General features: G+C 63.5%; 46 protein-coding genes and 3 pseudogenes (1 of these 49 running past the window's edge). 42 read left to right on the forward strand and 7 right to left on the reverse strand.

Annotated features, from left to right (window positions below; translation table 11 throughout):
- Positions 1-158 precede the first annotated feature (158 nt).
- The 17 genes and pseudogenes from CHB97_RS18385 to CHB97_RS18470 all read left to right on the forward strand — a co-directional run.
- Positions 159-444: pseudogene (locus CHB97_RS18385) on the forward strand (transposase); the annotation flags it as partial.
- A gap of 498 nt (positions 445-942) precedes the next feature.
- Positions 943-1,215: a helix-turn-helix domain-containing protein gene (locus tag CHB97_RS18390; protein ID WP_089289468.1), complete on the forward strand. Its 273-nt coding sequence runs from the start codon at positions 943-945 to the stop codon at positions 1,213-1,215.
- Positions 1,216-1,522: 307 nt separating this feature from the next.
- Positions 1,523-1,804 carry a hypothetical protein gene (locus CHB97_RS18395; RefSeq protein ID WP_143271009.1) on the forward strand — a complete coding sequence of 94 codons (282 nt, stop codon included), beginning with the start codon at positions 1,523-1,525 and terminating at the stop codon, positions 1,802-1,804.
- A 236-nt stretch (positions 1,805-2,040) separates the two neighbouring features.
- Positions 2,041-4,224, forward strand: coding sequence for a PEP/pyruvate-binding domain-containing protein (locus CHB97_RS18400; RefSeq protein ID WP_160106000.1), 2,184 nt, complete (start codon positions 2,041-2,043; stop codon positions 4,222-4,224).
- 5 nt (positions 4,225-4,229) lie between these two features.
- The gene (locus CHB97_RS18405; protein ID WP_089289471.1) at positions 4,230-4,502 is read left to right on the forward strand and encodes a hypothetical protein; all 273 of its coding nucleotides are present in this window, start codon (positions 4,230-4,232) and stop codon (positions 4,500-4,502) included.
- The gene (locus CHB97_RS18410; protein WP_089289472.1) at positions 4,502-4,810 is read left to right on the forward strand and encodes a hypothetical protein; all 309 of its coding nucleotides are present in this window, start codon (positions 4,502-4,504) and stop codon (positions 4,808-4,810) included. Before CHB97_RS18405 ends, CHB97_RS18410 begins: the two co-directional genes overlap by 1 nt.
- Before the next feature lie 498 nt (positions 4,811-5,308).
- The gene (locus CHB97_RS18415; RefSeq protein ID WP_089289473.1) at positions 5,309-5,833 is read left to right on the forward strand and encodes a hypothetical protein; all 525 of its coding nucleotides are present in this window, start codon (positions 5,309-5,311) and stop codon (positions 5,831-5,833) included.
- A 59-nt stretch (positions 5,834-5,892) separates the two neighbouring features.
- The gene (locus CHB97_RS18420) at positions 5,893-6,990 is read left to right on the forward strand and encodes a hypothetical protein (RefSeq protein WP_089289474.1); all 1,098 of its coding nucleotides are present in this window, start codon (positions 5,893-5,895) and stop codon (positions 6,988-6,990) included.
- Between the two features lie 322 nt (positions 6,991-7,312).
- Positions 7,313-7,900, forward strand: a complete 588-nt coding sequence (locus CHB97_RS18425) for a hypothetical protein (protein WP_089289475.1) — start codon at positions 7,313-7,315, stop codon at positions 7,898-7,900.
- Positions 7,901-7,967: 67 nt separating this feature from the next.
- Positions 7,968-8,675: a hypothetical protein gene (locus CHB97_RS18430; protein WP_089289476.1), complete on the forward strand. Its 708-nt coding sequence runs from the start codon at positions 7,968-7,970 to the stop codon at positions 8,673-8,675.
- 7 nt (positions 8,676-8,682) lie between these two features.
- Complete coding sequence (locus CHB97_RS18435; protein ID WP_089289477.1) at positions 8,683-10,776, forward strand: DNA polymerase; 2,094 nt, start codon at positions 8,683-8,685, stop codon at positions 10,774-10,776.
- A gap of 50 nt (positions 10,777-10,826) precedes the next feature.
- Entirely contained in the window at positions 10,827-12,104 is a 1,278-nt protein-coding gene (locus CHB97_RS18440) for a hypothetical protein (protein ID WP_089289478.1), read from the forward strand.
- Between the two features lie 652 nt (positions 12,105-12,756).
- Positions 12,757-13,107 carry a hypothetical protein gene (locus CHB97_RS18450; protein ID WP_089289480.1) on the forward strand — a complete coding sequence of 117 codons (351 nt, stop codon included), beginning with the start codon at positions 12,757-12,759 and terminating at the stop codon, positions 13,105-13,107.
- Entirely contained in the window at positions 13,104-13,313 is a 210-nt protein-coding gene (locus CHB97_RS18455; RefSeq protein WP_089289481.1) for a hypothetical protein, read from the forward strand. The genes CHB97_RS18450 and CHB97_RS18455 overlap by 4 nt, the downstream gene beginning before the upstream one ends.
- On the forward strand, positions 13,313-14,668 hold the full coding sequence (locus tag CHB97_RS18460; protein WP_089289482.1) for a hypothetical protein: 1,356 nt from the start codon (positions 13,313-13,315) through the stop codon (positions 14,666-14,668). The genes CHB97_RS18455 and CHB97_RS18460 overlap by 1 nt, the downstream gene beginning before the upstream one ends.
- Before the next feature lie 131 nt (positions 14,669-14,799).
- Positions 14,800-18,147 carry a hypothetical protein gene (locus tag CHB97_RS18465; protein WP_089289483.1) on the forward strand — a complete coding sequence of 1,116 codons (3,348 nt, stop codon included), beginning with the start codon at positions 14,800-14,802 and terminating at the stop codon, positions 18,145-18,147.
- 284 nt (positions 18,148-18,431) lie between these two features.
- Positions 18,432-18,839 (forward strand): hypothetical protein, encoded by a 408-nt coding sequence (locus tag CHB97_RS18470; RefSeq protein ID WP_089289484.1) that lies wholly within the window; start codon positions 18,432-18,434, stop codon positions 18,837-18,839.
- Positions 18,840-19,299: 460 nt separating this feature from the next.
- Here CHB97_RS18470 and CHB97_RS18475 read toward each other — a convergent pair whose 3' ends face one another.
- Together CHB97_RS18475 and CHB97_RS18480 are read right to left on the reverse strand one after the other, a co-directional pair.
- A complete protein-coding gene (locus CHB97_RS18475; RefSeq protein ID WP_143271011.1) occupies positions 19,300-19,794 on the reverse strand; it encodes a hypothetical protein in 495 nt (164 codons plus the stop codon).
- Positions 19,795-19,871: 77 nt separating this feature from the next.
- Positions 19,872-20,675, reverse strand: a complete 804-nt coding sequence (locus tag CHB97_RS18480) for a hypothetical protein (RefSeq protein ID WP_089289486.1) — start codon at positions 20,673-20,675, stop codon at positions 19,872-19,874.
- Between the two features lie 279 nt (positions 20,676-20,954).
- Between CHB97_RS18480 and CHB97_RS18485 the strand changes: the two genes are divergently transcribed.
- The 20 genes from CHB97_RS18485 to CHB97_RS18575 all read left to right on the forward strand — a co-directional run bounded on the left by CHB97_RS18485 (position 20,955) and on the right by CHB97_RS18575 (position 44,276).
- Positions 20,955-21,566 carry a hypothetical protein gene (locus CHB97_RS18485; RefSeq protein ID WP_089289487.1) on the forward strand — a complete coding sequence of 204 codons (612 nt, stop codon included), beginning with the start codon at positions 20,955-20,957 and terminating at the stop codon, positions 21,564-21,566.
- Positions 21,567-21,781: 215 nt separating this feature from the next.
- Positions 21,782-22,246, forward strand: a complete 465-nt coding sequence (locus CHB97_RS18490) for a hypothetical protein (RefSeq protein WP_089289488.1) — start codon at positions 21,782-21,784, stop codon at positions 22,244-22,246.
- Positions 22,247-22,912: 666 nt separating this feature from the next.
- A complete protein-coding gene (locus CHB97_RS26490) occupies positions 22,913-23,071 on the forward strand; it encodes a hypothetical protein (RefSeq protein WP_160106002.1) in 159 nt (52 codons plus the stop codon).
- A 6-nt stretch (positions 23,072-23,077) separates the two neighbouring features.
- Positions 23,078-24,022, forward strand: coding sequence for a phage tail tube protein (locus CHB97_RS18495; protein ID WP_089289489.1), 945 nt, complete (start codon positions 23,078-23,080; stop codon positions 24,020-24,022).
- Between the two features lie 106 nt (positions 24,023-24,128).
- On the forward strand, positions 24,129-24,326 hold the full coding sequence (locus tag CHB97_RS18500) for a hypothetical protein (protein ID WP_089289490.1): 198 nt from the start codon (positions 24,129-24,131) through the stop codon (positions 24,324-24,326).
- Between the two features lie 72 nt (positions 24,327-24,398).
- Positions 24,399-24,845: a hypothetical protein gene (locus CHB97_RS18505; RefSeq protein WP_089289491.1), complete on the forward strand. Its 447-nt coding sequence runs from the start codon at positions 24,399-24,401 to the stop codon at positions 24,843-24,845.
- Positions 24,811-25,137, forward strand: coding sequence for a hypothetical protein (locus tag CHB97_RS18510; protein WP_089289492.1), 327 nt, complete (start codon positions 24,811-24,813; stop codon positions 25,135-25,137). Before CHB97_RS18505 ends, CHB97_RS18510 begins: the two co-directional genes overlap by 35 nt.
- Complete coding sequence (locus CHB97_RS18515; protein ID WP_089289493.1) at positions 25,137-27,890, forward strand: hypothetical protein; 2,754 nt, start codon at positions 25,137-25,139, stop codon at positions 27,888-27,890. The genes CHB97_RS18510 and CHB97_RS18515 overlap by 1 nt, the downstream gene beginning before the upstream one ends.
- A 9-nt stretch (positions 27,891-27,899) precedes the next feature.
- Entirely contained in the window at positions 27,900-28,244 is a 345-nt protein-coding gene (locus tag CHB97_RS18520) for a phage tail protein (protein WP_089289494.1), read from the forward strand.
- A complete protein-coding gene (locus CHB97_RS18525) occupies positions 28,241-29,017 on the forward strand; it encodes a phage minor tail protein L (protein ID WP_160106004.1) in 777 nt (258 codons plus the stop codon). The genes CHB97_RS18520 and CHB97_RS18525 overlap by 4 nt, the downstream gene beginning before the upstream one ends.
- A gap of 45 nt (positions 29,018-29,062) precedes the next feature.
- On the forward strand, positions 29,063-29,776 hold the full coding sequence (locus tag CHB97_RS18530) for a Mov34/MPN/PAD-1 family protein (RefSeq protein WP_089289496.1): 714 nt from the start codon (positions 29,063-29,065) through the stop codon (positions 29,774-29,776).
- The gene (locus tag CHB97_RS18535) at positions 29,773-30,483 is read left to right on the forward strand and encodes a tail assembly protein (protein WP_089289497.1); all 711 of its coding nucleotides are present in this window, start codon (positions 29,773-29,775) and stop codon (positions 30,481-30,483) included. Before CHB97_RS18530 ends, CHB97_RS18535 begins: the two co-directional genes overlap by 4 nt.
- Positions 30,484-30,494: 11 nt before the next feature.
- On the forward strand, positions 30,495-36,989 hold the full coding sequence (locus CHB97_RS18540) for a phage tail protein (RefSeq protein ID WP_160106006.1): 6,495 nt from the start codon (positions 30,495-30,497) through the stop codon (positions 36,987-36,989).
- Positions 36,986-37,288, forward strand: coding sequence for a hypothetical protein (locus CHB97_RS18545; protein ID WP_089289499.1), 303 nt, complete (start codon positions 36,986-36,988; stop codon positions 37,286-37,288). The genes CHB97_RS18540 and CHB97_RS18545 overlap by 4 nt, the downstream gene beginning before the upstream one ends.
- Positions 37,285-39,282 carry a hypothetical protein gene (locus CHB97_RS18550; protein WP_089289500.1) on the forward strand — a complete coding sequence of 666 codons (1,998 nt, stop codon included), beginning with the start codon at positions 37,285-37,287 and terminating at the stop codon, positions 39,280-39,282. The genes CHB97_RS18545 and CHB97_RS18550 overlap by 4 nt, the downstream gene beginning before the upstream one ends.
- 2 nt (positions 39,283-39,284) lie before the next feature.
- Positions 39,285-39,842, forward strand: coding sequence for a hypothetical protein (locus CHB97_RS18555; RefSeq protein ID WP_089289501.1), 558 nt, complete (start codon positions 39,285-39,287; stop codon positions 39,840-39,842).
- Between the two features lie 649 nt (positions 39,843-40,491).
- A complete protein-coding gene (locus CHB97_RS18560; protein ID WP_089289502.1) occupies positions 40,492-41,460 on the forward strand; it encodes a hypothetical protein in 969 nt (322 codons plus the stop codon).
- Positions 41,457-42,017, forward strand: a complete 561-nt coding sequence (locus CHB97_RS18565; RefSeq protein ID WP_089289503.1) for a hypothetical protein — start codon at positions 41,457-41,459, stop codon at positions 42,015-42,017. The genes CHB97_RS18560 and CHB97_RS18565 overlap by 4 nt, the downstream gene beginning before the upstream one ends.
- Positions 42,014-43,279, forward strand: coding sequence for a DnaB-like helicase C-terminal domain-containing protein (locus CHB97_RS18570; protein ID WP_089289504.1), 1,266 nt, complete (start codon positions 42,014-42,016; stop codon positions 43,277-43,279). Before CHB97_RS18565 ends, CHB97_RS18570 begins: the two co-directional genes overlap by 4 nt.
- 7 nt (positions 43,280-43,286) lie before the next feature.
- The gene (locus CHB97_RS18575; protein WP_089289505.1) at positions 43,287-44,276 is read left to right on the forward strand and encodes a hypothetical protein; all 990 of its coding nucleotides are present in this window, start codon (positions 43,287-43,289) and stop codon (positions 44,274-44,276) included.
- Between the two features lie 534 nt (positions 44,277-44,810).
- Here the strand turns inward: CHB97_RS18575 and CHB97_RS26630 are convergent.
- A complete protein-coding gene (locus CHB97_RS26630) occupies positions 44,811-45,983 on the reverse strand; it encodes a hypothetical protein (protein WP_089289506.1) in 1,173 nt (390 codons plus the stop codon).
- Between the two features lie 655 nt (positions 45,984-46,638).
- Between CHB97_RS26630 and CHB97_RS27100 the strand changes: the two are divergent.
- From CHB97_RS27100 to CHB97_RS18595, 3 genes and pseudogenes are all read left to right on the forward strand, one after another.
- A pseudogene (locus CHB97_RS27100) lies at positions 46,639-46,788 on the forward strand (helix-turn-helix domain-containing protein); the annotation flags it as partial.
- A 14-nt stretch (positions 46,789-46,802) separates the two neighbouring features.
- Positions 46,803-47,858: a site-specific integrase gene (locus tag CHB97_RS18590; protein ID WP_244559606.1), complete on the forward strand. Its 1,056-nt coding sequence runs from the start codon at positions 46,803-46,805 to the stop codon at positions 47,856-47,858.
- Between the two features lie 201 nt (positions 47,859-48,059).
- On the forward strand, positions 48,060-48,920 hold the full coding sequence (locus CHB97_RS18595) for an alpha/beta fold hydrolase (RefSeq protein WP_089289509.1): 861 nt from the start codon (positions 48,060-48,062) through the stop codon (positions 48,918-48,920).
- Between the two features lie 27 nt (positions 48,921-48,947).
- On the opposite strand, the gene CHB97_RS18600 is transcribed toward CHB97_RS18595, so the two are convergent.
- Positions 48,948-51,905 (reverse strand): TonB-dependent receptor, encoded by a 2,958-nt coding sequence (locus CHB97_RS18600; protein WP_089289510.1) that lies wholly within the window; start codon positions 51,903-51,905, stop codon positions 48,948-48,950.
- Positions 51,906-52,417: 512 nt separating this feature from the next.
- Between CHB97_RS18600 and CHB97_RS18605 the strand changes: the two genes are divergently transcribed.
- Together CHB97_RS18605 and glgX are read left to right on the forward strand one after the other, a co-directional pair.
- Positions 52,418-53,158 carry a DUF4198 domain-containing protein gene (locus CHB97_RS18605; RefSeq protein ID WP_089289511.1) on the forward strand — a complete coding sequence of 247 codons (741 nt, stop codon included), beginning with the start codon at positions 52,418-52,420 and terminating at the stop codon, positions 53,156-53,158.
- A 265-nt stretch (positions 53,159-53,423) separates the two neighbouring features.
- A complete protein-coding gene (glgX, locus tag CHB97_RS18610; RefSeq protein ID WP_089289512.1) occupies positions 53,424-55,679 on the forward strand; it encodes a glycogen debranching protein GlgX in 2,256 nt (751 codons plus the stop codon).
- A 225-nt stretch (positions 55,680-55,904) separates the two neighbouring features.
- Here the strand turns inward: glgX and CHB97_RS27105 are convergent.
- From CHB97_RS27105 to CHB97_RS18620, 3 genes and pseudogenes are all read right to left on the reverse strand, one after another.
- Positions 55,905-56,681 (reverse strand): annotated as a pseudogene (locus CHB97_RS27105) (MFS transporter); the annotation flags it as partial.
- A 30-nt stretch (positions 56,682-56,711) separates the two neighbouring features.
- A complete protein-coding gene (locus CHB97_RS18615) occupies positions 56,712-57,488 on the reverse strand; it encodes a DeoR/GlpR family DNA-binding transcription regulator (protein ID WP_089289513.1) in 777 nt (258 codons plus the stop codon).
- Between the two features lie 179 nt (positions 57,489-57,667).
- Positions 57,668-57,671, reverse strand: the final stretch of a protein-coding gene (locus tag CHB97_RS18620) for a TonB-dependent receptor (RefSeq protein WP_089289514.1). The gene runs 2,612 nt beyond the window's last position; the window shows 4 of its 2,616 coding nt (coding positions 2,613-2,616); the start codon falls outside the window, past its right edge; the stop codon is at positions 57,668-57,670.

A 57,671-nucleotide genomic window follows, 5' to 3' on the forward strand; every position in this document is an offset into this window, starting at 1 on the left:
GCGCCGCATCACGCCGGGAATGTCCCGACGCTATCCGCGCTTCAACGCGTTCCCGAAGATCTTCTGAATAAGCCTTGCCCATGATCCACCTCCGAATAAGATGAATCACATCCAGACCTTAAAGGGAATCCTTCGATTCCGCTTTCTCGCGCGATGCTCTAGCCGCCGACTGCACCAGTTGCACTCAGCATCACCGCCAACCAGGTGCGCCTGATGCTGCATACCGGTGCCTATTGGCTGATGTGGTGGCTGCGATCCCTCATGCCGCGGCGATCCCCCTGGCGCACCGCCCAGTTCGACACGCTGCGCCTGCGCCTGCTTAAAATTGCCGCCCGCATCGTCGAGATGAAGACCAGGCTGCGGGTGCATCTGCCAACGGCATGCACCGTCCAGCCCCTTTTGCTCGCCATGGTCCCGACAAGAACAACCCGCCTCGTCACCTGATCCGCAGGCGGCGTGCCCAGCCCAAACCCCTCCCGCCAACCCCAAACCAGTATCCGAAAACTCGCCACAAGCGGCGGGAAGGACGGGCGGTGACCGCACGACCATGCGCAAATCAACCCCTAGGCCATGGCAGCACCATCACGACCTCGGTGCATAATCCGAGGGTAGCAACGCCCACAACCTATAGAAACGCCCGGAAAGCACAACCCACATCGGCTTAAATCGGCATCTTCTTATAAATATAATTAATGGTTACAAAAAAACTCAACGGCGAAACACACAACATACTGAAATAAATGCACTTTCGCCGCAGTAGCGGCAGTTTATGTGCGTATTCTGTCGACAGCATCTGACACATCGAAAGGGGATTGGGCGGGGGAGGAGAACTGTTGTGACAATACGTGTTGCACTTTTATACACATATAAAATCGCAAAACGTATCCACAAGCGCTTTTTTTAGAGTCTTATAAATAATAAACAACTTTTGGAATATTCTGCATGACCATCGACGTCTCCGATCTGATGAAAATCCGCAGTATGGCGAAGGAACGGGAAATGAAAACTGACAGTGTCAACTTTTTCGGCGCAAAAATTCGTGAGAAAAGGGAGAAACTAAATATCACTCAGCGAGAATTAGCCGCACAGGCAGGCATATCAAAAGAAGGAATCACCAAAATTGAACGAGGCGATCGCGGCGGAAATGCCATTACCATTAAGAAAATTGCCGTCGCACTCGGTGGGGACCTGATTCTTACATTCAATGATCAATGATTGATTTCATTGATCATTATTTTCTCAATATTCAGAATCAAAATCATCGAAAAACGCCAACAAATGGACAAAATTCACCAAAAATTTCCAGCATAATAGAAATAAATTAAGTGCGAAATATAGACAAAATCTGGAGAACAACACTTAAACCATTGTAAGTTATGGAGTTTTTTTTCGGGTGGCGGGGCAGGGGGGCTATTCTCCGTCGGTCATATGCCAAATGGAGTACGCCTTTATGCCCCGATGGTTGTGGAGTTGTCTCAACATGATGTTTTTGCTTCTCAAATCGAACGCCAAGGAGGGCGTCATGCGACGGGATCGCGAAAAGCTGGAAGATCAGACACTGCCTGTTTTACTGGGCCTCGCCGCCAAATGGTGGGAGGCGGCGGAGCTTGCCGAACAGGCAAATGACAGTCTCCGCGCCGACCAATGCCGAATCCAGGCCGTGCGAATCGAGGAAACAGCCTGGGCCAAGTCACCCCGCAGCACCCCGCATCCCAGCCCCCCCTTCCGCTTCCTGCAACGACGTACCGCCCAGGAAAGCCTGCGCAGCCTGAAAGCGCGCCGGAGCCCCGGTGACGCAGGCTGATCCCCGTTCCCCGTGCCGTCAGACGGTGCGGGAACGGGGCAAACAATAATGGCAATCGGCACCCCAGACGCAGCGCCGCACCCCACGGCGCGGCTGTGCGGGTGCGCGCCCGTGCAATCAATTGCACGGGCAATTGCACGGGAGCCAGAGCATCACCCTTGCTGCAATACAGCAATCTCTTGTTCCCTGCGGGGGCTTCGGTTATGGTTAAACTGTCAGACACCAAGGAGGGTGCTATGTTTTTCCCGTTCGGGGGCGATGCGCCCCCCCCTGCGACGCTACGCCAATCCCCCCAGCCTGCCACCGGGCCGGCCCCAGACCGGGGGGCCGGCGATCTGGCGGACCCGGTCCACACACCCGCCTTCCTGGGGGGCAAGGGTTATCATCTGGCGGTCATGGCCACATTGGGTATGCCGGTGCCGCCGGGTTTCATCATTCCCACCCCGATCTGCCTGGAATTTCAACAGGATAGGGCCAGGGTGATGCAGGCGCTGGAACAGGGGATCGGCCGGCAGCTGGATTGGCTGGCCGCCCTTTGCGGCCATCAACCGCTGTTGGCGGTGCGGTCTGGCGCCGCCACGTCCATGCCCGGCATGATGGATACCATTTTGAATGTCGGGCTGACCAGCACCAGCCTGCCGGACTGGATCGCCCGGTTGGGCCCGCGTGCCGCGCTGGACAGCTATCGCCGGTTGATCCAGATGCTGGGCAGCACTGCCTATGGCGTGCCGGCGGCGCGCTTTGCCGCCGCCCTGGGCGATGCACGGCAAGAGGCCGGCGTGGCTGAGGACAGCGCGCTGACGGCCCCGGCGCTGGCCGGCCTGATCACCCGCTATCAAGCCATCTTCCAGGACCATACCGGGCATCCCTTCCCCGACAGCCTGAACGAACAGCTGATGGTGGCCATTGCCGCCATCTTCCAATCCTGGAACAATGAACGCGCCACCACCTATCGCACCCTGCACCGCATCAGCCACAGTATGGGAACCGCCGTCACCCTTCAGGCCATGGTGTTCGGCAACCTGAATGAGGAGAGCGGTTCCGGGGTGCTGTTCTCCCGCGATCCCTCCACCGGAGAAAATATTCTCTGCGGGGAATTTATTCCCAATGTCCAGGGGGAAGATGTGGTGGCCGGCAGCCGCACCCCCCTGCCCCTGGCCGAGATGATGGCCCGCTGGCCGGCGGTGGGGGAACGGCTGGTGGCCCTGGTTGACCGGCTGGAGCGGCATTACCGCGACATGCAGGACATTGAATTTACCGTGCAGGATGGCGCCCTGTACATCCTGCAAACCCGTGCCGGCAAGCGCACCCCCCAGGCCGCCTTCCGCATCGCCCATGATCTGGCCCAGGAAGGCCGGATATCGCGGGAAGAAGCCTTGAAACTTGTCACGCCGTATGATTACAAACGTATGTGTAAAGCCACTGTCTCGGCGTTATTCAAGACGTCGCCCCAGGCGACGGGCCTGCCGGCCTGTTCCGGTGTGGCAACCGGGCGCGCTGTCTTCACGCCGGAGGAAGCTGTGGCACAGAGCAAGAAACATCCTGTCATCCTGGTCCGGCATGAAACCGACCCCAATGATATTGCCGGCATGGCGGCGGCGGCGGGGGTTTTGACGGCCAATGGTGGCACCACCAGCCACGCCGCCGTGGTGGCCCGCGCCCTGGACAAGCCCTGCGTGGTGGGCTGCACCGACCTGCGGCTGGGGCCGGACGGCGCGCGGCTGGGCGGCCAGCCGCTGCTGCCGGGCACCCCGCTGACCCTGTGCGGCGCCACCGGCCGGGTTTGGCAGGGCGTGGATGTTCCGGTTGAAGGTGGCGGCACGAATCACCATGTCGAGTCTCTCAAATCATGGGCGGTCGAATCGACGGGCGCCACCTTGACGGGCACAGACCTGGATGGCACGACCGGTTACGTTTATGCCGCCGGCCTGGCCGGCGAGACCGCGTTGCAAAATTTCATCCAGGCCTATGCCGAAAATCCGCAGCCCGGCCTTTATCTGGACCTGCGCAGCCCGACATCCCTGACCTGTACCAGCGATGCCTGCCTGTGGGACGCCTTCGCCGACCTGTCCAGCCAGCCCGCCGCCGAGGCCGTATGGCTGGACTTCCTGTCACACTTCCTGCTAAATAATCCGTCTGCGGCTAACTCCTTGAAAGGCGTTACACTTATCAACGCTCCGGCAGATATTGTTAAGCCTTTGAAGAAGATGGGCTACAGGGTCTATGATACGGCAAGGACCGTTGCGGACATATTATCCGGGTCGGCCGTGGTGACGCCTGAGTTCATCAAAGGGGTTATTGGGGGCGAGAAAGCCTGGGAGAAGCTGAAACTTCTCTTTGCGGAGAATGGCTTTCAGCCGGGGGTTCCTGTGGCCCCGGTCCATCCCGAGAGTATCCCTTATGTCTATTTTGGAGCGTAATTACAATGGCTTTAACGCTGACTCTGAAAACGGGTGACGATTTTTATGCCGACGACAATCGACTGGTCGTCCAGGAGATTCTGTCCGATACCCATTTCAGGATCAGCGGCGGGGACAGGATTTGGGACATTGTGGATGACCGCGCCACCGAAGTGATTGAAGATGTTTTCCTGAGCGCCGGGGCCAACCCCCAGATCGGCACCGCCCGGGTGGTGATCGAGGCCCCGCGCGCCGTGCTGATCCTGCGTGGTGAAAACTACAGGCGAGGAAAGCGATAATGAGCGGTTTTCGGCAGTTCAAGGTCACCGAAGAAGCGCTGAAACTGGCCCGGATCGCCGGCATGTATGGCAATGTGGCTGAGCGCGTGGCCACCATGGCCCGGCAATCCGCCCCCTTCACCCATCCGCGCGCCAACCGGCGTTTTCAGGGATTTGTGCTGCGGATCGAGGGGGACAGCGTCATCGGCATCTGGCGGTACAATCCCGATATTCCGCTGGACCCGTCCATCACCCCCTATGAACCGCTCCGCCCGCCGCGCGCGCAGGAAGAGCTGGTCCATGCGCACGACAAGCTGTCGAAGAAATAATGATAACAGGGGTATTCACGGTTTCTTTGGACCCATGCCCCTGCGTGTCTGTCCGGAAAGTTTGACGCTATCTCAACGTCTTACACGTCTTTTCTTTAAACGCTCCCGTCACCCATGACGCGGCCGGGGTCCAGAATCACAAGCGCTTTGCTCTACGAACTGGACCCCGGCCGCAGCATGGGTGACGGGATTAAAACATTAACATGTTGAAAAAGAAGGAAAACTTTTCAGACGGGCTCTGACTGTTTCCTGTTCGTGCCGCCGCCGCCGCACCGCACGGGCGGCGTGCGCCAAGCCAGCGGGCGCTGGCGCCGGCGATGGAGGGGCATGAAACACCGGCCGCGCGGCGCGCGGTCGCCGCATGATCACCGGGCGGCCAGAATGCCCGGGGGGTTGTGTAACTTTTATACAACAATGATGCATATTTACCACATGCACGCCGTCCCGCGCCGCGGGGGGCACCGCCATACCATGCTTATCCGCCCAAGGAGGGGCATCATGAGCCATCGCATTTCACCATCCCCCTATCGCCCGCAACCCCGCGGCAGCCTGCCCATCACCCTGGGCGGTTATTCCTATGAGGTGACCGGCGGCCCCTATCGCGGCATTCCCGACGGCTTTGTCGGGGTGAAAATGGCCGCCGAGATCGACATGCCCTGCACCGTGGATATCCCCATCTGCGATTATGGCACGCCGACGGCGACCGATCTGCGGCGGGGTCTGGTCAGTGCAATTAATTGCATCATCGATGGAAAGCCGGTTTATGTCGGCTGCATGGCCGGCATTGGCCGCACCGGGCTGTTCCTGGCCGCCCTGGCCAAGGTAGCGGGAGAGGCCGACCCTGTGGCCTATGTCCGCCGTTATTATTATCCGGGCGCGGTGGAAACCCGCGCCCAGCATGAATTTGTTCAGACCTTGCCGGTGGGGGATATTCAACAGGCCCTGGCCCGCGCCCTATGGCTGCGCCGCTGGTTCGGCTGGTGCCCGCTGATCAGCAAAAGGCTGGTTGTGGCCGGCCTGTAGCGCTGTTTCGGCCAACCGGAACAGCGCCCACAGAAGACCATCACCAAGGAGGGTGAGGAATGTCGTTATTTGCGCCGCCGAATACGCTGGCCTATCAGCTGCGCGCCCGGCCCTTGTCGCTGCACCGCGACATGTCGCATGTGCCGGTGCAGGATGTGGCGGTGGCGATGATGCGTTTCATGGCCGGCGATCCCCACCCTTCCACCCCGCCCGAGGCGGAGGCGCTGGAATTCTATGCCCTGAACCATCTGGTGGCCCTGGTCCGGCGGGATTATGACTGGTTTGAAACCCTGCCCCCGCCCCTGCTGGCCCTGGTGGAACGGTATAATGATGCCTGCGCGCCCAAGGCGTGCCGCGCCTTTTATTATCTGCTGCTGATCTGTCTGCGGGAATCGCGGCATCTGGGGAACAAAGCCGTGATGCTGCCGGCCCTGGCGGCCGAATTTGGGGAAGGTGTGCCCAAGATCATCACCTGCCTGTCGGACCAGTCCACCGGGGCGGCGGCCACCATGAAGGGGCTGGCCGATCAGGCGGGCCTGACAATGGGGCCGTTCTGCCGCGCCCTGTCCCGGCAATTCCATGTCGGGCAGTACAGCACCGGCTATGGCGGGCCGGCCTGGGGGCGGGTCAGCGATTGCCTGCTGGCCTTTGTCAGCGGGGAATACAGCGCCGAAATGCTGCTGGATACGGTCTGGACGCTTTGCCACAATAACGGGCCGATCTTCAACAAGGGGATGCTGTATTCCAGCCACGGCCCGGCCCTGAAACGCATTCTGGATGTGCAGCGTTCCGGCCAGGTGCCAGAGGCCATTCTGCATGAACCCGGCATTCGGGCCTTTGCGCCCAAGGGCCTGCCCGCCATGCTGGAGGCGGCCGCCGGCCTGTTCCCCGGCAGCATCGGCGCTTATGTCGACTGGTTCAAGGTCGAGGCGCTGGGATCGCTGCACGCCTATCCGACGGAGAAAAAGGCCCAGGTGGCGCAGCATGGCTTTCCGGAAGGAAGCGGCCCGGCCGACCTGGCCACCCCCGCCCCCAAGAAGGCCAAGCCAAGCAAGCCACCCGCCGAAACCGGCCCCATGTTCCAGATCATGCCGGGGCTGGCCCTGCCCAAGGTGATGATCGACCGCACCGCCGCCGCCGCCGCCCGTGCGGCGTAAAGCCAAGCAGCCGGCGGATGAGGGAACATATAAACCCCAAGGGGCATGGAACATGACCCTTGGAGGCCGGCGACCGCCGGCCCGGCACCACGTGGTGCCGCAAGCCAAGGGCGCGGAAGCGCCCGCCCGGCGCATGAGGGAACATATAACCACCAAGGGGCATGGAACATGACCCTTGGAGGCCGGCGACCGCCGGCCCGGCACCACGTGGTGCCGCAAGCCAAGGGCGCGGAAGCGCCCGCCCGGCGCATGAGGGAACGCAAAATCTCCCTGGATCGGTCACGATCCAGGGAGGGTGATATTATCCCAAGGAGGGGACGCGATGACGTATAGAGAGGGGCAAAGCCCACCGGAAAGATATGCCGGCCCCGCCCCCGGCCGGGCGGGCGGCGCGATCCGGCCGCGATGTTACGAAACCCACCCGCCCCTGCCCATCCGGCTGGACCAAGGGCGGCAGGTGCATATCCATGGCGGATCATGCCTTCACCCGCAGATCGGCGATGCGGCCATCTATATCGGCTTTGACAATGGCATGAAATTGACGCCGCCGGCCTATCCCTGGCACGGCCAGCGGCGGGAAGTGCTGTTCCGCATCCCCGATCAGGGCGTGCCGCCCGACCTGGCGGAATTTGGCCGGCTGTTGGACTGGACAGCAGACCAGCTGCGGCAGGGCGGGCTGATCCATGCCGGCTGCATCGGCGGGCATGGGCGCACCGGGATGTTTCTGGCCGCCCTGGTGCGGCAGATGACCGGCAATGCCGATGCCGCCCAGTATGTGCGGGATCATTATTGCTGCAAGGCGATTGAATCCGAAAGGCAGGTCGCCTTCCTGGCCCAGCATTTCAATATCCGCCCGGTCATCCCCCGCCGCCCCCGCCGGAAGCTGCCGGAGGCAGCGCCCGGCGCCTGAGGGAACACAAAATCTCCCTGGATCGGTCACGATCCAGGAAGGTGGATATAAAACGGGAGTTTGTTTGATGGCGGTACAGATCGTGGCCAATATGGCGAAATTCTTTGCGGCCCTGGGTGCGGCCGACAGCAAGGCGGCGCTGGATGCCCAGGGCATTCAGGTGGTCAGCACGCCCGGCGCGCTGAAATTCATGCAGGCGAAAACACTGTTGGCCAGCGTGCCGGTCAAGGCCGGCCTGATGCAGGCCATCACCAACGGGGCCGCCACCGGCCCGGAAAAGGCGGGCCTGAAACAGGCCGTGGCAGCCGCCACCAGCAAAGCGCTGGCCGACAGTGCCCCCCCGCCGGCAGACACCGACAGCAAGACAGCCCCCCCGCCGGCGCCGCCAGCCCCCGCCCCGCCCATGGATGCGGCGGCGCTGGCGACGCTGTTATCGGCGGCGCGGGTGAAGCTGGCCGACGCCACCTGCCTGTATCAGCCGGTTTTCGCCACCAGCGCCGCCTCGCGTTACTATGTGGTGGCGCTGCACCCGCAGGCCAAAGTCGCCGCCCGCTATCATGGCAACAAGCTGTCGCTGCGGGTGGAAGGCGATATTGACGGGCTGAAGGAAACGCTGACGCAAAGCGGCCTGGATGTGCACAGCCATTACGCCTCGCTGCACCTGTCCGCCCCGGACAATCTGAAGGCCAGCAAGGCGGTGGGGGCGGTGCTGATGGCCCTGGGCCTGCCCTTTCAAACGCCCTATCCCGAACTGAAGCATATTTTCAACAAGTGAGGCGGCGATGCTGCATGTCCACGCCCCCGCCACGCCCAGCGGCGGCCCGCCGCCGCACCATCCCGGCACGGCCCCCCCGTTGGCGGGGGATTATCGCTATGTCACGGATCTGGCCGATATCTGCGCCGCCATCGAACAGCACCATGCCGGAACCGGCCGGGCCATGGATGTGGCCATTGATACCAGCACCCAGGGGCGCCATCCCTGGTATCCCCATGCCTATATTGTCAGCTTCCAGGTCTCTATCCGGCCCGGACAGGCCGATGTGCTGTATTTCAGCCGGGGCCAGCGCCCGGCCGGGGCGCTGTTGCACCAGATCAACTGGCTGCTGCACACCGACAAGGTGAAGCTGAAGGGCGCCAACCTGAAATATGATCTGGTCTGGCTGGCCACGGCCTGGGGCGTGGAATGCGGCAATTTCACCATGGATACCAGTGTTGTCGGCTCGCTGCTGGATGAAAACCGCTGCAACAGCCTGTCGCTGCATCGCCGGCTGTTCACCGGCATGGGCAGCGCCGCAGACGGGGCCGGCCGGCCGCCGCTGGACAGGCAGCGGCTGGACCTGGCCCCCCGCCAGGCGCTGTTGCCCCATGCCGGCGGCACGGCCGATGCCTGCCTGCGGGTGGCCCTGCCGCTGCGCCGCCAGCTGGTGCAGGAACCCCGTCTGTGCAATTTCTACACAAAATTGCTGCACCCGGCGCTGCGCAGTTTTGAAGCGGTGGAACGCCGGGGGCTGGTGGTGGACCGGCAGCAATATGCCCTGCTGGAACAGGATATCCGGCAGGAAATCGCCACGCTTCAGCGCCAGTTGCTGGACCGGCTGCCCGCCCGCCTGCGCCAGCGCCACGCGGCGGCGATCACCCGGCAGGCGGGCGCCGAACAATCCCCCATCACCCCCGCCCTGCTGCTGGATTTTCTGTTCAGCCCGCTGGGCTGCAACCTGCGCCCGCTGCGCTGGACCGGCCGATCCGGCCAGCCCTCGCTCAGCGCCGCCCATCTGGCGATGTTTGCCGACCATCCGCTGGCGGGGCCGTTCGTGGCCCTGTACCGCCAGCTGGCCAGCGCCCAGAAGATGCTGTCCACCTATGTGGTGGGGTTCTTGAAACATCTGCGCCCCGACGGGCTGTTCCACCCCACCTATATGCTGTTCAATGGCAGCATGGCCGACGAGGGCGACGAGGGCGATGATGCAGCGGCGGCCGGCACGGTAACCGGCCGCCTGTCTGCCAGAGACCCGGCCGTGCAGACCATTCCCAAACGCGGCCAATGGGCCGCCCGCCTGCGCGCCTGTTTCCCCGCCCCGCCCGGCCATGTGTTTTTCCAGCGTGATTATTCCCAGGGCGAATTGCGCGTGGTGGCCTGTGTCGCCCAGGAACAGAACATGATCCGGGCCTATCGCCAGGGCATCGACCTGCATTGCCAGACGGCGGCCCAGCTGAACGGCTATGATCTGCAAAGCTTCCAGGCCCTGGAACAGCGCGACCCCGGCCTTTACGAAACCCTGCGGCGCGGCGGCAAGGCGGGGAATTTCGGCCTGCTGTACGGCATGTCGGCCGGGGGTTTCGTGGATTATGCCTGGGCAACCTATGGGCTGGTGCTGTCGCTGGACCAGGCCGAACAGTTCCGCCACCGCTTTCTGACACAGCTCTATCCCGGCCTCAGCCGCTATCACGCCCAGGTGCGGGCCCAGGCGCGGCGGGATGGCTGTGTCTGGTCGCCGCTGGGGCGGCGGCGCCTGCTGCCCCAGATCAGGGCCGCCGACCCCGCCGCCCGCGCCCAGGCCGAACGCCAGGCCATCAACAGCCCCATCCAGTCCACCCTGTCGGACATGCTGTTATGGACCATGGCCATCCTGCACCGCGACCATCCCGACCTGTGGATCGCCGGCATGACGCATGACAGCCTGTATGGCTATCTGCCCGCCGACAGCGCCCCGGCCTGGATGGAACGCATACAGGCGGTGATGGACCATCTGCCCTTTGCCGAAACCTTCGGCTGGTCCCCCGCCCTGCCCTTCCCCTCTGACGGCGAACTGGGGCCGCATCTGGGGGCGCTGAAGAAGCGGGGCGGGGCGGCCCCGCCCCCAGAACAAACAATTTGAGCAAAGCGGCAAAAACAATATAATAATGCAGCACAGCAAGGAGCGCCGCAATGCCCGAAGATTTTATTCCCAGCAGCCAGACCCCCGCCCCGGCCGGTCTGGCGGATGGCGGCCTGCTGGCCGCCCTGGCCCTGGAGGTAGAGGACGAATTCCACCGTCTTTATCAGCCCCAGGCGGGCAGCGGCGGGGGGATATTGATCGAACCACCCTTCAACCCGCGCCTGCTGGAAGCGCTGGCCCGGCAGAACAATGCCCTGGAACCCTGCATTGCCACCCTGGTCAGCCAGATCGACAGCACCGGCCACAGCATTGAAAAGGCCGACGGAACCGCCCCCACCAGCGGCGAGGCGGCCGAGATCGCCGCCATCCAGGCGTTCTTTGCCCAGCCCTATCCCGGCCAATCCTGGCTGACCATGCGCAAGGCGCTGCGCCGCGATCTGGAAGTGATCGGCTGGGGCGCGCTGGAGGTGCTGCGCGACAGCGCCGGCCGGCTGGCCTGCATCCGCCACCTGCCGGCCCACAGCCTGCGCCTGTGCCGCCTGGATGCCGCCATCACCGTGGAAAAGCCGCTGGCGCGCGGCGGGCAGACGCAATCCTATCCGATCACGCTGCAAGAACGCCGCTTTGCCAGCCTGATCGACGGCACCCTGGTCTATCACCGCGAATTCGCCAGCAGCCGCCAGCTGAACCGCCAGACCGGCGCCTGGGAAACCGCCGAAAACCCCCTGGAACCGGCCGACCGGGCCAGCGAAATCCTGTATTTCACCGTCACCGACGATACCGCCGGCCCCTATGGCCTGCCCCGCTGGATCGGCCAGCTGCCCTCTGTGCTGGGCAGCCGCCGGGCCGAAGAGTTCAATCTGGGCTTTTTCGATGCCGGCGGCGTGCCGCCGCTGCTGATGGTGGTGCAGGGCGGCGTGCTGGCCAGCGACAGTAAGCGCGAACTGGAACAGGTGCTGGCCGGCAAGGCCAAGGACAAGCACAAGCCCGTGGTGGTGGATGCCTATGCCACCGGCAACCCGCAGGATGCCGCCGGCACCGTGCAGGTAAAGGCGGAACGGCTGGCCAGCGAACGCCAGCCCGACAGCCTGTTTGAAACCTATGATGCCCGCTGCGAAGCCCGCATCCGCGCCGCTTTCCGGCTGCCGCCGCTGTTTGTCGGCAAGCTGTCGAAATATTGCTTCACCTCCGTGCGCTATGCCCACGCCGCCGCCGAAGCCCAGATCTTCAAGCCGGAGCGCGCGGCGTTCGACGATGTGGTGAACCTGAAGATCATGCCGGAACTGGGGCCCGCCTATCGCTTCCGTTCCGCCCCCGGCAGCTTGTGAATTAATTTATGTTCCCTCAGGCGCCGGGCGGCGGCATCCGCCGCCTTGGCTTACGCGTTCCCTCAGGCGCCGGGCGGCGGCATCCGCCGCCTTGGCTTACGCGCCCACGCGGGCGCGGGCCGGCAGTCGCCGGCCTGGATCGTGACTGGTTTTGGGGGGGTTGCGTTCCCTCAGGCGCCGGGCGGCGGCATCCGCCGCCTTGGCTTACGCGCCCACGCGGGCGCGGGCCGGCAGTCGCCGGCCTGGATCGTGACTGGTTTTGGGGGGGTTGCGTTCCCTCAGGCGCCGGGCGGCGGCATCCGCCGCCTTGGCTTACGCGCCCACGCGGGCGCGGGCCGGCAGTCGCCGGCCTGGATCGTGACTGGTTTTGGGGGGGTTGCGTTCCCTCAGGCGCCGGGCGGCGGCATCCGCCGCCTTGGCTTACGCGCCCACGCGGGCGCGGGCCGGCGGTCGCCGGCCTGGATCGTGACTGGTTTTGGGGGTTTTGCGTTCCCTCAGGTGCCGGGCCGGCGGTCGCCGGCCTTCAAGGGGCATTGACCATGCCCCTTGCTGTGAGCCCCCCCCTTTTCGAAACGCGCATCCCGGCCACGGCCGGGCTTGTGTGTTTATTCCTATGCGTATAATATAATGAGCACAGACGAAAGGTGCTGCCATGGCTGCCGGACAGTACGACATTACGGTCGAGCAGGGGACGACCTTTGCCCTGCAGATCGCTGTAAAGAGCCGGAATCTTTCCGGCGCCACAACCGCCCGCAATCTGGTGGGCATGACCGGTCGCGGCCAGATGCGCCGTAAATACAGCGATCCGGAGATCGCGGCCGCGTTCTCGGTCACCATCCCCGACCCCGCCGGCGGGATTGTCGCGGTGGGGCTGACGGCCGAACAGACCGCCGGGCTGCTGGCCAAACCCCATGTCTATGACATCGAACTGGTCAGCCCGGACGGCGCGGTCATGCGGCTGGTACAGGGCGCGGCCACCGTCACACCGGAGGTGACGAAATGACCGATGTGCTGGTGATCAGCAAAGACGAAACCACGGTGCTGGAACTGGTCATCCCCAGCCCGGTGCCAACCAGCATGGCCGATATTGCCGGCCTGGATATCAGCGGCGCCAGCGATGGCGCCCTGCTGACCTACAACCAGGAACGCGCGGTGTTCGAGGCTGGCACCCGCCAGCGGAACCAGCTTATTGACGGAGGTAATTTCTGATGGTCAACACCGTTCGCATCAAGCGTCGGGCATCCGGCAATCCCGGCGCGCCGGGCGTGCTGGAAAATGCCGAACTGGCCTTCAACGAGGTTGAAGACGTTCTTTATTACGGCAAGGGCAATGGCGGCAGCGGTGGCAGCGCCACCAATGTGATCGCCATCGGCGGCAGCGGTGCCTATTCCACCCTGGCGGGCAACCAGACCATCAGCGGTGCCAAAACGCTGACCGGCCAGTTGCTGGCCGCCGGCGCCGGTGCCGTGACCGTGCCCAGCGTGTCCCAGGGCAGCAATGATACCAGTGCGGCCAACACGGCCTGGGTGCGTTCCTATGCCCAGCCGGTGGCCGCCACCCTGACGGCGCTGTCCGCCCTGGGCAGCAACGGCATTGTCGTGAAGACGGCCGCCGGCGCTGTCGCCGCCCGCCAGATCGAGGCCGCGGCCGGCCGGCTGACCATCGCCAATGCCGATGGCATTGCGGCGAACCCGCTGCTGGATCTGGCCACCGTGGGCACGGCCGGCACCTATAGCAAGCTGACCACCGACGCCTATGGCCGCGTGGTGGCCGGCGGCATCGCCCGGCTGGATGAACTGGCCGCCCCCACCGCCCCGGTGGCGCTGAACGGGTTCCGCCTGACCGGGCTGGCCGATCCGGTGAATGCCCAGGATGCGGCGACCAAGAATTATGTCGACCTGACGGTGCAGGGGCTGGACCCCAAGCAATCCGTCCGCGCGGCCACCACCGGCCCCGTCACCCTGTCCGGCACCCAGACCATTGATGGTGTGGCGCTGGTGGCCGGTGATCGCGTGCTGGTGAAAAACCAGGCCAATGCCAGCCAGAACGGCATCTATATCGTGGCGTCCGGGGCCTGGACCCGTGCCGCCGACATGGATGTCTGGTCGGAATTTGTCAGTGCCTATTTCTTTGTGGAAATGGGCACGGTCAATGCCGAAATGGGCTTTATCTGCACGGCCGATGCCGGCGGGACGCTGGGGTCCAGCGCGGTCAATTTCGTGCAGTTCAACGGGGCCGGCCAGGTGGTGGCCGGTGACGGCCTGGGCAAGAATGGCAACAGCCTGTTTGTCACCGGCACCGCCAACCGCATCGTGGCCAGCGGCACCGGGGTGGACATTGCCACCACCTATGCCGGCCAGACCAGCATCAACACGCTGGGCACCATCGGCACCGGCACCTGGAACGCCACCATCATCGGCCTGGCCTATGGCGGCACGGGGGCCAACCTGTCGGGCGCCAGCGATGGCACCATCTTCAAGAAGAATGGCAGCGCCCTGGTTCCGGCCACCCCCGGCACCGATTTCCTGAACAGCACCTCCACCATCGATGGCGGGGTGTTCTGATCCCCATCTCCCCGGATCGGTGACGATCCGGGGAGATTTCGTTTTTCCCCAGGCGCGGGGCGCGCGGCACCCTGCGCGTCCGGCCCTTGCTGCAACCCAGGCTAGATAGCCGGACCCGAGGGGGCTTTGATATGCCGCAGCCCGTTTTTCTGAAACGTTCCGCCATTGCCGGAAAGACGCCCACCACCGCCGATCTGGCCCTGGGCGAACTGGCCATCAATACCAGCGACGGCAAGCTGTTCTTCAAAAAGAACAGCGCCGGCACGGAATCCATCGTCACCCTGGGCGCGTCCAGCGATACGCCGGGCAGCCAGACCGCCGACCAGCTGCGGCTGCAAGCCCCCAGCCTGCGCGCCCTGACCGGCACGGTGAGCCTGCAATGGCGCGATGGCAGCCTGACCTTCAGCGACAATCAGAGCCTGGAACCGGGCGAGGTGGTGCTGGCCACCAACGCGGGCGGCGCCCGCACCAGCTTCAAGATCATTGCCGGGTCTGGCAAGGTCTATCTGTCCAACCGCATCGTCGGGAGCGGTGATGGCAGCGCCGTCTTCACCGATCTTGCCGCCTGCAAGCCCAACCTGACCGCCCAGGGTGTGGCCCTGGGGGGGACCGGCACGGCCTTGTCTTTCGATGCAGCGCTGGGGCTGTTGACGGTGGGGGGTGGGCTGGCCCGCACCCCCCTGGGGCTGCATCCGGGTGTGCTGGCGCAGAGCGACAGCACCATAAGTCCGGCGCTGGGGGCAATCGGTAAGGGGACGGGCGTCCCCCGCGTGTATCTGGCCCGCCAGCGCGGCACGGCAGAGGCACCAGAGGCGGTGCAGGATCAGGACAGCATCGGCCTGATTCACTGGTATGGCCTGATCCCGGCGGACTATGGGCCTGCCTACAGCAATTTCCTCACCATCCAGGTGAATGCCGGCCTTCAGGCCGGGAAATATCAGAGCCAGATTTATGTCAAGGCCCTGGACGGGCAGCAAAATGCATTCATGCCATTGCGGGTGGGCGATGGCTTTGTCACGCTGACAACGGGGAACCGGTCTGGCGGCGATCCCGCCTGGTTCTCCGTTGAAGGCCAGGTGTCGGGCACGGCGCGCAACCTGTTCTGGCTCAGCCACGCCAATTCCTACATCGCCACCCACAAGCTGTCCGTGTTCAATTACACGCCCGACGCCCCCACCCAGCTGATGGTCGGGCATATGGGCGACAACAGCGCGCCCTATTTCTCGCTCTATCGCGGGCGGGGCAGCCAGGATAGCGGCCAGTTCCCCAAGAATGGTGATCGGCTGGGGCAGATTGATATCGGCGGCTATATGGGTGACCGGGGTTTCCCGCTGCCGTCGGTCTATTTCACAGCAGAAGCCAGCGGCGACTGGTCGGCCACCAACCGCAGCGCCGAGCTGCTGATTGCCACCACCGTTGGCACCGCCTGGACGGAACGGCTGCGGTTCCGTACCGACGGGGTGCTGGTGGCCAGCAACATCATGCAATCCTCTGCCTTCATCTCCACCGTCGCCACCGGCACCCCCCCGCTGACGGTCGCCTCTGGCACCACAGTCGCCAACCTGAGCGCCGATATGGTGGATGGCTGGCATGTGGACATGGTGAACAATCCCGGCACCATCCCGGTGCGTGATGCCGAATATGGGCTGATCGCGTCGGCGCAGACGCTGGAAAATAACGGGACCACCGCGTGGCTGAAGGGCCCCGTCAATGCCGAAGGGGAGCGCTGGACGGCGCAGGCCACCTTCGAGCCCGGCGCCTTTGAGTTCCAGGCCTTCGCGGAAGGGCAGGGCCAGACCTGGCTGAAGGTTTCCGGCAATCCCGGCACACCGAGGACGGCCGACTTTAGCGTGGAAGTCCGCGCGCTCAACTTTACGGTGGAGGCACGAACTGAAATCGCGGAGCGCTGGACGGCGTGGTGCTCCTCGCCAGCCGGCTCCTTTGAGTTCGTGACCCTCACCGACGATACGGAGAAAGTCTGGCTGAAGGTTTCCGGCACCCCCGGCGCGCCGGATACGGCCAGCTTTGACGTGAATGTTCGCGCGCTCAGCTTTACGGTGGATACAGCAACCCCCATCGAAGGCTCCACGGGATGTACCCTGCGCAACAATGACGGTGTGCTGGTGTTGGACAATGCCGCCGATATCCCTGTTGGAAGTACGGTTGTCGCCTACACCACTGTCGACGCCAGGACACCGTTCAGAATATTGTCGAAAATTTCGGCAACAGAATATCAAACAGACAGCATCTCCAGATCTTCCACAACCCGACGCTATACAAATTACTATTACACCCCCGCTGTTCTGAAGGCGACGGGGACAGACGCGTTTGGCGACCGCACAACCTTTGATTATGATGCCGCCATTGGCCGCCTGAACATTGGTTCAGGCGCCACGCGGGTCCCGTTTACCGGATATCTGGGTTTGACGGTCAGTTCCGCCGGAATTACGCCCACTGTGGGCATTCTCAGCCACACCAACAGCCCTGGCGGCCAGTTCTATATCGCGCGCCATCGCGGAACACCGGCAGCGCCGGCCGTTCTCAATGATGGCGACCGTATTGGTTCGCTTGATTTCCTGGCTATGGCAAATCAAGCTGGGAAGGCCGCCTATACGTCGCTGCTCCGGCTCTCCGTGGATGCCAGCGTCAATAACGGGCTTGTCGCCACGGCCGCCTATATTGTCGGCCTCGATGGTGGCCAGCGCTCCTGGCAGGTCATGGGCTTTGTCAATGGCAATGTCGCCATCAATACGGGCATGGATTTCTTTGGGGGATCGTGCGATTTCGCCGTCACCACCGGCAGCCCTGGCGACAATCCCTATACCGAACGCCTGCGTCTGAAGGGCGCCAGCGGCTTCCTGGGTGTCGGCACATCAACACCCCAAGGCAATCTGCATGTGCAGAATATCGCCGGAACGATCCCCGGTCTGACGACGACGGCAAACCAGGCGCTTAACCCGGACGGCACCGCTGTCATCGTCTCTGCCATCGGCAAGGGTTCGGCCCGCTTTGCCGCCTTTGGTGTGGGGGCCAGTGCCGGGCTTGATCTGCACTATACCCAATCGACGACGCCCGGCTATTTCGGGGTCGGCGTGGATATCGGCACCATCCGCTGGCGCGGCTGGGATGCCAACACCACGGACTGGGTGAATGCTTTCACCCTGACCGCCATCAGCGAAGGTACCTGGACCAGCACATCCCGCCCCACCGCACTTTCCTTCGCGTCCAGCACCGGCACCGCCATGGCCGAACGGATGCGCATCCGGGCGGATGGGGCCATCGCCCTGGCCGGAAACACGGTCAAGGTCTTCAACCCCAGGGGCCATCTGGTGCTGCGGCCCTATGCCAAGGCAGCCCTGCCCACGGCAACCGACCTGTGGGAGATGATCTGCGTCACCGATGATGCCGGCGGCGCGGTGCCCGCCTTCTGGGATGGGGCCGCCTGGCGGCGCGTCACCGACAGGGCCGCCATTTCCTGATGACGCCTTGTACCAATCTCCCTGGATCGTGACCGATCCAGGGAGATTTTTGTTCCCTCAGGCGCCGGGCGCTGCCTCCGGCAGCTTGGCTTACGCCGCTACCAAGCGGCGGGCCGGCGGTCGCCGGCCTGGTATTATATGGCTCCCTCAGGCGCCGGGTGAAAAGTCTCTCGACTGTGTAAATGTGCTTATGTATTATACCGTCGAATCGTGCAGCCATCGGTTTCCCGGCCCGGCAGCCGCCGCCGGCACCGCTTTCACAGCAACCCTGAAAGGATGCTTCCATGTCTGTTGTCACGTTGAAGGTCGCTGACCTCCGCGCCTCCCTGCCGGCGCTGGAAAAGCTGCGCAATCAGCCCAAGGCCTCGCCGCGCCTGGGCTTCAAGATGGCGCGCAACCTGCGCGAACTGGGCGCCCATATCGAAACGCTTCAGCAGCAGGAACGCGCCATCCTGACCGATACGGCCGAGCTGGATGAAAAGGGCGATTTCGTTTTCAGTGATGAAGCCAAGACCAACATCAGCCTGAAAGACCCGCAGACCTATGCGGCCAAGATGCTGGAACTGGTGAATATTGACCTGGACGCCCATCTGAGCCTGCTGTCAGAAGAAGACCTGGCCAGCGTGACCGTGCTGTCGGTACAGGATTATCTGACCCTGGATTATCTGCTGGAAAAGCCGGCAGAAGCCTGAACCAGATCGCCGGTGACTGCCGCCCGGCGATCTGACGGCCGGCCTTCGGGCCGGCCCGCCGCCGATGCGCACCACGTCAGACCCCGTGACGGCGCATCCGCAGGCCCAAAAAGGGGGGAACCGGGTCTCTCGTTTCCTCGCCCCGTTTCCCCCCTTTTTCAAAGCCCGGCCGGGTTCGCCCCGCCGGGCTTTGTTTTGCCCGGTCGCCGGCCTTCAAGGGGCATGTCCCATGCCCCTTATACGTTCCCTCAGACGCCGGGCGGGCGCATCCGCGCCCTTGGCTTACGCGCCCATGGGGGCGCGGGCCGGCAGTCGCCGGCCTTCAAAGGGCATGTCCCATGCCCCTTATACGTTCCCTCAGACGCCGGGCGGGCGCATCCGCGCCCTTGGCTTACGCGCCCATGGGGGCGCGGGCCGGCAGTCGCCGGCCTTCAAGGGGCATGTCCCATGCCCCTTGATGTTAAACCATATCCGGCAACAGGGGTTGAGGATATAGCGGGAGGCTGCGTGTCATGGCCGCCACTTTCCCGACCAGCGGTTCATCCTCACAGCCGGCCGTCCATTCCTCAAACGACAGCAGCGGCACGCACTTTCCTTCCCAGCCCTTTCCCCCGCCATTATCGAAGGTGTGGAAAACCACCTCTTCATATCCAAGGTCTTCTGCGGCATGAAGACAGGTCAGCAACTGGATGGCATCGGGCGTGCCGATATGTCTGGGGTCTTTGCGGGCGTGGCGATATCGCCGGTCTTTCAAAATGGCGGCCCGCTTCATGATCTCTGGCGTGGGGCCGATCGGCAGAAAGACCCCGCTGACATCATCGAAAAAATCATCGATATGGTCAAAGCCGCGTTGCCGCAAGGCGCTTGGCCGTATCTCCGCCAGGGTGATCGTTGAAAACAGAATATCGATCTGGCCGGCCTGGGCATCCCGGATATATTGCACGATGTCGGCCACATATTCAGGCGGCGTCTGGGTCAGATATCGATAAAATACGCAAGAATCCCAGAATAGTGCTTTGCGTAAATCAGGCATCAGGCGGCGCCATCCCAATCAGCAGCAATAAGATTATTGAAACGCCCCTGCCAGCGCAGCATATCGGGACGCGGCTTCACTTCCTTATAGTGCAGAATTTCGATACGTTCCGGCAGGCCGCTTGTCCCATTATAATGGGCGCGGCCTTCCACGCTGACGCGGCGGTCCAGAATCTCCCGGATCTGCTCTGACGTGGCCCCAACATAAACGCAGTCAATCTCCCGGCCGCCGGCGCGCAGAATCAGCTTCAGGCGGGGGGTATCGCCGCGCAGATCCACTTCCTTGATCGTGCCATCGAACGTGCCGATGGCGACGCCGCGATACAGGCGCTGCGGCTTCGGGGTGGCGATGGTCTGCGCCCGGACCACCTGCTTCAGAAAGAAATCATCGACCCGGAAGGGCTTAAACCCCCCGATGCTGAGGTCCGTATGGGAAAATTCTTCTGCCACACCGCGCGCGATGGCGGCAATATGGGGCAGGCAGGCGCCATATTGTTCAAGCACGGCGCGATCAAGATCGCCGATCCCGGCGATTGTCGCCCCCAGAACATCCGCGCCTGATTTCTGGCGGGGGCGCTTGGACATCACCACTTCCGTCAGGGTGGCCGATGCGCTTTCATTCTTCAGTTCGGCGATAACATAATCAAACCGCATACCGCCATTGGCGATTCTGTCCGCCGTTTCCAGCGCCTTGACCAGGGCGGCAAGCTGGCGTGCGAAAACAGCGGCGCGGACACGGCTGTTCGTGTCCGGCGCGCCATGCACCCTCAGCTTTATCTGACCGCTTTGCAGTTGGTCGGCCATCGCACCCCACCGAAAACCCATTCACCAAACGCCCGCCCGCCATACCCTATGCACAAGCAACAGGCGGCGTTCGGCCGGATTCTACGCCGATTTCCGCAAAATTCAAACGCTGTCAGCGCGCACGCCCGCCCGCCGGCAGGGGCTGGCGGCCCCTTCAGTGCAGTTAATTGCACTTGATGGTATAATAGATATACGATAGCCTGCTGGCATGGGTGTCATGGATATGCGGCCTGTCCGGGGGCATATCGGCCACCATCATTTCATCTGACAGGGTTGGATATGCGCCTGCTGACGCCACAGACCATTCGCGCCGCCCTGGGCGTGGACGATGCCAAGCCGTTCAACGATGCCATCGGCACCGCCCTGGATACCGCCAGTTCCCGCCTTGCCACCGAGCTGCGCACCCCGTTTGCGTTCAGCCCGCAGCAGCAGGACATTTTCTACATCGATCGCCTGTTCACCCAGGGCCGGCTGGCCCAGGTGGAACTATGCCTGTCACGCGGGCTGCTGCGGCCGGACAAGCCGGTGCTGGTGGAATGGTCGGACGACCTGCTGTTCACCAGCCCGCAGCCGGTGGCCAATGCCTATCAATCCCTGAACTATGACAAGGGCTTGCTGACCCTGCTGGATGGGGCCGTGCAGCACCGGTTTGTGCGGGTCACCTATGCGGCCGGCATTGACACGCTGGATGATGTCTATGCCGATCCCGATCTGCTGCCCGGCTGGCTGGCCGATGCGGCCCGGCTGCATGTCACGCTCAGCCTGCAAAACCATCCGCTGTTCCGCGATCATGACCGGGCCGTGGATTACAAGCTGATGGCGCAGCAGCTTCAGGACATCCTGGCCGGCCAGCTGCGCTATCGCCCCTCTGCCCTGCGGCCGATCCGTTAAGGCGGGCGCCCGGCGTCTGAGGGAACGCGAAATCTTCCTGGATCGGTCACGACCCAGGAAGAGAGGCCGGCGACCGCCGGCCCGGCGCTTGGTAGCGCCGTGAAGCCAAGCTGCCGGAGGCAGCGCCCGGCGTCTGAGGGAACGCGAAATCTTCCTGGATCGGTCACGACCCAGGAAGATTGGTATAACATCCGCCTTTCAGGGAAGCCCCCGTGATGGAAACCAAACGCCAGCGTATCATCAAGGCCGTGCAGGCCGTTCTGGAACGGCTTCAGGCCGGGCAGCCCGCCGATGATCCCTATGGCATCAGCTTCACCAAAATCTATCGTGAAGTGCTGGATGATGGGCTGGTGAAGGGCAAGGCGGCCGTTGCCGCCGTGCTGGACAAGACGGAAACCAAGCTGCGCCTGGTCAACCATGATCAGTGCACCCTGCGGGTGAATGTGGAATTCCATGTCATGTATGGCACCGGCGACCAGCGGGCCGACCGGATGAACGCCGTGCTGGGTGACATTCAGCGCGCCTTCCGCAGTGATTTCACCCTGGGCGGCGTTGCAATCAACTGCACTGAGGCCGGAAACGAGATCGACAGCACCGGTCGTTTCACCGGCTATGGTTCCGGCACCCTGTTGCTGGACATTCTGTACCGGCACGCCAAGCACGATCCGCGCCTGGGATAGGGTTTAGTCTCCCTGGATCGTGACCGATCCAGGGAGGTTTTTGTTCCCTCAGGCGCCGGGCGCCCGCATCCGCGGGCTTGGCTTACGGCACCACGCGGTGCCGGGCCGGCGGTCGCCGGCCTGGATCGTGAGCAATGCAGGGAGGTTTTTGTTCCCTCAGGCGCCGGGCGCCCGCATCCGCGGGCTTGGCTTACGGCACCACGCGGTGCCGGGCCGGCGGTCGCCGGCCTGGATCGTGAGCAATGCAGGGAGGTTTTTGTTCCCTCAGGCGCCGGGCGCCCGCATCCGCGGGCTTGGCTTACGGCACCACGCGGTGCCGGGCCGGCGGTCGCCGGCCTGGATCGTGAGCAATGCAGGGAGGTTTTTGTTCCCTCAGGCGCCGGGCGCCCGCATCCGCGGGCTTGGCTTACGGCGCTACCAAGCGCCGGGCCGGCGGTCGCCGGCCTGGATCGTGAGCAATGCAGGGAGGTTTTTGTTCCCTCAGGCGCCGGGCGGCGGCATCCGCCGCCTTGGCTTACGCGCCCACGCGGGCGCGGGCCGGCGACCGCCGGCCTGGATCGTGAGCGATCCTGGGAGATTTTGCGTTCCCCCATACACGCAGCGCCATCTTGCGAGCGCCTTGCTGTGCTGGTATAAAATTCATGTCACAGCACCCGGAGATTTGCCATGGCAGTCAAGACCAAGACCCCGGCGGTGGCGCCAGCCGCCGAGGCACCGCCGCCCGCAGCCGACGCGCTGCTGGCGGGTGACGAACTTTTCAAGGCCGGTCACGGGGGCAGTTACACGCTGCTGCCGGATGGCCGTCGCGTCCTGTCCAAGGAGTAATCGCAGATGCCCATCCTTTATGATCGCGCCCTTGCCGCGTTCAAGATTGAAACCACGCCGGGTGTTGATGCCAACCCCACCGATGCCGACCTGTTGCTGGTTGATGATCCGCAGTTCAGCGCCGACATCACCTTCATCGAACGGCCGATGTCGTCGCTGGACCTGTCGAACTTCAAGAAGCGTCCGGGCCGCAAGCTGGCCAAGGTGACCTTCAAGCATGAAGCGCGCGGCAATGGCGCCACCGCCTTTGCCAATACGGTGCCGATGCTGGGCCGCCTGCTGCGTGCCTGCGGCATGGCGGAAACCATCGTCAACACCCCGCGCCGCATCGAATATACCCCCGCCACCGTCAACCAGACGACGGCGACCCTGTATGTCTATTATGACGGCCTGCTGCACAAGCTGACGGGCTGTCAGGGTGACTGGTCGTTCGAAGGCACGGCGGGTGGCCTGGGCCATTTCACCTTTACCTTCACCGGTAATTATGCCGATCCGACGCCGGCCGCCTTCCCCACGGTTTCCCCGTCTGAACAGTCGATCGATCCGCCGATCATCGAAAATGCCGGTTTCAGCGTGGCGGGCAATACCGGGCTGGTGATCAGCAAGTTCAGCCTGGCCATGGCCAACACGGTTGCCCAGCGCGACAATGTGAATGCGGCGGCTGGTTTCCAGGGCCTGTTCATCTCTGCCCGTGCGCCGACCATGGGCTTTGACCCGGAAATGGTGCTGGAAGCCACGCACCCGTTCTGGGCCAGCATGTCCGGCGGCACCGAAGTGGCCATGACGGCGCTGATCAATGGCGGTGCGGGCAATTCCGTGCAGTTCGATGCCCCGAAGGTGCAGTACACCGCCCTGGGTTACCAGAACCGCAACACCATCCGCGCCTATCAGGTCAGCTGCGTGTTGAACCGCAACACCGGCAATGACGAACTGAAAATCACCCTGAAGTGATACCAGGCCGCCGAGGGTTTGACCCTTGGCAACCGCCCACGCTGGCGGGGCTGATTGCAGCCCCACCAGCGTGGGCCAGCAGCAAAGGGACCGGCAGGGGGGCACAATGGCGGGCATCCAGATCAAGGTTTACCTCGTCGAGGCGCCCGCCCCGACCCCTGCTCCTGAAGCAACGGCCGGCGAGCCCGCGGCCGGTGAATGCCGCCAGGTGGTTGGCGTGAAACTGTCGCAAGGCAGCGCCAACCGGCTGGCCGATCAGCATCCGGGCGCCGTGGTCACCCGGATGCTGGCCGACAAGGCCTGAAACCACCCACCCACACAGACCCCCACCGTCGACAGCAGAAAAGGCAGAACGATGGCCATTACCGCATTACGCATGGACAGCACCCGGATCCATGAATCCGACAGCGACCCCGACAAGGGCACGCCGGCGGCCACCCGCTTTGTGCTGGGCGTCATCCCGGCGCGCATTCTGGCGCGCATCAATGACAAGGCGACCCGGTTCGAAGGAATGCCCGGCGGCGGCCAGCTGAAGATGGATTTCAGCGCCCATGCCACCTGCCTGGAAATGCTGCGCTGGGGCCTGAAGGGCTGGGAAAACCTGCTGGATGCCGGCACGGGCCAGCCGCTGGCCTTTGAAACCCGCGAGGAGCTGGACGGCAATATCCGCACCAAAGTGCCCACCGATGCCTGCCTGACGGCCGTGCCCGGTGACCTGCGGATGGAACTGGCCAATGCCATCCGCGATTTCAACACGGTGACAAGGACCGACCAGGTCTCTCCGTCGGGTGGTGCTGGCGATCAGCCTGCTACCGCAGCGTGACTGCGCCACCTGCACCGATCTGCGGAAGGCGCAATGGGGTTGCGCTGCTGATGCGCTGATCCCGATAAAGTTTGATGGCGAGGAAGCGCGGCGCTGCCCAAAGCGCCCGCTTCTGGACCAGCCGGAGGCCCTGGCGGCGGTATTCACAGCCTATCGCTGGTTCACCAAAGGCCACCTTATCGAGAGCGGAAGCTGGATCGACCAGCCCGCTGTGTATTGCGATCTGATGCAGATAATTGACATGGCCCAGGCCGATGCCGAAGCCGAGATGACGACAAGAAGGGGCGGCTGATGAGCACGAGCAATGCCGGGCAGGCTTTCACCCAGCAGTTCATGGATGATACCGTCGCCGCCCTGAAGGCCATTGGCCAGCAGCTGGAAAAAATGGGCAAACAGGCCGACGGCGCCGACGACAAGGTCAAAGGCCTAGCCGCCACCATAAAGATTGCCGAGAAGGGGTTGCAGGCCTTTTCCAGCGCCGTGGCCAAGCTGGACCTGCGCGGCATGGTCAAGAACGTGCTGGATACCAGCGTCAGCTTCGAGCGGATGCAGAAATCCCTGTCACCGGTCATCTGGTCCACAGCCCTGGCCAGTGATGAGTTCACCCGGCTGAAAAAATTTGCCGCTGACTCGTCATTCACCGTGGATGACGTGACGAAAAGCTTCGTCAAGCTGAAATCCAGCGGGCTGGATGCCGGTGCCAACAGCCTGAAAATCTATGGCGACACCGCTGCCGCCATGGGCACGACCCTGGAAAAATATGTCGGCGCCGTCGCTGATGCCGCCAAATCCAACTTTGACGGATTAAAGGATTTCGGCATCAAGGCCACCCAACAGGGCGACAAGGTCACCCTGAGCTATAATGGCATATCCACCACGGTGGCGAACAACAGCAAGGCGGTGGTGGCCGCCCTGCAGAATATCGGGCAGACCAATTTTGCCGGTGGCATAGGGCAACAGACACAGACCCTGGATGGTGCCCTGAAACGGCTGGGCACCAATGTAGCAATCTTCCTGGACAAGATTGGCGGCGCCGGACTGGCTGACGCCGTCAGCAATCTGGCCAACTGGTTCTCTGACACAGCGGGCAGTTCCGACGTTCTGGCCGAAAGCCTGGGTTATCTGCTGACGCAAGCGACCGAGCTGGCCCATGAAGGCCTGCAAGTGATCGCCGAGCATCTTCCTGTGGTGCTGGGCGGCCTTACCGCCCTGTTTGGCGCACAGGTTCTGACCGGCTTCGCCAATTTGGTCAGCGGTATTCGTCTGGCCACAGGTGTCATGGGCACCTTCAATGCCATCGCTGCCGCCAACCCGATCGGTTTGGTAATCGGCGCCATCGGTCTGGTGGCCGGCGCCTATCTTACCTATCGTATGGAGGTGGGTGAGGCGGAAAAGTCCGAAAAGGCGTTGAAAGAGGCGCAAGACCTTGTCGCCAACACCTATGACCCCCTCACCGGCACGCTGAAGGGTGTCACGCAGGCGAAAAAGGATCTGGCTGCCGCGACCATGCGCGCCGCGCTGGCCGAGCGCGAGCAGGCCTATGCCGCCAAATATAATGACAGCATTCAAGCCCAGCGCGAGATGGAGTCTCTGGAGGGGAAAGCCGGAAAGCAATGGGCGGCGGGCTTCCGGGCCCAGGTGGAAGCCCAGAAGAACAACCCGAAGCCCACAATCTCCAACATCCCCACCGCCAGAATGGGCGAAGGTGTCGATACGGTGCATGGCGCCCAGGCGCGCTATGCCACGCTGGCCATCCGCAATGTCGCCGCCGGGCGGGGCATGGATAAGGAGATGGCTGAAATCTCCAACCTGCGCGGCCACATCGCCATGCTGGAAGGTGCCAAGCCGGGCATTACGCCACCTGCGGAAAACAAGGCGGGTAACAAGCCCAAATCGGGCCCGCAGACGGCCAAACCGTCGGCTGATGATCAGGCATTGAAAGACGCGCAGGCCATCCTGAAAAAGGCGCAGGATGATCTGGACGCCGCCAGCCTGAACAATCTGACCGATGCCGAAAAGGCAGTTGAGCCGTTCCTGCGGACCCTGCTGGCGCTGGAAACAAGTCTGAATGCGCTGCCGGCCGGATCGAAGGAATTCCAGGCCAATCTGGAATTGCAGACCCGCTATATTGACGCCAAGGACAAGGCCTATGCCAAGGCCCAAACCGCCGTCAACAAGGAAGGCGACACGGTGCTGCGCCAGGGCAGTGACCTGGATGAGCAGACACACGCCATGAAGGAGGGCCGCAAGGCCCTGGAAGAATATACCAAGAAGAAAAAACAGGATGCCGAGCTGGACAAATTCCGGCTGGAGCTTCAGGCCGCCTGGGACAAGGGTTACCGCCAGGAAGGCAAAACCCTGGAAGACATCATCGAGGACTTCAAGAAAAAGCGCCAGGCCTTTGAAGAGACAACGGCGGCCTATGAAAATTCCCAGAAGGTTCTCTCCACCTTCGAAGGTATTTTCCAAAATGGCATGAACAGCGTCGGTGATACGCTGGTCAATTCCCTGATGAAGGGGGAAAACGCCTTGCAGGGCCTGAAGAATGTGGCGCTCAGCGTGTTCGACTCCATCGTCAAGGCGGCCATGCAAATGGCCATCATCAACCCGCTGCTGAACGCGATGGGGCTGAATGGCGGCACCCTGCTGCCCACCCTGTTCGCGGCCAATGGCGCCGCGTTTGACGGGGGCACGCCGGTCACCGCCTTTGCCAGCGGCGGCGTGGTGGGCGGCCCGACCTATTTCCCGATGAAGGGCGGGGTCGGCCTGATGGGCGAGGCGGGGCCGGAAGCCATCATGCCGCTGCGCCGCCTGGCCAATGGCCGCCTGGGCGTGGAAACCACCCGCCATGGCGGCGCCGGCGGTGGTGGCGGCATGGTGGTGAACATGCCGATCACCGTGCAGGGCAGCAGCGGCAACCGCACCGATGATGAAGCCTATGCCCGCATGGTGGGCAAATCCGTCCGCGATGCGGTGGATGCCCGTTTCTATGACCTGGTCACCAAGGAGTCCCGCTACGGGGGCACCTTCAACCGCGCATTCTGAGGCAGACCCATGACCGTCTTCGCGCCGCCCCAGCCGCCCAATGTCGGCTTTTCTGTCGAAAACACCATCCGCCTGTCGGTGGCGCAGTTCGGTGACGGCTATAGCCAGCGCATCGCCGACGGCATCAACAACCTTCAGCAAAGCACCAGCCTTTCCTGGAGCGCGCTGACGGCCGTGGAGGCCGACGCCATCGAGGGCTTCTTCAAGGCCCGCAGCGATGGCAGCGCCTTCACCTATACCCTGCCCGGCACCACAGGGGCCGTGCGCTGGATGATCGCGCAATGGACGCGCACGCTGGAAACGCCCGGCCTGTGGAACATCAATGCCAGCCTGACCAAGGTGTTCGACCTATGACCGACCAGACCCACGCCACCGACCCGTACCATGACAAGCAGCCGCGCCATCAGGTGCCGCCCGCCCTGCGCGCCGACAGCCAGCGGCTGACCCCCGGTCGCCGCGTCCACCTGTATGAATTGGATATGGGCGTCTTCGGGCTGGGCGTGGAACGGTTCTGCGCCGACAGCGAGGAAACCGCCCCCGTCAAATTCCGGGGATATGAATTCCCGCCGGTGGCGATCCAGGCATCGGGTTTTGAATATTCCGGCCAGGGATCGGTGCCAACCCCGCGCCTGACGGTTTCCCTGATCAACACCGTCTTCAATGCGCTGGTGAATGATTATGATGATCTGATCGGCGCCCGGCTGACCCGCCTGCGCACCTTTGCCCATTTTCTGGATGGCGGGGCGCAGGCCGACCCCCATGCTGTGCTGATGCCCGACATTTATTATGTCGAACGCAAGGTGGTATCCGATGGCGTGACCATCGAATGGGAATTGTCGCCCAGCGTCAGCTATCAAAGCCGGATGCTGCCGGCGCGCCAGGTGTTCCGCGATACCTGCACCCACACATACCGCCGCTGGGACGCCCAGGCCGGCAGCTTTGATAACAGCAAGGCGAGCTGCCCCTATGCCGGCAACAAATATTTCACCTATGACGGCACGCCCACCAGCAACCCGGCCGAAGACCGGCCCAGCAAACAATTGACCACCTGCTGCAAGCGGCGGTTCGGTGATGACGCCGTGCTGCCCACCCGCGCCTTCCCCGGCGTGGCCCGCATTAAGGCGTGACCACCCCGGCGTGTTCGTATAACATACGGCGCACAGGAGGCCCGTATGTTTGACCCGTGCACGCTCGCCCGCGCCGAGATCGACCGTTTCAACGCCCATGTGCTGGCCTGTTATCCCCAGGAAGCCTGCGGCATCATCACCGGCGGCAGCTTTGTGCCGGTGCCCAATATCCACCCGGAACCGGAAGATCAATTCGCCATGGCCCCCGCAGACCAGCTGCGGCATGGGCCGGTGGAAGCGGTTGTCCACAGCCATATTGCTGGCCGGCACCACCCGGTGCCCAGCGCCCAGGACATGCGCCAGCAAATGGCCAGCGCCGTGCCCTGGGGCCTGGTCAGCACCGATGGCGAACAGGTTTCATCGCTGCTCTGGTGGGGGGATTTCCGGCTGGATGAACCGCTGATCGGGGCTGAATTCATCCACGGGGTGCAGGATTGTTACAGCGCCATCCGCAAATGGTACTGGCAGGAACGGCGCATCCGGCTGCCGGATTTCCCGCGCGACCATGAATGGTGGGCAGATGGCGGCAACCTGTACGAGACCGGCTTCCCGCAAGCCGGCTTTGTGGAGGTGCCGTTGCAGGATCTGGCGCATGGCGATGTGGTGCTGGGCCAGGTGCGGGCGCCCTGTTTGAACCATGGCGGGATCTATCTGGAGGGCGGGTTGATCTTTCACCACCTTCAGGAACGGCTGTCCCGCCGGGAATCGATCTATCCCTGGATGCGCTATGTGAAAAAGGCCTTGAGGTACGCAGGATGAAAACGGTCATTCTTCACGGGGCGCTGGCAGACAGCTATGGCGGCCCCTTCACCCTGGATATCCACACGCCGCTGGAAGCCTTCCGCGCGCTGGGGGCCAACCTGCCCGGCTTCTGGCCGACGGTGCGCGATGGCGCCTATCAGATTGTTGCCGGCGATATGGATACCGGCTTGGAAGTGGACAGCGAACTGCTGGGGCTGGGGCTGGGCCGGTGCAATGAACTGCACATCGTGCCGGCGCTGGCCGGCGGCGGCCGGGGCGCCGGCAAGGTCATTCTGGGCGTGGCGCTGATCGCCGCCGCCTGGTGGGCGGCCCCCGCCATCATGACCGGCGGCACGGCCGCCATGGTGGGCGGCGAGGCCACCATGGTCGGGGTGACCACCGCCACCAGTTGGGGTTCCACCGCCCTTCTGGGTATCAGCTATGGCCAGATTGCCGTGATGGGCGGCATGATGGCCCTGGGCGGGGTGTCGCAGATGCTGGCGCCGACCCCCAAGGTTGCCCAGGCGCGCGACCGCAACGAAAGCTTTCTGTTCAACGGGCCGGGCAATGTCTCGACCCAGGGTGGTGCCGTTCCCCTGGTCTATGGCGAATTCATCACCGACAGCACCGTCGTTTCCCAGGGGATCGACAGTGAAAGCATCCGCACCTTTGACAGTGACATCGTTCTGCCGGGTGACGGCTGGAACGGTTACGACGCCCGTTGATGAGGCCAGCCATGCGCGCAACGATCCAGGGTTCCGGCAGCAAGAAGGGCAAGACGCCCATTGAAGCCCCCAACACCCTGCGGGCCAAGGCCGTGGCCCGCGTCATCGACGTCATCTCCGAAGGGGAGATTGCCGGGCTGGTGAACGGGAAGAAATCCATCTTCTTTGATGATACGCCGCTGGAAAACAAGGATGATTCCAGCAATTTCCAGGGCGTGGAAACGGTGCTGCGCTATGGCCTGCCGGATCAGGATTTCATCCCCGGCTTCCCGGCGGCGGAAAACCCCGTCGGCGTGGGCAGCCGGGTGGTGACCAAGGGGCCACAGCCCGGCCCCTATACGGCCACCATCAATTCACCGTCGGTCAATGCGGTGCGGGTGACGCTGGCCTTTGCCACCATGACGGACCTGAACGAGAAGACGGGCGATCTGAACGGCTCATCGGTGCAGATTGCCATCGATGTGGCCCCGATTGGCGGGATCTATAAAGAGGCGCTGACCGCCACCATCTCCGGCAAGAATACCAGCCCCTATCAGGAAAGCTTCCGGGTGGAACGGCCGGCGGGCGTGACCGCCGGCTGGCAGTTCCGGGTGCGCCGCCTGACCGATGACAGCACCCGCGCCACCCTGAACAACCAGATGACCGTGGCGCAATATACAGAGCTGACGGATGGCAAATTCAGCTATCCCGACACGGCCCTGGTTGCCCATACGATCAATGCTGAACAGTTCGGCAGCGGCATCCCCACGCGCGCCTATCATATTTATGGCATCAAGGTGCAGGTGCCGGTCAATTATGACCCGCAGACCCGCACCTATACCGGCATCTGGGACGGCACGTTCAAGCGGGCCTGGACCAGCAATCCGGCCTGGATCATGTATGATCTGCTGGTCAATGACCGCTATGGCATGGGCGACACCATCAACCCTGAACAGGTTGATAAATGGGCGCTGTACCAGATCGGCCAATATTGCGACCAGCTGGTGCCCGATGGTTTTGGCGGCCAGGAACCGCGTTTCCGTTTCAATGGCGTGATCAAGAACCGGGAAGAGGCGCTGCGCGTGGTGCAGTTTGTCGCTTCCTGCTTCCAGGGCATTTCCTATTGGGCGTCGGGTGCCGTCACGGCCGTCTGCGACCAGCCCAAAGACCCGGTGAAGCTGGTCACCGCCGCCAATGTCATCAATGGCCGTTTCACCTATGCCGGCACGCCGCGCAGCCAGCGCTATACCGTGGCCTATGTCACCTGGAACGACCCCACCGACATGTGCCGCCCGGCGGTGGAACCGGTGGAGGCCGATCCCGAACATATTGCCCGTTATGGCATTCAGGAAACCTCCATCACCGCGCCCGGCTGCACCAGCCGGGGCCAGGCGCACCGGTTCGGCAAATGGCATCTGGATACCGGCATCACCGCCACCCAGACGGTGAATTACACCGCCGGCATGGACCATGCCGATGTGATGCCCGGCGATATCATCGCCGTGGCCGACCCGAAATTTGCCGGCGTGCGCATGGGCGGCCGGCTGGTGGCGGTGGATGCCAGCAGCGCCACCCTGGATGCCCCCATCACCCTGGCGGCGAACCACACCTATCGCATCTCCATGGTGCTGCCGGATAATCAGGTGGCGGAACGCGTCATCACCAATGGGCCCGGCACCCATACGCTGATCACCTGGGCCGAGGCGCTGCCGGTTGCGCCCATCACCGGCGCCATGTTCGTGATCACCGGCACCGACATTGCCCCGCGCCAGTTCCGCGTGCTGACGGTGAAGGAGGAAGAGGATAATCCGGGCCTGTTCCAGGTCACCGCCCTTTTCCACGATCCGACCAAATTCGCCCGCGTCGAACAGAACCTGAAGCTGGAACCCAGCCCCTATCAGCGCATTGACAAGGGCATTGGCGGCGTCGGCAACCTGACCATCAGCGAGGAAAGCTCCCGCACGCCGGGGGGCACCAACAAGCGGCTGAGCCTGTCCTGGGACAAGCCGGCGCGCGGCATGGTCAGCCATTATTTCGTGCAATATGACCGTTCCAGCGCCGGCCTGTCAGAGCCGATCCAGGTCTATGGCCAGAATTACATCATCGAAGATGCGGTGGACGGATCATGGGTCTTCCATGTCTGGGCCGTTTCCATTTTCGATCTGGCCGGCCCGGTCACCCGCAGCAACCCCTATGTGCTGGACAGCAGCGCCAAATCGGACCTGAAGCCGCCCCTGAACCTGACGGTGGCGGGCGGCGGCAATGCCTTTACCGGCCGCGATCTGGTGTTCACCTTCGATCCCCACCCCGACAATGCCGGCATGGCGCCCGGCCTGGTGCAGGCCGGTTATGTGGTGGAGGTGCGCAACCCGCTGGATAATGCCCTGTTGCGCACCTGGGTGGTGGAAGAGATGGAAAGCGCCCGCACGGGCGTGACCTATTATTACGATGATAACCGCAATGATGCCGGCGGCGCGCCGCTGCGCCGGCTGAAGGTGCTGGTCTTCGCCCGCGACACGTTCGGCCGGATCAGCGAAACCAGCACGGCAGAGATTTTCGACAATCCGGTGCCGGCCCCGGTGAACCCCACCGTCACGCCCGGCCTGGGGCTGGTATCGCTGCTCTATACCAGCACCGACCCGGATGTGGCGGGGGCAGAGCTGCACCTGTCCACCAGCAAGGGCTTCAGTCCGGGCCCCGGCACGCTGGCGGCCGACGGGCCGCAGCTGCCGCTGACGGCCAGCGTCAATGGCGGCGTCACCTATTATGGGCGGCTGGGCCTGTATGACAGTTTCGGCCGCACGGGCATGGGCTATTCCCCGGAATTCAGCTTCACCGCCCGCGATGTCGGCCTGCTGGATCTGACCGCCTCGTCACAGGTGTTCAAGCTGGCCGCCAACGGCACGGCCAGCCCGGCCAGCATCGATTTCACCGCCAACCCGCGCGGCATGACCGGCGGCACCCTGACCTGGCAGGTGATCGCCGGCAACGCCACGCTGACCAGCCTGGGCAATAACCGCCGCCTGGATGCCGCCAACCTGACCAGCGACACGGCCACCATCCAGGCCAGTTACAGCCTGAATGGCCAGACCTATCAGGACAGCATCACCGTCGCCAAGTTGAAGGACGGGGTGAACACGATCAATGTGCTGCTGAGCAACGAGGCGCAGGCCGTGCCGGCCGATGCCAATGGCACGGTGACCAGCCTGAACGGGGCCGAAACCCTGGTCACCGTGTTCCAGGGCACCAGCGACGTGACCGACGCCTGGAGCTTCACCGGCAGCGCCAGCAATTGCACCTTCACCCAGCCCGCCAAACAGCGGTTCGTTGTCACCGCCCTGACGGCCGATGCCGGCCATATCGACATCACCGCCACCGACGGCAAGGGCGCCAGCATCACCCGCCGTTTCAACCTGACCAAGGTGCGCACAGGCGCCACCGGGCCGGCCGGCAGCGATGCCAAGCTGGCGGTGCTGACATCGAACAGCCAGACATTCCGCATCGACAAGAATGGCAATGTCACGCCCAGCGCCATCACCCTGACCGCCACCGGGCAGCGGCTGAATGGCAGCCCCAGCTTCACCGTCATTTCCGGCAAAGTCACGCTGACCGGCAGCGACACCACCCGCACCCTGTCCTATGACAAGATGGAAACCGATGCGGTCTCCATCAAGCTTGACTGGGACGGGCAGACCGACACCCTGTCCATCGTGAAGCTGCGCGAAGGGGCCGACGGGGCCAATGGTGCCGATGCCATCACCGCCATTCTGACCAACGAGGCGCACACCCTGGCGGCCAGCCCCAGCGGGGTGGTGGGTTCCTATGCCGGGGCCAGCACCCGGATGCTGGTGTTCCAGGGCACCACCGATGTGACCAGCGCCTGGAATATCAGCATCGGCGGGACAAGCACGGGCATCGTCGCCAGCATGGCCAATGGCACCGTCAGCGTCACCAGCATGAGTGTTGACGATGGCTATGTTGACGTCACCGCGACCCGTAGCGGCTATACCGCCATCAGCAAACGTTTCTCCCTGACCAAATCCAAGACGGGGGCCACCGGGCCAACCGGGCCGACAGGCGCCACCGGGCCGGCCGGCAGCGATGCCAAGCTGGCGGTGCTGACATCAGACAGCCAGACATTCCGCATCGCCAAGAATGGCAATGTCACGCCCAGCGCCATCACCCTGACCGCCACCGGGCAGCGGCTGAATGGCAGCCCCAGCTTCACCGTCATTTCCGGCAAAGTCACGCTGACCGGCAGCGACACCACCCGCACCCTGTCCTATGACAAGATGGAAACCGATGCGGTCTCCATCAAGATCGACTGGGATGGGCAGACCGACACCCTGTCCATCGTGAAGCTGCGCGAAGGGGCCGACGGCGCCAATGGCGCCGACGCCATCACCGCCATTCTGACCAACGAGGCGCACACCCTGGCGGCCAGCCCCAGCGGGGTGGTGGGTTCCTATGCCGGGGCCAGCACCCGGATGCTGGTGTTCCAGGGCACAACCGATGTCACGGCCAGCTGGACGATCAGCATCAGCGGCAGCACCGGCGCCACCGCCACCATGGCGAATGGTGAAATCACCGTCACCGACATGACGGCGGACAGCGGCTATGTGGATATCACCGCGACCCGCAGCGGCTTTACCACCATCAACAAGCGCTTCTCCCTGACCAAATCCAAGACGGGGGCCACCGGGCAGACGGGGCCGACCGGGCCAAAAGGCGGCGATGCCAAGCTGGCGGTGCTGACATCGGACAGCCAGACCTTCCGCATCGCCAAGAACGGCACTGTCACGCCCAGCATCATCACCCTGACCGCCGCCGGGCAGAATCTGGGCGGCGCGCCAAGCTTTACCGTCATTTCCGGCAAAGCCACGCTGGCCGGCAGCGGCACCACCCGCACCCTGTCCTATGAGGCGATGGAAAGCGAGGCGGTCTCCGTCAAAATCGACTGGGACGGGCAGACCGACACCCTGTCCATCGTGAAGCTGCGCGAAGGGGCGGATGGGGCCAATGGGGCCCCTGCGCTGACCGCCTTCCTGACCAACGAGGCCCACACCCTGGCCGCCGATGTTGAGGGGGCCGTTGGCAGCTTCGCAGGCTGCACCACCCAGATGCTGGTGTATCAAGGCATCACGGACACCACAAACCTGTGGACCTTTTCCATCGCCTTGTCGCCGGGGATCAGCGCCACCGTGTCCGGCAATACCGTGAATGTCACTGCGCTGTCCGGCGACAGCGGTTTCGTGGATATCTCGGCTGACCGCAGCGGGTTTGGACGCCTGACCAAGCGCTTCTCCGTGAACAAATCCAAGACGGGGGCCACCGGGCCGACGGGGCCGACCGGGCCAAAAGGCAGCGATGCCAAGCTGGCGGTGCTGACCTCTGACAGCCAGACCTTCCGCATCGCCAAGAATGGCAATGTCACGCCCAGCATCATCACCCTGACCGCCGCCGGGCAGCGGCTGAATGGCAGCCCCAGCTTTACCGTCATCGCCGGCAAAGCCACGCTGGCCGGCAGCGGCACCACCCGCACCCTGTCCTATGATGCGATGGAAAGCGACGCGGTCTCCGTCAAGATCGACTGGGACGGGCAGAGCGACACCCTGTCCATCGTGAAGCTGCGCGAAGGGGCGGATGGGGCCAATGGTGCTGCTGCGCTGACCGCCTTCCTGACCAACGAGGCCCACACCCTGGCCGCCGATGTTAACGGGGCCGTTGGCACCTTCGCGGGCTGCACCACCCAGATGCTGGTGTACCAGGGCATCACGGACACCACAAACCTGTGGACCTTCTCCATCGCCATGCCCGGCGGCATCAACGCCACCCTGTCGGGCAACACGGTGGACGTCACTGCGCTGTCCGGCGACAGCGGCTTCGTGGATATCTCGGCTGACCGGGGCGGGTTTGCCCGCGTGACCAAGCGCTTCTCCGTGGTCAAATCCAAGACCGGGACGGCTGGCGCCAACGGGGCGAACGGCACCTCTGTCCGGCTGGAATACAGCGCCGATCAGACAACCTGGTTCCCCACCATCAACGATACTCGCGTATGGGCCAGGGAGAAGTTTACCGCTGCCAGCGGCAGCATCACCTACGGCACGCCGTTCCGCATTATCGGGCAGGCGGGAACCGCAGGCGCGCGTGGCAACATCCAGACATACAGGACGATTACCGGGGCTTCCTGGAGCGACAGCGAGGCCAACGCCGCCATCAGCACCGCCACAGGCGGGGCCAAGGTATTCCTGGACACGGCCACCCTTTATAACGCCAGCGCCGGATATGCCGAAACCCGGTTCTGGAATGGCAGCGGCTGGGAGAATGTGGGCACCGTTCTGAACGGCAACCTGCTGGTGAACGGGTCGGTGGCAGCGGAAAAATTGCAGGTCAACAGCCTGCGCGCCGTCACCGGCACCATCGGCAACTTCACCGGCAGCGGCGGGGACCGGATGGAACTGTCCGATGACGGTATCCGGATCTACAGCGGCAACATTCTGCGCGTCAGCCTGGGGAAACTGTCATGAGCTGGGGCCTGTCCGTCTATCTGGCCGATGGCACCACCCGGCTGATCTCACCAGAGGATCTGGGGGCCCTGTATGTGGGCAGCTTCAGCGTTGCCGCCGGCGAGAGCCGCACCTTCACCTTTAATGGCAGCGACGGCCTGCCCAACCTGTCCGGCCGGTCCATCCGGGTGCTGCAACAGGTGGCCGGCTCGCATAGCTGGCAGATCAGCAGCCAGAACCCGCCCACGCTGACCGTGACCGCCGGCGTATTCAATCCGGGGAAGGGCGTTTTCTCCAAACTGATGGTGTTCGCGGTATGAGCTATGGCCTGCAAATCACCAATGCCAATAGCGAGTTGGTCATTGATGAACGGTTCCGCGTGCCCAGCCTGCTGGGCCGCCTGGCCGTCAACCCCCAGCCCTACAGGGTCGAGCCGTTCGGCACCCGGTATTTCCAGTTCCACGCCCTGACCAGCAGTGCCGCCAATGGGCAGGTTGACCCGCTGACCTTCTGGACCATCCCGGAAACCGGGGATGATACCTGGTATTGTCTGGAAACCGCCCCCGACACCCAAAGCGCCATCATCGTGGCCCGGTCCAGTCCTGGCGGCACCTATCCCCTGCCCGACGCCTATGTGTTTGCGACCCAGGGGCAGGCGCGGAGCGGCGAGAGATACGGCCTGCGTGTCTTCACCCCCGGCGGGGGCATCTGTTTTGACAGCGGGCTGCCGCACCTGTCCATCAAACAAATTTCCCCCTATTTCGGCTATCCGGCCGAAACGACGGATGAGCAAAGCGTGGTTTTCGGCAGCCTGCCGGGCACGCCGGCCTTTTTCATCCCCCCTTATCACAGGCTGAGTGCCCGAGCGCGCCCCAACGACCCCAAACAGGCCACCAGCGGGGAATATTTCGGCTTTGTCCGGCGTAGCGGCAGCACCCTGTTCTGCCGCCTGCTGCAAACCCTTGAAACCATGGAAGATGGTCCCGTCGGCTACACTATCACCTATGGCGCCCGCACCGGCCTGTTCAGCCCCGTCATCGATGCCGCCCTGTATGCCGCCCCCAGCGGCGGCACCGGCATTGGCGGCGACGCCCCGCGCTATACGTTGAGCAGCAATACCAGCAGCGTCAATGAAGGCGGCATCGTGACCTGGACCTTCCAGGCGCAGAATACCAGCCAGACCCGTTTCGATTACAGCATCACCGGCATCAGCGCCGATGACCTGGAAAGCGGCACGCTGACCGGCACGCTGACCCTGGATGCCCAGGGCATTGCCACCCACGCCGAAACCCTGAAGCAAGATGTCAGCTTTGGCGAAGGACAGGAGACGCTGTATTTCAACATTGCCGGGCTGAGCAGCGCGGTGGTGGTGAATGACACCTCCGTGGCCTCGGAATCCTATTATTTCAGCAATGCGCCCGGCCTGCTGTCGGAAGGGGACGAAGGGACCATCACCCTGCATTCCCGCAATATCCCCACACCGCGCACCATCACCTTTGAAATGGCCCCCCCGACAGGCGGCGGCACCCCGGCCGGATCGGCGGATGTGACGCTGGGCGAAACCCTGTCCTATCAGCCGGTCGGCAATTTCGATCACACGCTCACCTATAAGGTGGCGGCCGACGCCCTGACCGAAGGCACCGAATGGTTCCGGGTGGTGGCGAAACATAATGGGGCGGTGATCGCCACCACCGGCAATATCCAGATCAGCGATACATCGCAGAGCAGCACCGGCGGCTATACCAGCGCCACCATCAGCGGCCATAAGATGCTGCCGGCAACAGACCCCTATATCTTCGATAGTCCCAACAACTCGGTCTGGGTCGTAGAAGATGATAATGTCTTCGTCTATCTGACAATCACCATCAATCAGGGGGGGGCCGACACCCCCGTTGTCTGGAAACTTTCCTCAGACACCAACAACAATGCCAGCACCAATGATTTTGAGATTATGCCCCTGGTGCGCCCGCCCAGGGATGGCATGACGGATCAGCAGGCGCAGCTTTACCTGGCCATCTATGGTGACCTGAAAGCCGCCTTTGGCGCCAGCAACGTGGCTGCCGCCAAGCAGCATTGGTACAATAACGGCTTTAATGAAAAACGCATGGTGCCCTCCGATATTCTGCCGGGGGCCAACACCGGCACCGTCTATACCGGCGTGGTGGACCCCGATCTGCCACAGGAAGCCCGGCTGATGCTGCGTCCCAAGCGGGACGACACTGTCGAGAACAACGAAAATCTGACCATCACCATTCCGGGCACCAGCGCCAGCTTCACCATCATCATCGAAAACGACGATAGAGGGACCGCGTAACAATGCTGGCCGCCCTGTTTGTTGACAGCCTGCCCGCCCTGGCACGGTTCCTGTACGGGCCGGAGGGGGCGGCGGCGCTGGCCGAGGCAACCGGGCGGGCGCAGAGCCTGTTCGGCAGCGCCGACCCCGCCCTGCTGAAAAGCCGGGCGGCGGACGGGGCCGGGCGCGCGGCCCTGCGCCAGGCGCTGCTGCCGCTGCTGGCCCGGCTGGAGAATGAGGAGCGCCAGCGCCAGCAGGCCGAACTGCTGGCCCTGATCAGCGAGCTGGTGGCCGCCCAGGCCCGCGACGGGGCCGGGGCGCGGCCCGGCGGGCGCGGCCAGTTCCGCGCCGATCTGCTGGCCTATGCCGCCATCGCCGGCTTTCTGGGCTGTCTGGTCGGGCTGTTCGTGGTGGACCTGCCCGGCACCGGCGCCAACAAGGACATGCTGATGATCATGTTCGGCAACCTCGCCACCCTGGTGGGCATGGTCTATACGTTCGAATTCGGCTCCAGCCGCGGATCGACCGACAAGAATGGCCAAATGTCCACCCTGTTGGGCATGGTGAAGAAAACCAGCTGATCGGCATTTCCCCGTTACAGTCCCGAAAATAGGATATATTTCCCAATATCCGACCCGCCGGACAGCGGATTGTCCGCCCCAGCGGAAGCCGCTTGTCGTGCGGGAGATTCCGGGATACAAATCGCGCGTCAACCAGACGCCCAAGGAGGGGCATGATGCTGTTGAAACCGGCCGTCTTCCGCCAGGGGGATGCCTATTGCGCCGCGCCGCCCGGCAATGGCCGCCATCCTGATCCTGATCACCACCCCCACGCCCCATCGCCTGGGGCCATGGTCATATTCAAGCCGCATGAGCCGCCCGGCGCCTGAGGGAACGCATACCCCCCTGGATCGGTCACGATCCAGGCCGGCGACCGCCGGCCCGCGGGCACGTGCCCGCTGTCAAGCCAAGGGCGCCTTATACCAACGGTCATAATTCATGACCGTTGGTACGGCGGCGACCGCCGCCGCGCCGCTTGGTAGCGGCGTAGCCAAGCCAGCGGATGCTGGCGCCGGCGACTGAGGGGCGCGAAAGCGTGACCATCGGTCATGATTTCGTGCCGCTGGTATTATGCGCCGGCCCGGCGCCTGAGGGAACGCATACCCCCCCTGGATCGGTCACGATCCAGGGGAATTAATATAACCATCGAGTCACACCCAAGGAGGGGTTGATGGGAAAATCGGTACTGGCGCGGATATTGCCCCTGGTGGAACATGATGTCAGCGTGGCCCGGCTGCTGGCCCAGATCGCCTATTGGCATCCGAAAATGAAAATCACCAAGGCGGGCCAGAAATGGATCGCCAAAACGCGCGAAGAATGGATGCGGGAAACCGGCCTGACCCGCCACCAATATGACCGGGCGCTGCGCCGGCTGAAGGAACGCCGGCTGATTTATACGGCGCGGTTCAAGTTTCTGGGCCAGCCGATCACGCATCTGTGCCTGACCGAAGATGGGGTGGGTTGCCTGGGTCCGGCGGCCCCGCACATGTCCGGTGCGCCGGACAAGCCCCCGTCCGCAACAGCGGATTCGCCAATAACAGTCAATACCGGCAAAGAATACAGACAGAAAACCGGCGGGGCGGTGGCCCCGCAGCCATCAGACCCTGTGCTGTCCCTGATCAACGGGGGCAAGGCCGCCCTGGCCCCCATCGCCACCGCCCCACGCCCCAGCGGGCTGGATGACTGGCAGGGGGCGTGGCTGGCGGCCCATGCGCTGGCCTTCCCCGGTGAATATGCGCGGCCCTTCACCCAGAAACAGCGCGGCCAGCTGAAGCTGCTGTGCCATTGTTTCCCGGCGGGGATGGACCGGGCGGCGGCCCTGGCCCGGCTGGTGACCGACTGGCAGGGCTTCACCCAGTTCGCCAAGGATCATATGGGGGCCTTCAACCTGCCCATGCGGCCGGATATGGGCTTTGCCACCAAATATGCGCAGGCGGCGGTGAATTTCGTCGCCCAGCAGCAGCAGCCGGCCATCCCCCGGCCCCGTTCCACCCTGCCCCGGCCGGCCAGTGCGGTGGCGGCGGCCATCCCCACCCCGCCCGCACCCGTGCCCGTGCCCGTGCCGGCCCCCGGCGGCCACGGGCCGGAGCCCAAGGCCAGCCTGGACGATGTTCTGGCCATCTTCGGAGAGATTGAATGACCGGGCTGGTCGAAGACCCCTATGCCAGCGGCATTCTGGACCGGGTGCACCATGCAAGGCTGGTGGCGGATATCGACCGGATCGCCCGGCAGGCCGGCATTCCCCGCCGCTATATCTGGACCCCGCTGGCCAACAATGTCTCGGCGGCGGAACAGGGCTGGGTGCGGCAGTTCCACCAGCATGGGGCGGCCGGCCTGTGCGGGCTGTTGCTGGTGGGCAAGCCCGATGGCATCAGCCACCGCATGGCCAGCATCACCGGGGCGCTGCTGCGCAATTTCGTTGATGCAAGGCTGGTCACCCTGCAAGACCTGCTGGCCCAGGCGCGCGACGGCAGTACCGTTAACTGCACCTGTCTGGCCGTGCCCAATTTCGGCATGACCGACGGGTCAAAGCTGCCGGTCTGGCAAACCGCCGGCCTGCTGGGGGTGCTGACCGAACGGTTCCAGGCCAACCGGCAGACGGTGCTGCATGTGCCCTCGCTGGAAAAGGCGGGGCATGAATGGGGGGCGGCGGTGCGTGACCATCTGGAAAGCTGCTTCACCCCGGTGCTGTTATGAATGGCGCCGTGACGCTGGGGCGCAAGCTGCTGGCCAGCATCGCCAGCCAGGGCCGCATCGCCGATGTGGTGGGGTGGGGCGACCTGTCCTATCTGTTCAGCGGGGGGGAAGCGGCGATCTATCGCTTCATCCGCGACCATGCGCGCAAGTTCGGCACCCTGCCCACGCGCGACACCATCCAGGCCCATACCGGCGAATCGCTGCCCGATCATGTGCCGGAAACCCCGGCCTATTGGCTGGAACGCAAGACGCAGCATTTTGTCGAAACCAGCCTGAAGCGCATTGTCGAAGAAACCGGGCAGAAATTCCTGACCGGGCCCGGCAAAGACCCGCTGAAGGCGCTGGACCATCTGCTGGCCGAAGCCATGGCCCTGTCGGTGCGGCGCCATACCGGCAACCTGTTTGATTTCCGCGATGCGCTGAACCTGATCCTGCCCAATTATGTCAAGGCGGCGCGGGGGGAGGAAAAGCACGGCATCCTGATGGGCTGGCCCACCCTGGATGGCATGACCAACGGGCTGTTGCCCGGCGATCTGGTTTCCTATGTCGGCCGGCCGGCGGCCGGCAAAACCTTTCAGCTGCTGTTTTCCGCCCATTATGCCTGGTGGGTGCAGCATAAACGCGTGCTGTTCGTTTCCATGGAAATGGCCACGCCGGTCATTGTGGAACGGCTGTCGGCCATGCACAGCCAGGTGGGGCTGACCCCGCTGTCGCAGGGGGCCCTGACCAGCGCCGGGGTGGGCCGGTTGAAACAGGGGCTGGTGGCGGTGAAGGGGGCGGACCAGCCGTTCTGGATTCTGGATGGCAACCTGACCAGCACGGTGCAGGACATCATCCTGTATGCCCGGCAACTGGCGGCGGAATGCATCTATATCGACGGGGCCTATCTGCTGAAACACCCCACAGAGCGCGACCGTTACCGCCGGGTGGCGGAAAATGCCGATCTGATCAAATCGGAACTGACACCCATCGGCCCGGTCACCGCCTCCTGGCAGTTCAAACGCTCGGAAAACCGCCGGCAGAAACAGAAGGAAGGCTATGATCTGGATGATATCGCCTATGCCGACGCCATCGGCCAGCTCTCCTCCCTGGTGCTGGGGCTGTTTCAGGAAGAAAGCGTGGAAACGCTGAACCAGCGGCGCGTCTCCATTCTGAAGGGCCGCAAGGGGGAAGTGGGGGAATTCAACATTCTCTGGGACTTTCAGCGCATGAATTTCCAGGAGGTCGAACCACAGATCCCCGTGGATCTGCGGTTCGTTTAGGCACACCATGCTTTATCGCTTCCTCACAGCACTGGGAATTCAGCCGCTGCCCAGCCGGCGGGCGGGGTGGGTGGTGACGCGCTGCCCGCTGGCGCCGCTGCGCCACCAGCGGGGGACCGATAACAACCCTTCCTTCGGGTTCCGCGTCGGGGCGGGCGGCGGGCGCTGTCACTGCCTGGCCTGCGGCTATTCCGGCACGCTGGCCCGGCTGGTGGCCGATCTGCGCCAGGCGGTGCAGCATCAGGGTCTGGCGCTGGCGGCAGATTTCGCCGCGGCAGAGGCCCTGATCGAGGCGGCCGGCGGCCAGGCGGGCGGGTTATCGCTGGGTGACACCGGGCCGGATATCGAGGCCCTGGCCAATGGTGCCAGGGCGGCAGAGCATCTGTTTCCCGAATGGTGGCTGAACCAGTTCCCGCCGGCCCACCACCAGGGGCAGCTGCACCCCTATCTTCAGGCGCGCGGGGTGGATATGGCCACCGCCATCGCCCTGGATATCCGTTTCGATGCGGGGCGGCAGCGCATCTGCTTCCCGATCCGCGATTTCAACGGCTTTCTGCGCGGGCTGCATGGGCGCAGCATTCTGCCCGACGGGCAGCCGCGCTATCTGATGTATCGCTATGGCGGGCAGAATTGCCCCTCCATCTGGCATGGGGAAAGCTGGCTGGACCCGGATCGGCCGGTTCTGATCGTGGAAAGCGTTTTCGATGCGGCCCGCGTCTTCCCGCATTACCCCAATGTGGTGGACCCGCTGACCGCCGATCTGATGCCGGAGAAAATCAGGCGCCTGTCCGGCTGTGCCGAATATCTGCTGCTGTTCGATAATGATCCGGCGGGCCAGGCCGCACGGCGCAAGCTGCGCCAGGCCTGGGCCGGGGCGCGGCTGCGCGATCTGTATCTGCCCGCCGGGTGCAAAGACCCCGGCGAGGCCCCGCCCGCGCTGCTGGCCAGCCTGTTGGGCACCCTGGCATCACCTTCCGCCGATTTCCGCCTGGGATAAAATATCGTCATCTCCCTGGATCGTGACCGATCCAGGGAGATTTCGTGTTCCCTCAGGCGCCGGGCGGGCGCATCCGGCAGGTTGGTATCATCCCCATGCGCGGCCGGGGCTGGGGCGGGAGAACGGTGCAATCAATTGCACCAACCGGTGGGGAGGGAGGGGGCGTCAACCGGGGGATTCATACCAAGGGGCATGGGACATGACCCTTGGAGGCCGGCGACCGCCGGCCCGGCGCTTGGTAGCGCCGCAAGCCAAGCCCGCGGATGCGGGCGCCCGGCGCCTGAGGGAACATATAAACACCAAGGGGCATGGACCATGCCCCATTAAGGCCGGCGACCGCCGGCCCGGCGCTTGGTAGCGCCGCAAGCCAAGCCCGCGGATGCGGGCGCCCGGCGCCTGAGGGAACATGTAAACACCAGCCGGCGACCGCCGGCCCGGCGCTTGGTAGCGCCGCAAGCCAAGCCCGCGGATGCGGGCGCCCGGCGCCTGAGGGAACATATAAACACCAACGGGCATGGGCCATGCCCCTTGGTGTCACGATTCCTCCACCGTGAGGTTGAGATAGGGGAAGCGCTGTTCAAACTCCTCCAGCACGCGTTCCCAGCCCAGCTCTGTCATCAGGGGGCCGATCGCATCCGCCGGGGCGGCGGCGGCCCCGCCCTTCAGATAGAGGAGGGCGATATGTTCCAGGGCGGCGGTATCGTTGCTGTTCCCGGTTTCCGCCTTGGCCCGTTCCAGCGCCGAGCGCACCGACTCTTTCTGCTGGGTCAGCAGTTTGAAGGTCAGTGTGGTCACCTTGCCGGGGCTGCCATCGGCGCTGCCCGTGGCCTGGGCGTCCTTGGCCGGGGCCGTGTCCTGCATGGCGGCGATCTGGGCCTGGATCTGCAAGGTGGTGGATTCCCGCGCCAGCTGGGCCCATTCATCCACATTATCCGGCGTCAGGATCGGCACCAGATCCTTCAGCTTGGTCCAGCCCACGCCCTGCACCTTTTCCCAGGGAATGCCGCTGTTGACCAGGCCGTTATAGATGGCGATCAGATAGACGGCCTTGCGATATTTGATGCCATATTCGGCCTGCACATAATCGCGCAATGTCGCATAGCCGCCAAACCAGCCCTTGGCCTGCACCAGCGCCAGCACGCCGCCCAGGCGGAATTCATCAAAGCTCTGCTGTTCCAGAATGGCGCGGATCAGGTGCGGCACCTGTTCCGCGGTCAGGGTTTCCAGCGCCTGCGCCGTGTTGGAAATGGGGTCCGCCTCGATCACCTCCCCCGTCAGCGCGGCAGAGGTGACCAGGGCGCCGGTGCTGGCCGGGGCGACGGCGGGGGCGACGGCGGGGGCGACGGCGGGGGCTGACACGGGCACGGGGGCCGGGGCCGCCGGCGAAGGGGGGGCATGTTCCCCGGTCAGGAAGGCCAGAATATGCTGACGCTTCTCTTCCACCTTGAATTTCTTCCAGTTTTCCGGCGCGGTAAAGCCGTTCAGGCCGGTAATGAAATTGTCCATCGCCCGGGCGGTCATGGTGCTGACGCGGCTGATATTGGCGGCCAGGGTATCGGTGGCGGGGTCATCCCCGGCCATGGCAAGCGGGGCGCCTGCGCTGCCCGCCGCCTCTGCCCCCTGAATGCCGGCCGGCGGGCTGGCAATCTCCTGCGCCAGCGTGGCGGCCTTGGTGCCTTTTTTCAGGAGTTCGATGGTGGCAGACATGGGAACGGGTCCTTCCGATGGGATGGCACGGGTGGCTGACGGCCCGGCATGGCCAGCCCCATGCCGGCCAGCCCCGAACCGGTGCCCGTGGGCTGGTTTTGGGCAGCATAACCGCTGTGCCGACGAATCGCCAGCATGGTTGGTGGCTTCTGCAACCGGTTCCGGGCCAGCCGCGGACGCGCCCGCCCGGCGTCTGAGGGAACGTGAAATACCCGGGATCGCTCACGATCCAGGCCGGCGACCGCCGGCCCGCGCCCCCATGGGCGCGTAAGCCAAGGGCGCGGACGCGCCCGCCCGGCGTCTGAGGGAACGTGAAATACCCCGGATCGGTCACGATCCAGGCCGGCGACCGCCGGCCCGCGCCCCCATGGGCGCGTAAGCCAAGGGCGCGGACGCGCCCGCCCGGCGTCTGAGGGAACGTGAAATACCCTGGATCGCTCACGATCCAGGGGGACTGATGCCTGAGCCAGAACTATAGGAATTAAATCTTATAATCACCTGACGGGCCGGGGGTTTCCCGTTGTGGCCTGGGGGGAGAATGATCGGTTGAACAGGTCAGTGATCCTGCTTCTTGGGCTTGCCCAAATGGGTTGCGAATGGTACGTTTGGACACATTCCAAGGAGGGAAACCATGAGCTACAGCTCTGATATTGCAATGAACGACCGTAATCTGTCGACGGTACAAGTATCCCATTGGCTGCAGGTACCTGTCCGGACGGTGACATCTCTGGCTGTGGCTGGGGCCTTGCCGGGTGCTTTCCGGGTTGGCCGGCACTGGCGTTTCAGTGAGAAGCAGCTTTTGGAGTGGAGGAACGGTCAGTGGGCAGCGTCTACAAGCGCGCAGGCAGCAGGTTCTGGTGGGTCCGATACACTGACGAGCATGGAAAAGCTGTACGTCGATCTGCTGAAACCGAAGTCGAAAAAGAAGCTTGGAAGTTTCTAAATCGGGCTGAGGAAGAGATTACGCGCCTGCGCGCGAATAATGGCAAGGTTCGATATCGTTCTGCTGCGGCGTCATATTTGATGACGCTGGAGAAGCCGAACACGCGGAAGAGCTATATATCTTTTGCCCGTCGGTGGGAACCGATTGTGGGTGATTTATATCTGCACGAGATCACGCGGGAACATATTGTCCGTTATATTGCGCAGCGGCGGGAAGAGGCGGCCGCGCGTGGCAAGATTTTATCAGACGCCACGTTGCGGCCTGCCCTTGCTTATCTTTCGGGTGTTTTTGCGTTCAGCCATTATGAACCGAACCCGGTTGTGCAGTTTAACAAGAAATTTTTGAAGCCAGTGCGCAAGGTTGTCCGGTTTATGACGCCGGAGGAGGAGGTGCGAATACTGGATGCCTGCACGGAGGATATGCACGCGTTGATGATCGTATTTGCGGTGGAAACGGGGCTTCGGGCGATGGAGCAGGCGGGATTGACCTGGGACATGATTGACCTGAAGGCGCGGGAGATTGGGCTTGTTGATCCTTCGAAACTGAAGACGGGCCGGGCGCGGATTGTGCCTTTATCGACGCGGGCGATGCAGGTTTTGTCATTGATCCCGCGCCGCCCCGATGTGCCTTATTTATTCTACACACCGGCGGGCCGCCCTTATCAGAGTACATTTTCATTATGGCACCGGATACGGGAGAAGGCGGGTTTGTTGGATCTTCGCTGGCATGATCTGCGGCACACTTTTGCGACGCGCTTTTTACGGGGCGGTGGTTCTCTGCCTGTTTTGTCGCGTATCCTTGGGCACAGCAACATCATGATGACGATGCGGTACGCGCATCTGGTGACGGAGGATTTGCACGCGGAGATGCAGAAGGTAGACACGGCCCTTACGGCACCCTCCCCCACACGCTCTTCAACACACCCCCGATAAACCCGTTGCCCATATGTCCAAAACCTTGTTATGATACAGCCCGTTAGGATGTGAAGCCGATACGAGGAGGTGGTAATTAATGGTTATACCTATCGTTAAATGATTATTTACCTCGTCCGTGGCGTAAATTCCTAGATTTGGCTGCCGCTCAAGACGCGAAGTGTGCGAAGAAGATTATACGCCTCAAAAGGAGTGCGCATCATGAGCACCCCTGTTTCCCGGTTCTATTTTGTGAACCGCCTACGGTTGCACTATGTGGAATGGGGCCGGCCCGACCGGCCGACGCTGCTGCTGGTGCATGGCGGGCGTGACCATTGCCGCAGTTGGGATTGGGCCGCACAGGAGCTGGCCGCCGATTACCATATCCTGGCACCCGACCTGCGCGGCCATGGCGACAGCGCCTGGGCACCCGGCTGTGGCTATACACCCAGCGATGTGGTGGCCGATCTGGTGCAGTTGCTGCGCCAGCGCACCCGGCCCAAGGTGCATGTCATCGGCCATTCCTTTGGCGGTGCCGCCAGCCTGCTGCTGGCCGGCCTCTATCCGGAACTGGTGGAAAAGCTGGTGGTGGTGGAAGGCACCTGGCAATGGCAGACCCTGCAAAAACCCTCCAGCTATGCCACCCGGATGCGGGATTATGTGGATACGGTCAACAAACTTGCCGCCCGCCCCCCGCGCAGATATGCCAGCCTGGCAGAGGCGACGGCCCGGATGCAGGCGGAAAATAACCGCCTGACCCCGGCCCAAGCCGAACATCTGACCATCCATGGCGCACATCAGAACGAGGATGGCAGCTTCAGCTGGAAGTTCGATAATTATGTCCGGGCTGCCTATCCGGCCCGGATCGGGCTGGACGATCTGCGCGATGTCTGGTCAGCCGTCACCTGCCCCACCCTGCTGATCCGGGGCAGCGACAGTTGGCTGGAGGATCCGGCACAAAATGGTGTGCTTGACCTGTTCCAGACGGCCAGCAATATCACCATCCCCGATGCCGGCCACTGGCCCCACCATGACCAGTTGCCCTTGTTCCTGAATCATGTCCGCCAGTTCCTGGCCCCCTGATCCGGGGGCCAGGACAAAAAACACGCTTCAGAACTTCACATTCACGCCGGCCGTGACGGTACGGCCGATCCGGGTTTCGAACAGCGTATCCTTGCGCTTGCTGTCGATATAAAGCCGGTTCTGCTCATCCGTCAGGTTGGTCGCCTCCAGGATCAGCTTCACCTGATCGGTGAGATTGTAGGAGGCCGAGGCATCGACATAGAGGGTCGGCGCATTGCCCTGCAGGTCGCTGCCGGGGGAGGCCGGGATGCCGCGAATGAAACTGTCGCGGTAATTGGCCGTGGCCCGGATGGAGAATTTCTCATCCTCGTAATAAAGCGTGCCGGAGAAGGTGTTCTTCGACAGGCCGATCAGATCGGCCTTGGTGGTCACCGTCGGTACACCCCCAGCGCTGGCAAGGATATAATCGATGGTGGAGGAAACGCGGGTATAATTGGCCAGCATACCGAAATTGGCAAAGAAGCTGTCCTCCAGGAAGGTGAAGGGGATCTGGGCATTCACCTCAAACCCTTTCAGCGGCCCACCCGGCGTGTTGAAAGGCTGGGAGATGGTGAAAATCTCGTTCGGCGAGGTGTTGGTCCCCTCCAACAGGGCCGTCGGCAAGCCCAGCGTATTGAAGGGGGCCTGGCTGTTGACATTCTGGATGAAGCTTTTGATGTCCTTGTAGAAATAGGCAAAGGACAGCAGCGAGCCGGGACGGAAATACCATTCCACACCGGCATCGAACGTGTTGGCGCGGATCGGGTCCAGATAGGGGTTGTTGATATTGCCGACGCGGGTGGTGGCGGTCACCCCGCTGGTCGGGGTCAAGACCCCCAGTTCCGGCCGTGCCATCACCTTGGCGGCGGAGAAGCGCAGCAGCACATCATCCGCCGCTTCCACCACCACATTGGCCGAGGGCAGCCAATCATCATAGCTGTTCCTGGCTTCCGCCAGCCGGCCGACCAGATTGGTGGGCGAACTGGTGCCGGCCGGCGGGGCCACGGTGATGTAACCCGAGGTGTCCATCGTGGTTTTCACGTAGCGCACGCCGAGATCACCGCGCACCGGCAGAGGCAGGTGATCGGTCAGATCAAAGGTACCCATCACATAGGCGCTCTTCACCCGTTCCTTCACCTGGGTGCGGGCCCCGCCGCAGCTCTCGTCACAGGTACGGATGCTGTCGGTATCGAACAGCTTGGCGAATTTCTCCGGATCGATGGCGGCCCAGCTTGCCGGGGCGTTATGTCCCCAGAGATCATCCAGCCCCTTGATCTGGCGGGTGATGGAAGAAAGGCTGGTGCCGGCGGGCAGGTTGCGCACCTGCACATCCGACAGATATTCCCGCACCGCCGTGGCGACATAATCGCTCTCGCGGAACTGGCCGCCCAGCTTCAGCGTATAGCCATCCGCCAGCCGGTAGGCGAGGTTCAGGTTGGCGGTCAGATTGTCGGTCTTCTGGGTCAGCGGGCGGCCCTGCGGGCTGAAACCGCCGGTCACCGTGCCATCCGCCCCGGCCGGGCCATAAAGGAAATTGGCCGGATTGGCGACATCAAAGCCGAAGCCCAGCTTCGGCACGGAACCGCCATCCCGGTAATCGATGGTGAAATTATCGCTGTCAATGACATCCATGAAGGTCTGGAACCGCTTGCGCCCATCCAGTTCCGACCGGTTGAAACCCAGCAAGCCGCTGATTTCGAAATTATTGTCGAACTCATGCCGGAAATTCAGATTGGCCTGCTTGAAGCTGGAGACGAAACGGTCGACCAGCCCTTCAGATCGCACATCCACCCCATCAAAGACGCCATAGACCAGGGAGCCCTTGTCGTCAAACTTCGCATCCCGCACCGACACCATGGGCTGGCCATTGTTGGTGATGGAACGGGCAAAGGAAAGACCGGCAATGTAATTGTCCCGACGGGTCACATCGAAGCGGGAATAAAGCCCATCCAGCGAGATATCTGTCATCTCGTCCGGCTTGTATTGCAGGGTCAGGCTGGCGCCCAGCCGTTCCTGATCCTGTTCGGAATTCAGGTAACGCGGAATGCGGGGCAGGAAGGCCCCGCTGCCCGGCGTGTTGGGCTGGTCAGCCCGGCGCAAGCCCAGGATGGTGTTATAGGCATCCACCGACCCGGTACGCGGGTTGTTGGTGGAACACATTGTACTGGAAGAGCCTTTGGCCGGCACATTGGGATAGATCGGCGTCACCCCCAGCGGCGAGCAGAACAGGCCATTGGTATTGGCCGAGAGGATATCCACGGCGGAATAGCCGACCTCCCGGATGTTCCGCTTCTGATAAGCGAAGGAGCCCAGAACGCCGAACTGCTCCTGATCACCGAATTTGTGCGAGAGCAGCAGCGAGGCACGCGGATCGGCCTTTTTCGACACTTCGTTATAGACACCCTTCACCGTGGCGGTCGCCACCGTCTTTTCCCGGCTGTCGAACGGCTTGGGCGCGCTCAAATCCACCGTGGCGCCCAGCGAACCCTCCTCCGTATCGGCTGAGGGGGTCTTGCGCACCGCGAGAGCGGAGAAAATCTCAGTGGAGAACACATTGAAATCAAAACTGCGGCCGGCATTGCCGGCACCATAGATATCCGAGGAGCCGGTCTGCGAGGTGCCTTCCATGCCATTAATACGCACACGCGTGAAGGCAGCACCCAGGCCCCGGACGGAGATATTGCGCCCTTCCCCGCCATCGCCGCGCGCCAGCGCCACGCCGGGCACGCGCTGCATGGATTCCGCCAGATTACTGTCGGGGAACTTGCCGATATCTTCGGCCACGATGCTGTCAATGGCGGCTGTCTCGTTACGCTTCTGGTTCAGCGCGCTGTTGAGCGAGGCGCGGAAGCCGGTCACGATGATCTCGTCCAACGCCCCTTCGGCTGGCGGTGCCTCCTGTGCCATAGCGATGCCGGGGGCCACCACGGCCATGGCGATCCCCAGCGCCAAAATGGAGGCGCTGGAACGATTGAATGACAAACAGCGCCCATGTTTCTGGAACATTCTGGTCCTCCCCTGATGCCGCATCATCCTCAACGGGATGGGTTTGATTGTTGATTATTGGCCGCGGTCCGGCACCGCCATCGCCCCTATTTACGCATACAATTCCCCATGCGGCCCCCTTTTCAGAGGCCGGGCAACAGGATGCGCAAGGGTAATTGGCCGGCTTGACCGGCTGGAACGTCACTGCAACTGCAAAGGCACCCTTAAGGTGCGCCGATCTTGCGACCGGTCCTCCCGTACTTTTCTTATATTTGTCTGAGTATGGGAGATGTGCGTCAGAGTCAATAGAAAATTCACATTAAGGAAATGCATTCCATTATGTGAGAAATTTTCAGAGTTGTCGGATGCACGATATATCCGGCCGCCCCATCGCGGCCTTCGGTGGAAAATTCTGCCGGGGCCATGGCTTTTCCGCAATCATACCCGTGGATGGGGATAGTCTTTACCGACAAGGGGCACGGACGGGCGAGGGCGTCCGGCACCCGGAAGCCCCAGACGAACAGGAACGGGACATGAAAAAACGGACGCGCATCGCCCTGGCATTGGCCACGCTGGCCGGATTTGCCGCCACCATGCCCGCCGAGGCCCATGGCATCTGGTTCGCCCAGCGCGCCAAGCAGACGGCCCTGATCTATGGTGTCGGCGCCGACGATCTGGACATGGTGAAGCGGCTGCCCCTGATCAAAGCCACTAGCGCCTATGATGCCAGCTGGCAGCCGGTGGAAGCCGCCTTACGCGCCGCCGGCCCCATCGTGCTGGCAGAATCCAAGGGGCCGGCCGTGGCCCTGGCCGCCATCATGGATAATGGCAACTGGACCAAGGCAGCCGACGGCAAATGGCACAATGCCGGGCGGGACAAAGTGCCGGACGCGGTGCGGGCCGAACATACCTATAAATATGCCGTGCATCTGACCGGCCAGCCCACCAAGCCGATGCCGGCCCTGCCCGGCCACACGCTGCAACTGGTGCCGCTGGAAGCGATCCCCACGGAAATGGGCAAGCCGCTGAAGCTGCGCGTGCTGTTCCAGGGCAAGCCGCAGGCCGGCGTATCGGTACAGCGCGATCTGGTCACCGATCCCGACCAGGAACCGCAGAAGACCGATGCCGATGGCGTGGTGACGGTCACCATCCGCAATCAGGGCCTGAACGTCATCGCCGCCACCTATGTCGCCAGCCCGGCAGAGCCCAAGCTGGTGGACCATGATGAACATCTGGCCACCCTCTCCTTTGTACTGCCGCACGCGGAGGAATAAAGTCTTAAGAATCTCCCTGGGTCGTGACCGATCCCGGGAGATTTTGCGTTCCCTCAGGTGCCGGGCGCTGCCATCCGGCAGCTTGGCTTACGCGCCCATGGGGGTGCTAAGCCAGCGGTCGCCGGCCTCCAACCCGCCTAAAGGCCAACCTTTAGGCGGGTTGGTATCAATTCAGACTGGGCCGGGGAACGCGGGGGTGGAACATCCCACCCCCGCGCCGGGTTGTTGGCAGGCAGCCAGACAACCCGACCCGGAGCCTGCCGCCATGGCCATTGTAAAACCGTCGTCGCGCGTCACCGAAGGGCTTCCTTACCCCTTGGGGGCAACCTGGGATGGGTTGGGGGTGAATTTCGCCCTGTTTTCCGCCCATGCCACCAAGGTGGAACTCTGCCTGTTCGATAGCAGCGGCAAGCGGGAGCTGGAGCGGATCACCCTGCCGGAATACACGGACGAGGTGTGGCACGGCTATCTGCCCGATGCCCGGCCGGGTGCCGTCTATGCCTATCGCGTGCACGGCCCCTTTGCGCCGGAGCAAGGCCACCGTTTCAACCCGCACAAGCTGGTGCTGGACCCCTATGCCAAGGGGCTGGTGGGGCGGATTGACTGGCACCCTTCGCATTTCGGCTATCGCATGGGGCATTCCGCACTGGACCTCAGCTTCGACCGGCGGGACAGCGCCCCCCATATGCCGAAATGCCGGGTGATCGACCCCGCCTTCACCTGGGGCCGTGACCGGCGCCCCCGCATCGCCTGGGACCGCACGATCTTTTACGAAGCGCATGTAAAGGGCATGACCATGCGCCACCCCGCGGTGCCCCCCGCCCTGCGCGGCACCTATGCCGGGCTGGCGGTGAAAGAGGTGGTGGATTATCTGAAGGCACTTGGCGTCACCAGCGTGGAACTGATGCCCATCCACGCCTTCGCCCAGGATCAGCCCCTGCTGGACAAGGGCCTGCGCAATTACTGGGGCTATAATTCGCTGGGATTCTTTGCGCCCGAACCCGGCTATTCCACCAGCGGCGGGGGGATCAGCGAGTTCAAGCATATGGTGGCCCAGCTGCATGATGCCGGGCTGGAGGTGATCCTGGACGTGGTTTACAACCACACTGCGGAAGGCAACGAATTAGGCCCGACGCTGAGCTTCAAGGGCATCGACAATGCCAGCTATTACCGGCTGATCCCGGACCAACAGCGCTATTACATCAACGAAACCGGCACCGGAAACACGCTGAACCTGTCCCACCCGCGCGTGCTGCAGATGGTGACGGACAGTCTGCGCTATTGGGTGGAGGAAATGCATGTCGATGGCTTCCGCTTCGATCTGGCCACCATCCTGGGGCGGGAGCCCTATGGTTTTGATGAAGGCGGCGGCTTTCTGGACAGTTGCCGGCAAGACCCGGTGCTGTCCCGCGTGAAGCTGATCGCAGAGCCGTGGGATTGCGGTCCCGGCGGCTATCAGGTCGGTGGCTTTCCACCCGGCTGGGCGGAATGGAACGACAAGTTCCGCGACACGGTGCGCGCCTATTGGAAGGGGGACGAGGGCCAGTTGCCCGAACTGGCCGACCGGCTGACGGCCAGCGGCTCCGTCTTCAACCGGCGGGGCCGGCGGCCCCATGCCTCGGTCAATTTCATCACCGCCCATGATGGCTTCACCCTGAACGACCTCGTTTCCTATAACGACAAGCATAATGATGCCAATGGGGAGGAGGGACGCGACGGCCATTCGCATAACCTCTCCTGGAACCATGGGGCGGAGGGGCCGACCGACGACCCGGAAATCCTCTCCCTGCGCGAACGGCAGAAGCGCAACCTCCTGGCCACGCTGATCTTTTCCCAAGGCACGCCGATGATCCTGGCGGGCGATGAGTTCGGGCACAGCCAGCAGGGCAACAACAATGCCTATTGCCAGGATAATGAGACGACCTGGCTGGACTGGGCCGGCGTGGATGCGGCGGGCGAGGCGTTGCGGGATTTCGTGCGGCATTGCATCGCGCTGCGCCAACATTACCCGATCCTGCGGCGGGGCCGCTTCCTGACCGGGCAGCAGCATCCCGATCTGGATGTGAAGGATGTCACCTGGCTGACCCCGGCGGCGGCGGAGATGGTGCCGGAGAACTGGCACGATCCCCATGCCCGCTGCCTGGGCATGTTGCTGGATGGCCGGGCCCAGCCCACCGGCATCCGCCGGCCGGGCAGCGATGCCACGCTATTATTATTGCTGAACGCGCACCACGAGGCGGTGTCCTTCACCCTGCCCACGGTGACGGGTGGCGCGCTTTGGCAGGTGCTGCTGGACACGGCGGCGGAAACGGATGGCGTGTTGCCAGCGGGTGAGGCCCACCCGCTGGCCGCCCGTTCCCTGTTGCTGCTGGGTTTACAGCCGGCGCAACCAGCGCCCGCCCACACCGACGCCGATCAAGCCGACAGCCAGCAGCAGGAAGGCGATGGACAGGCTGCTGAGATGGGCGACAAAGCCGATGGCGGCTGGGCCGGCCAGGATGCCCGCATAGCCAAGGGTTGACACGGCTGGCAAGGCCAGGCTTTCCGGCATGGCGCGTTGGCGGCCGGCGCTGGTGAACAGGATCGGCACGATGTTGGACGCACCAATCCCCACCAGCGCATAGCCGGCCAGCACCAGTTCCCAGACCGGGGCCAGGGTGGCAGCGATGAAGCCCAACCCGGCGATGAAACCACCCGCCGACAGCACGGTGACAGGGCCAAACCGATGCACGATCCGGTCCCCCAGGAAACGCCCCACCGTCATGGCCCCGGCAAAGGCGGCATAGCCCAGGCCGGCATAGGCCGCCGGCACCTGATGCGTGCCGGTCAGGAACACCGCACTCCAATCCAGCATGGCGCCTTCGGCCAGAAAGCTGATGAAGCAGAGGATCCCCAGCAGCAGCACGATGCCGCGCGGCAGGGCAAAGGCCGGACCGTCCGACTTGCTGCCATAGGGCAGCAGCCCCCCCTGTGACAGGAACAGCAGCACAACCATCGCCACCAGCATGGTCAGCGTGGCCACCAACGGGGAGGCGCCCAGGCCCAGGATGGCCGCCATCCCGGCGGCCCCGACAATGCCGCCCAGGCTGAACAGGGCATGGAAGCCCGACATCATCGGCCGGCCGCTATCCCGCTCCACAATGATGGCCTGCACATTGATGGCCACATCCATGGTACCGATGCTGGCCCCAAACAGGAACAGGCCCGGCACCAGCCACCAGAGATCGGGGGCGACGGCCAGCAGGGGCAGGATCGCCGTGGCGATCAGGCCGGAAACCATGATGGTGGCGCGGCAGCCAAACCGGGCCGCCAACTGCCCCGCCAGCGGCATCATCAGGATCGAGCCGCCGCCCAGCGCCAGCAGCACCAGCCCCAGCGTGCCCGCCTCCATGCCGATGCGTGATTTGACGAATGGCACCAGCGGCGCCCATGTCGCCGTGCCAAAGCCGGCGACCAGAAAAACCAGCCGCGTGGCGAATTGCGCGGCGGAAGGGGCGGGAACCGGGGAAGAAAGCGCAGTCATGATAGTCCTGAAGACAAAGCAGGTCGGGGCTCAGGCCGCAGCCTGAAGAATGGCAAGGCCGGCATCCAGCAGCGGGGCCAGTGCCGCATCCGGCACCTCCCCCCCGACGATCAGATGATCGATGGTGGCCAGATCGGCGACATGGAAAGAAGCGGCCGTTCCCACCTTCTCCGCCGTCACCGCCACCGCCACGGCGCGGCTGGCGGCAATGACGGCGCGTTTGAATTCGGCATCTTCCAGGGAAAAACAGCGCAAACCCGCTTCGGCGGAGACGGCACAGACGCCCACGAAACAGAGGTCGGCCGCATAATCCGCCACCTCCCGCACAGCGCGCGCGCCCAGCGTGCCCCCAACAGACGGGTTCAGCACGCCACCCACCTGGATCACCGTAAAGCCCGGACGGCCGGCCAGGGCCAGCGCGATATCCGGGGCGTTGGTAATCACGGTCAAATCGGCATGATCGGGCAAGGCCTCGGCAATGGCGCGGTTGGTGCTGCCGGCATCCAGGAACAGCACCTGTCCCGGCTGCACCAGCCCCACCGCCCGGCGCGCCACCAGGGCCTTGCCCTCCGGGTTCTGGCGCTGGCGCGTCTGCAGGTCGCCCGATGCCGGCGACAGGCGCAGCGCCCCGCCATAAACCCGCTGGCAATGGCCCAGCGCCGCCAGTTCCCGCAGATCACGCCGGATCGTATCTTCGGAGATATTGAGGTCACGCGCCAGATCGACCGCCAGCACCCGCCCCTGCGCCTCCAGGCGCTGACGGATCAGGCGGTGCCGTTCTTCTGGCAGGATGGGCAGGTTGGCCATGGCAAGGGACGCATCGCAATCGTTGTCAGGGCGGACTATCGTTGAAATCGCGGCCAGCAGCAAGGACAAACATGCACAAACGTGCAAACCCTGCCCGCGAAAAAGCCGACCGGTGACGAACCGGCCGGCTTTGATATGAAGGGCGGGCCGCAGCAGATGCGGCCCGCCGGTACGCCGGATCAG

This window comes from Azospirillum sp. RU38E, assembly GCF_900188385.1.
GTDB lineage: Bacteria > Pseudomonadota > Alphaproteobacteria > Azospirillales > Azospirillaceae > Niveispirillum.

Excerpts from the sequence above, each read along its gene's own strand:
- CHB97_RS18390 (WP_089289468.1), top strand. The coding sequence starts at position 943 with ATGACCATCGACGTCTCCGATCTGATGAAAATCCGCAGTATGGCGAAG.
- CHB97_RS18395 (WP_143271009.1), top strand. The coding sequence starts at position 1,523 with ATGCGACGGGATCGCGAAAAGCTGGAAGATCAGACACTGCCTGTTTTA.
- CHB97_RS18400 (WP_160106000.1), top strand. The coding sequence starts at position 2,041 with ATGTTTTTCCCGTTCGGGGGCGATGCGCCCCCCCCTGCGACGCTACGC.
- CHB97_RS18405 (WP_089289471.1), top strand. The coding sequence starts at position 4,230 with ATGGCTTTAACGCTGACTCTGAAAACGGGTGACGATTTTTATGCCGAC.
- CHB97_RS18410 (WP_089289472.1), top strand. The coding sequence starts at position 4,502 with ATGAGCGGTTTTCGGCAGTTCAAGGTCACCGAAGAAGCGCTGAAACTG.
- CHB97_RS18415 (WP_089289473.1), top strand. The coding sequence starts at position 5,309 with ATGAGCCATCGCATTTCACCATCCCCCTATCGCCCGCAACCCCGCGGC.
- CHB97_RS18420 (WP_089289474.1), top strand. The coding sequence starts at position 5,893 with ATGTCGTTATTTGCGCCGCCGAATACGCTGGCCTATCAGCTGCGCGCC.
- CHB97_RS18425 (WP_089289475.1), top strand. The coding sequence starts at position 7,313 with ATGACGTATAGAGAGGGGCAAAGCCCACCGGAAAGATATGCCGGCCCC.
- CHB97_RS18430 (WP_089289476.1), top strand. The coding sequence starts at position 7,968 with ATGGCGGTACAGATCGTGGCCAATATGGCGAAATTCTTTGCGGCCCTG.
- CHB97_RS18435 (WP_089289477.1), top strand. The coding sequence starts at position 8,683 with ATGCTGCATGTCCACGCCCCCGCCACGCCCAGCGGCGGCCCGCCGCCG.
- CHB97_RS18440 (WP_089289478.1), top strand. The coding sequence starts at position 10,827 with ATGCCCGAAGATTTTATTCCCAGCAGCCAGACCCCCGCCCCGGCCGGT.
- CHB97_RS18450 (WP_089289480.1), top strand. The coding sequence starts at position 12,757 with ATGGCTGCCGGACAGTACGACATTACGGTCGAGCAGGGGACGACCTTT.
- CHB97_RS18455 (WP_089289481.1), top strand. The coding sequence starts at position 13,104 with ATGACCGATGTGCTGGTGATCAGCAAAGACGAAACCACGGTGCTGGAA.
- CHB97_RS18460 (WP_089289482.1), top strand. The coding sequence starts at position 13,313 with ATGGTCAACACCGTTCGCATCAAGCGTCGGGCATCCGGCAATCCCGGC.
- CHB97_RS18465 (WP_089289483.1), top strand. The coding sequence starts at position 14,800 with ATGCCGCAGCCCGTTTTTCTGAAACGTTCCGCCATTGCCGGAAAGACG.
- CHB97_RS18470 (WP_089289484.1), top strand. The coding sequence starts at position 18,432 with ATGTCTGTTGTCACGTTGAAGGTCGCTGACCTCCGCGCCTCCCTGCCG.
- CHB97_RS18480 (WP_089289486.1), bottom strand. The coding sequence starts at position 20,675 with ATGGCCGACCAACTGCAAAGCGGTCAGATAAAGCTGAGGGTGCATGGC.
- CHB97_RS18485 (WP_089289487.1), top strand. The coding sequence starts at position 20,955 with ATGCGCCTGCTGACGCCACAGACCATTCGCGCCGCCCTGGGCGTGGAC.
- CHB97_RS18490 (WP_089289488.1), top strand. The coding sequence starts at position 21,782 with ATGGAAACCAAACGCCAGCGTATCATCAAGGCCGTGCAGGCCGTTCTG.
- CHB97_RS26490 (WP_160106002.1), top strand. The coding sequence starts at position 22,913 with ATGGCAGTCAAGACCAAGACCCCGGCGGTGGCGCCAGCCGCCGAGGCA.
- CHB97_RS18495 (WP_089289489.1), top strand. The coding sequence starts at position 23,078 with ATGCCCATCCTTTATGATCGCGCCCTTGCCGCGTTCAAGATTGAAACC.
- CHB97_RS18500 (WP_089289490.1), top strand. The coding sequence starts at position 24,129 with ATGGCGGGCATCCAGATCAAGGTTTACCTCGTCGAGGCGCCCGCCCCG.
- CHB97_RS18505 (WP_089289491.1), top strand. The coding sequence starts at position 24,399 with ATGGACAGCACCCGGATCCATGAATCCGACAGCGACCCCGACAAGGGC.
- CHB97_RS18515 (WP_089289493.1), top strand. The coding sequence starts at position 25,137 with ATGAGCACGAGCAATGCCGGGCAGGCTTTCACCCAGCAGTTCATGGAT.
- CHB97_RS18520 (WP_089289494.1), top strand. The coding sequence starts at position 27,900 with ATGACCGTCTTCGCGCCGCCCCAGCCGCCCAATGTCGGCTTTTCTGTC.
- CHB97_RS18525 (WP_160106004.1), top strand. The coding sequence starts at position 28,241 with ATGACCGACCAGACCCACGCCACCGACCCGTACCATGACAAGCAGCCG.
- CHB97_RS18530 (WP_089289496.1), top strand. The coding sequence starts at position 29,063 with ATGTTTGACCCGTGCACGCTCGCCCGCGCCGAGATCGACCGTTTCAAC.
- CHB97_RS18535 (WP_089289497.1), top strand. The coding sequence starts at position 29,773 with ATGAAAACGGTCATTCTTCACGGGGCGCTGGCAGACAGCTATGGCGGC.
- CHB97_RS18540 (WP_160106006.1), top strand. The coding sequence starts at position 30,495 with ATGCGCGCAACGATCCAGGGTTCCGGCAGCAAGAAGGGCAAGACGCCC.
- CHB97_RS18545 (WP_089289499.1), top strand. The coding sequence starts at position 36,986 with ATGAGCTGGGGCCTGTCCGTCTATCTGGCCGATGGCACCACCCGGCTG.
- CHB97_RS18550 (WP_089289500.1), top strand. The coding sequence starts at position 37,285 with ATGAGCTATGGCCTGCAAATCACCAATGCCAATAGCGAGTTGGTCATT.
- CHB97_RS18555 (WP_089289501.1), top strand. The coding sequence starts at position 39,285 with ATGCTGGCCGCCCTGTTTGTTGACAGCCTGCCCGCCCTGGCACGGTTC.
- CHB97_RS18560 (WP_089289502.1), top strand. The coding sequence starts at position 40,492 with ATGGGAAAATCGGTACTGGCGCGGATATTGCCCCTGGTGGAACATGAT.
- CHB97_RS18565 (WP_089289503.1), top strand. The coding sequence starts at position 41,457 with ATGACCGGGCTGGTCGAAGACCCCTATGCCAGCGGCATTCTGGACCGG.
- CHB97_RS18570 (WP_089289504.1), top strand. The coding sequence starts at position 42,014 with ATGAATGGCGCCGTGACGCTGGGGCGCAAGCTGCTGGCCAGCATCGCC.
- CHB97_RS18575 (WP_089289505.1), top strand. The coding sequence starts at position 43,287 with ATGCTTTATCGCTTCCTCACAGCACTGGGAATTCAGCCGCTGCCCAGC.
- CHB97_RS26630 (WP_089289506.1), bottom strand. The coding sequence starts at position 45,983 with ATGTCTGCCACCATCGAACTCCTGAAAAAAGGCACCAAGGCCGCCACG.
- CHB97_RS18595 (WP_089289509.1), top strand. The coding sequence starts at position 48,060 with ATGAGCACCCCTGTTTCCCGGTTCTATTTTGTGAACCGCCTACGGTTG.
- CHB97_RS18600 (WP_089289510.1), bottom strand. The coding sequence starts at position 51,905 with ATGTTCCAGAAACATGGGCGCTGTTTGTCATTCAATCGTTCCAGCGCC.
- CHB97_RS18605 (WP_089289511.1), top strand. The coding sequence starts at position 52,418 with ATGAAAAAACGGACGCGCATCGCCCTGGCATTGGCCACGCTGGCCGGA.
- glgX (WP_089289512.1), top strand. The coding sequence starts at position 53,424 with ATGGCCATTGTAAAACCGTCGTCGCGCGTCACCGAAGGGCTTCCTTAC.
- CHB97_RS18615 (WP_089289513.1), bottom strand. The coding sequence starts at position 57,488 with ATGGCCAACCTGCCCATCCTGCCAGAAGAACGGCACCGCCTGATCCGT.